Raw genomic sequence first — 57,671 nt, 5'->3', positions numbered from 1 at the left:
TACGATACACCCGCAGTTGAGAAACAGTAAGAGCGGCGCGGCGACCGGCCGCAGGCGTCACCGCCCCCGTAGCCGCTGCCGAGCCTGCGAGGCTGCGTACGGGCGCGCAGCGCCCGCCAAGGCATCCAACGTGGTGGCTCAGGTGCAACGCATTGCCTGGGTTGCGGACGCTTCGCATCCGTACGCAGCCTCGCTCGCTCGGCAGCGGCTACGTCGGAGATAAGCCGACGAGCAGATGCACCACGCCGCCGACCAGCGCCATCGCCCCGGGCACGCCGGCATTACGCAAGGCCGTGGCATCGAGCAAGGTCGGGTCATGCAATTCCACCCGCACCCGGGTCAGGGCCACGCGCTGCCGGGTCTTGAGGTTGTTGGCGCCGCCCAGCGCCGCAATCACGGCCTCGTCCAGGGCGGCGTCGTCCTTGTCCGGGGCCGTCGCTTTCGGCTGGTCGGGCACCAGGTCCGGGGTCAGGGCCTTCCAGAACGCCCGCTGCAATTTCTCGAACATGTTCAGTTCTCCAGAACCGGTGAAGGGGCCAGCGTCGATTGCCGATGCTGGTGCAAGGCGTCACGCACCTGCTCGGCGCTTTCCAGGCCGAGAATGCGCCCGGCGAGGGCCTGGCACTGGCTCAACTCGACCTCGCGCACGCCGGCCTTGATCGCCGGGATCAGCGGCACGCTGACCGACAGCTCGTCCACGCCTAGCCCCAGCAACAGCGGCACCGCCAGGGTTTCCGAAGCCAGCGCCCCGCACACGCCGACCCACTTGCCATGGGCATGGGCGGCCTTGACCGTGGAGGCGATCAGGCGCAGCACCGCCGGGTGGAAACTGTCGGCCTGGCTGGCCAGGCGCGGATGATCGCGGTCCATGGCCAGGGTGTACTGGGTCAGGTCGTTGGTGCCGATGGAGAAGAAATCCACCTCCGGCGCGAACAGGTCGGCCAGCAGCGCCGCCGACGGCACTTCGATCATGATCCCCAGCTTCGGCAATTCCTTGAGCCCCAGGGCCAGGGCTTCGTCCTCCAGCATCTGCCGCGCCTGGCGCAACTCCGCCAGCTGGCTGACCATCGGCAGCATGATATGCAGGCGAGCCAGCCCGGCGCTGGCGAGGATCGCCCGGAACTGTTCGCGCAACAGCTGCGGGCGCTCCAGGCACAGGCGAATCCCGCGCATGCCGAGGAAGGGGTTGGCTTCAGGCTCCATCGGCACATAGGCCAGCGGTTTGTCGCCGCCGACATCCAGGGTCCGCACCACCAGATTGCGCTCCGGCCCCAGGGCCCGGGCGATGGCGCTGTAGGTCGCGGCCTGTTCCTCGTGGCTCGGGGCGACGCCGCGGTCCTGGTAAAGAAACTCCGAACGCAACAGACCGACGCCCTCCCCGCCCAGGTCCATGGCCTGCTCGGCCTCGGCCAGCGAGGCGACGTTGGCCGTCACCTCGAAGTGATGGCCGTCGCGAGTCACCGCGGCCTGGGCCGACTGCTCCAGCTCCTGGCGCTGGCGCTGCTGTTGCTGCTGACGTCGTGCCTGCAACTGCGCGATCACCGCCGGCGCAGGCTCCAGGTGCAATTCACCCTGGTCGGCATCCAGCAGCACCGGTGTACCGCTGGCCAACGCCAGCACCTGTACCGGCAGGCCGCAGATCGCCGGCAACCCCAGGGCCCGGGCCAGAATCGCCACATGGCTGGTGGCCCCGCCGCCAACCGTGGCGAACCCCAGCACCTTGCGGGTATCGAGGCCGGCGGTCTGGGACGGGGTGAGCTGCTCAGCAATCAGGATCGCCTGCTCCGGCAGGGCCCAGGCGCTGTCCTGCACGCCCAGCAGCAACTTGAGCACCCGCTGGCCGACATCCATCAGGTCCAGGGCACGCTCGGCCAGCAACGGACTGCCTGACCCCTTGAACAGCTCGGCGGTGGCTTCGGTGGCGAGGTTCCAGGCGAATGCCGCGCTCTTGCCATCGCTGATCAGGGCCTGGGCCTGCTCCAGCAGGCTCGGGTCTTCCAGCAATTCCTGGTGAGCCTTGAAGATCTCGCCCTGGGCTGTGCTGGCGGCCTTGTCCCGCAGCGCTTGCAGGGCCTCGGTGGCCTGCGCCAGCGCCCGCTCCAGCTGCCCGCGCTGCGCGGCCTGATCGCTGGCGAACTCGACGATCTCAAGCTTCTGCTCGGCCACCTGCACCACTTGCCCGAAGGCCGAGCCCGTCGAGGCGCAGACGCCCCGCAGCAACTTGCCCGCTGGCGCCGCAACCGCCGCCACCGGCTCGGCGGCAATCGCCGTCACCGCCTCGCCACAACCACTCGCCAGCAACTTGGCCAGAGCCTTGATCGCCGCCTCGGCATCCTCGCCCGCCGCGCTGACCTGCAAGGCATCACCCTGCGCGGTCTGCAGCGCCATGATCGCCACCAGGGACTTGGCGTTGGCGCTGGCCTGCTGCTTGTGCAGGCAGATGTTCGCCTTGAAGCCCTTGGCCGCCTGGGCGAACACCGCCGCCGGGCGCGCATGCAGGCCATTGGGATTGGGCAGCAGCACAGGTTTGGAGAACAGTGTCTCGCCCTCCTCCTCGGGCTCCGCGCTTGGCGCAGTCTCGCCCAGGCTCAACTGCAACAACGGCTGGCCGCTGTCCACCAACGCGCTGTCCGCGGTCAGACAGGTGAACGGCTCGCCACTGACCACCAGCATCAGCGTCAACAGGCTGCGGGCATGCACGGCGATGTAGTCGGCATCGAACTCGATCAGCGGCTGCCCGGCCTCGACCCGCTGGCCCTCCTGCACCAGGCGGCTAAAACCCTTGCCCGCCAGGTTCACCGTGTCCAGGCCGATGTGCATCAGCACCTGCACGCCGTTGTCGTCGGTGATGCTCACCGCATGGCCACTGTCCTGCACGTTGCTGACCACACCGGCCAGCGGCGCGCGCAGGGTCTGCGAGGTCGGGTCGATGCACAGGCCGTCACCGATGACCCGGCTTGAGAACACCGGGTCCGGCACTTGCTCCAGGGGCATCAGCAGCCCGGACAGCGGCGCGAGCAGTTGCAATTGTTGGGTTGTAGCCATGACTTCACCTGCTGTTTGTTCTTGTAAGTGCCGATGGAGCGCGAGCCCCGACAGCATCGCTTATTTCCACCAGTACTCGACTTGCAATCCGACGTTCGCGCCATGCCTGGCGGTGCCGAAGGCGCCGGTATCGGACAGCGCCGAACCCGCCGCCAGCTCATTGGCCGCGCGCTTGGCGGCCTGGTTCCAACTGGCATAGGTGTAGTACAGACGCACCTCGGGGCGTGCCCAGAATTCCGGGCCCTTGGGCGACCAGGTCGGGGCAAAGGTGAACTTGCTGAGCTTGCGCGTGCCGCCGGGGGCCTCGACCTGATCGTGGCCCAGCTCGGTGACCAGTTTGAACTGCTCGCTGATCGCATAGGCCGGGCGGATGCCCAGGGAGATCCAGTTCTGGTCGTTGCCGTCGGGGCGGATGTCTTTCTGATAGATCGCCTCGACCTGCCCGCCAAACCGCGGGGTCAATTGCCAGTCGAAGAACTCCACCAGGCGGTAGCTCTTGCTGCTGTCGTCCAGTTGCACATTGCCGGTGTAACCCAGCCCGGTGCCCGGGCCTTCGCCGTACTGCAACGCCAGCTTGTTCTTGCCGCCGAGGAAGTCCTTTTGCACATGCTGGGCGGTGATCGCCCACCCCCGATGGGCGTCGCGACTGTCGGGCTTGTCGATGTAGCTCAGGCCCAGCTCCAGCTCGCCGCCGGGGTTGGTCTTGAAACCGGCGACGTTGAAGTCGTGCCGGTTGATGTAGTCCTTCTGGTACAGGTTGTCCTTGCGCGAGAAGGCATAACTGTATTTCAGATCGCCGATCAGCACGTCCTCGATGCCGCCGCCGGTGGCACTCTGGTTCCAGTAGTAGAAGTCGGAGATATGGATGTCGTTGCGCTTGTAGTAACGCCGGCCGGCCCACAGCGAGCCGCCATTGAGGCTGGGCATGTTCGACCACTGGGCATACATCTGCGGCATGCGCGCCGAGCCGTTGTCGCCCTGGAAGGTCAGGCTGCGGTCGTACTGGTTATACAACGACGCCATGGCATCGACACTGAGCACCGAGCCGTCGTCCAGGGTGTACAGGTCCTGGCGCAGCTCCAGCTCGGCATACTGTTCGCATTCGTTGCCCAGGCGGTATTTGGACTGCGCGCCGGGCAGCTGGAAACAGGATTGCGAGCTGCTGTTGACCGAGGTCCCGAGGCCGCTACGCAAGTAACCGGCGAACTCCAGGGCCTGGGCCGGGAACGGCAAGGCCAGGCAGACGCAAGAGGCTGCAAGACCGCGATTTATTGTTGTTTTCATAAGCCACCCCATTATTTTTATTCTGTGTGTGCCCCGCAGGCGCCGCCCTACCGGCGAGCGAAAGCTCGCGGTGTGCCGGGCACGCCGCGCTCATGCGGGGAAGGTTGTCAGCGGTCGATCAGGTGCAGGACAAAGGACTCGTAAGGCCGCAGGAACAGCTCGCGACTGCGGGTTTGATGGTCTGCGTAGTTACTGATGACCAGGCGCTGCTCCATGCGCTCGGCCATCACTCCCTCCGGCAACTGCACTTCACAGGCGTTGCCGTAGAAATTGTTCACCACCAGCAGGCGCTCGCCCTGGCCCTCGCGCAGATAGGCCCAGACCTGCGGGTGCTCGGCCAGCAGCTGGCGATACTCGCCGTCCTGGATCAGCGGCTCGCGACGGCGCAGGGCAATCAGTTGGCGGTAGTGGTGCAACACCGAATCCGGGTCTTCCAGCTGCTGCGCGACATTGATCCCCGCGGCATTGGCCGGCACGCCGATCCAGGGCTCGACGCTGCTGAAACCGGCATGGGCCTCGGTATTCCATTGCATCGGCGTGCGCCCGTTGTCCCGGGACTTCTGCATGATCGCCGCCATGTTGTCCGCTTCGTTGTCGCCGGTTTCGCGCTTGAGGCGGTAGATGTTCAGGGTCTCGACATCGCGGTATTGGTCGATGTGGGTAAAACCGGGGTTGGTCATGCCCAGCTCTTCGCCCTGGTACACGAACGGCGTGCCCTGGAGGAAGTGCAGCGCGGTGGCGAGCATCTTCGCCGAGACCACCCGGTATTCGCCGTCGTCGCCGAAACGCGACACCACCCGTGGCTGGTCGTGGTTGCACCAGAACAGCGCGTTCCAGCCACCGCCGGCCTGCATGCCGCTCTGCCAGTCGGAGAGGATGCGCTTGAGCTGGAGGAAGTCGAAATCGGCGCGAATCCACTTCTGCAGGTTCGGGTAATCGACCTTCAGGTGGTGGAAGTTGAAGGTCATCGACAGCTCTTTCGACTCGGGCTGCGAGTAACGAATGCAGTGCTCGAGGCTGGTGGAAGACATCTCGCCGACGTTGATCAGGTCAAAGCCCTCGAAGACCTCGCGATGCATCTGCTGCAGGTACGGGTGCACGTTCGGGCCGTCGGTATAGAAGCGTCGACCGTCGCTGGCGTCTTCCGGGAAATCGGCCGGCTTGGAGATCAGGTTGATCACATCCAGGCGGAAACCGCCTACGCCCTTGTCGCGCCAGAAACGCATCATCTTGAACACTTCGGCGCGCACCTGGGGGTTGTCCCAGTTGAGGTCGGCCTGGGTATGGTCGAACAGGTGCAGGTAGTACTGGCCGGTCTGCGCTTCGTATTCCCAGGCGGAACCGCCGAACTTGGACTCCCAGTTGTTCGGCTGGTCGCGCCAGATATAGAAGTCGCGATACGGGTTGTCGAGGCTGCTGCGCGCCTGCTGGAACCACTCATGTTCGATGGAGGTGTGGTTGACCACGATGTCCAGCATCAGCTTGATGCCGCGCTTGCCGGCCTCGGCGATCAGCAGCTCGCAATCGGCCATGGTCCCGTAGCTCGGGTCGATGGCGTAGTAGTCGCTGATGTCGTAGCCGTTGTCGCGCTGGGGCGAACGCAGGAACGGGGTGAGCCACAGGCAATCGACGCCCAGCCAGTGCAGGTAGTCGAGCTTGTCGACCACCCCCAGCAGGTCGCCGGTGGCCTGGCCGCTGTGGCTGTAGAAACTCTTCGGGTAGATCTGGTAGATCACCGAACGCTGCCAGTCTTGCATGGCGGGCTCCTTCAATGGGTTGGGTACTGGCCCTGGGGGCCTTGTCGCGATCTGTCAGGCGACGCGATACCCCGGCCGGATGATCTTCATGCTCAAGCCGCAGGTCAGCACGAACGGCACCACCAGGGCGACGACCATGCCGACCACGAACATCGGGATGTACTGGGGAATGATCGAGATGAATCCCGGCAGCCCGCCGACGCCGATGGCCGAGGCCTGGACCTTGTTCAACGAGAGGAAAATGCAGCCCAGCGCCGAGCCGATCAGCGCGGCGTAGAACGGGAACTTGTAGCGCAGGTTGACCCCGAACATGGCCGGCTCGGTGATGCCGAAATAGGCGGAGATCGCCGAGGTCGAGGCCATGCTGCGGTCCCGCGCGTTGCGGCTCATGCTGAACACCGCCAGCGCCGCGCTGCCCTGGGCCAGGTTGGACATGACGATCATCGGCCAGATGAAGGTGCCGCCCTGGGTCGAGATCAGTTGCAGGTCCACGGCGAGGAACATGTGGTGCATGCCGGTGATCACCAGCGGCGCGTAGAGCAGGCCGAAAATCGCTCCACCGACCATTGGCGCCAGTTCGAACAGGGTGACCACGCCTTCGGTGATCAGGATCCCCAGGTGCCGGGTCACCGGGCCGATCACCGCCAGCGCCAGCACGCCGGTGACCACGATGGTGGTGATGGGCACGACCAGCAGGGTGATCGCATTCGGCACCCGCGCCCGCAGCCATTTCTCGATGACGCTCATGACATAGGCCGCCAGCAGGATCGGCAGGATCTGCCCCTGGTAGCCGACCTTCTCGATCTGGAACAGACCGAAGATGTCGAAGTACGGCAGGCTCTGGCCCTCCAGCCCGGCCACGGCCTTGCCGTAGTTCCAGGCATTGAGCAGGTCGGGGTGCACCAGCATCAGGCCCAGCACGATGCCGAGGATTTCGCTGCCGCCAAAGCGCTTGGCCGCCGACCAGCCCACCAGTGCCGGCAGGAATACGAAGGAGGTGTTGGCCATCAGGTTGATCAGGCTCCACACGCCATCCAGGGTCGGATAGGCCTCGAGCAGGGTCCGGTCTTCGATGAACATGCCCTTGGCGCCGATCAGGTTGTTCACCCCCATCAGCAGGCCGGCAATGATCAGCGCCGGCAGGATCGGCATGAAGACATCGGAAAACACCCGCACCAGACGCTGCATGGCGTTGGTCTTGTCGGCGCCCTTCTGCTTGACGTCGGCGATGGTGGAAGCGGCCAGCCCGGTGAGTTGGCGCAACGCGGCATAGACCTTTTCGACTTCGCCGGGGCCAATGACCACCTGGAACAGGCCACCGGTGAAAAACGAGCCCTTGACCAGATCGATCTGGTTCAGCGTCGCGCTGTCCACCCGGCTCGGGTCCTTGAGCGCCAGGCGCAGGCGGGTGACGCAATGCGCGGCTTGTTCGAGGTTGTCGGCGCCACCGAGGCTGTGCAGCAACTCGCTGGCGATCGTGGAGTAATCGTGGCTCATGCTTGTTCTTCCGCTTTGGTTTTTTGTTATTGGCAGCACGCCGAAGCGAAAAATACTCGTCTGTACGAGTTAAAGCAACAACTCGTACAGACGAGTTTGCCGGCATCGCTCCGAAACCCAGGTCGCAGGCAGTTTCTGCTGCGCAAAAACGGCTCTAGATCCACCCTCTCCGGCAGAGCGCGCCATGCGCGACAGAAAATTCTTAAACTGCTGTAAGGTGTTTCATTGCCATTTCGACACCCGCAGTCAGGCGTTCGACCCAAGCCCTCAAATAGACAAATCCGCTCACGGCCCTTAAGGTTCCCGCCTTGAGCGCAGACGGCACAGAGCCATCCCATGAGTAAATACAACCAGATCTACAGCGATCTGCTTGCCAGCATCACCACCGAGCGCCTGGAACGCGGCGCTCGTCTGCCTTCCGAAACCGAGTTGATGGACAGCTACCAGGCCAGCCGCGGCACCGTGCGCAAGGCCATCGAGCAGCTGCAGGAGCGCGGCTTCGCCCAGAAGATCCACGGCAAGGGCACTTTTGTGCTGTCGCCGCACCCGATCGAGTTCCAGCTGGGCGGCATCGTCAGCTTCCAGGAAACCTATCCGCGCCTGGGCAACGACGTCAGCACCGAGGTGGTGGAGTTCACCCAGTTTCCCCTCGAAGGCGCGTTGCGCGAACACCTGCAGGCGGAAGAAGGCAGCCTGATCACCCGCATCAAACGGGTGCGGCGTATCGATGGCAAACGGGTGATTCTCGACATCAACCACTTCGTCGCCGAGTTGATCCCGGGGCTGGACCGGCAGATAGCCGAGCATTCGATCTACGCCTATATCGAGCAGACCCTGCAATTGCAGATCAGCTACGCCCAGCGGACCATCGAGGCCACCCCGCGCACCCGGGATGACCAGCAACACCTGGACCTGGAGGGCCAGAGCCACGTGATAGTGGTCAGCAACCAGACCTTCCTGCAGGACGGCCGGCAGTTCGAATACACCGAATCACGCCATACCCTGGACAAGTTCTACTTCTCGGACGTCGCCCGACGCTGACCACCGCGGCAGGCCCGCTCAGCCCAGCAGCGCCACCAGTTCGGCGCTCGGGGTGCCGACCCGCCGGGCCTCCTTGGCGACGTTCACGGATTGCGCGACCCGCGCCACTTCTATCACCGGATGCTGCAACTCGTAACTGCCCCGGGCCGCCAGCCAGCTCAGCACTTCCGCCAGATGCCAGAGCGAGGCACTGCCCTCGTGGATCGCCAGGGGGAAACTGCCGGCATGGTTGAGCATCAACTTGCGCATGTTCTGCCGGGAGACCCCGACGATATCGGCAATCTCGCTCAGGCCGACGAAATCCGGGCTGGCCTCTACCAGCCGCGCATCCGGAATGATCCGCTTGATATCGCTCAGGGCACTGAGCAGGGCCGCTTCGCCGCTTTCGGCCTCGCGGCTGAACTCCAGCGCCAGGCGCCCCGCCAGCCCGGTACCGACCAGCGCGTCGGTGCAGCCCCCCGCGCCAAGGCGCTCCACCAGCACGTCCGGGTCGCAGTCGTGGGCGGGCAGCAGGTAGTTGAGGGTAAACAGGTATTCCATGGTCATGACTCCCGACGAGGTTGCGGGACTTTCCCGCCGCGCAGCTGATTCAGCGTGCAGTTGTCGATTACCCGGCACAGTGCCCGGGCATGCTGGAGGGGGTTTTTCGGCGTGCTCCACACACTGGTGATGCAGAACTCGCCGCAACGACACACCTCGCTGTTGTAAGGGCAGTAGATCCTGCCCCAGGCATGACCACCGCCGACTTCGACGCGCCAGCCCTGCCATTCGGCGTAGCGCAGCGCCATTTCAATGTCTTTCCTGGGATGAGGTGTGCGAGCCATCCATGGCCTCCAGTCTCGTCAACAATGAAAAGATTGTCAACTGACAACCACGAATTCTTTCAACGCCTGCGCCGGCATCGCCAAAGGCCGCCGCTGGGCGTTCGATGAATGTCTGTCGAGGGTACACAGGCCAGGCGGGCGACGATGGGCCCAAGTCTTTCCTGGTATTGCGGGAGGGCTGGAAAGCGGGCTTTTTAAAGACCCTGAAACACAAATGGCGATCGACACCCGAAGGTCTCGATCGCCATTGCTGTTGCCTGAACGATCAGTTGCCGATCACTCGACCGAGATCATTCCCACTCGATGGTGGCTGGCGGCTTGCTCGACACGTCGTAGGTGACGCGGGAGATGCCTTCGATCTCGTTGATGATCCGGCCGCTGACGGTTTCCAGCAGCTCGTAAGGCAGGTGCGCCCAACGCGCGGTCATGAAGTCGATGGTTTCCACGGCACGCAGGGCCACGACCCAGGCATAACGACGGCCGTCACCGACCACGCCCACCGATTTCACCGGCTGGAACACCACGAACGCCTGGCTGACCTTGTGGTACCAGTCGGCCTTGCGTAGCTCTTCGATGAAGATGTGGTCGGCGCGACGCAGCAGGTCGGCGTATTCCTTCTTCACTTCGCCAAGGATACGCACGCCCAGGCCCGGGCCCGGGAACGGGTGACGGTAGACCATGTCGTACGGCAGGCCCAGCTCCAGGCCCAGACGACGGACTTCGTCCTTGAACAGCTCGCGCAGTGGCTCGACCAGCTTGAGGTTCATTTCTTCCGGCAGGCCGCCCACGTTGTGGTGCGACTTGATCACGTGGGCCTTGCCGCTCTTGGCGCCCGCCGACTCGATCACGTCCGGGTAGATGGTGCCCTGGGCCAGGAACTTGATGTTGTCCAGCTTGCAGGATTCGGCATCGAACACGTCGATGAAGGTACGGCCGATGATCTTGCGCTTCTTCTCCGGGTCGGCTTCGCCGGCCAGGTTGTTGAGGAACTGCTCCTCGGCGTTGGCGCGGATCACCTTGACGCCCATGTTCTCGGCGAACATGGCCATCACTTGCTCGCCTTCGTGCAGGCGCAGCAGGCCGTTGTCGACGAAAACGCAAGTCAGCTGGTCGCCGATGGCCTTGTGCAGCAGGGCCGCAACCACCGAGGAATCGACGCCGCCGGACAGGCCGAGCAGCACGTTGTCGGTGCCGACCTGGGCACGCACCTGGGCAATGGCGTCTTCAGCGATTTTCGATGGGGTCCACAGGGCTTCGCAGCCGCAGATGTCGAGGATGAAGCGCGACAGGATGCGACCGCCCTGCTTGGTGTGAGTCACTTCCGGGTGGAACTGCACGCCGTAGTAACGCAGGTCGTCGTTGAACATGCCGGCGATCGGGCAGCTCGGGGTGCTGGCCAGGATGTGGAAGTCTTGCGGCATCTTGGTGACCTTGTCACCGTGGCTCATCCACACGTCGAGGCCGAACAGGCCGTCGGCGTCGACGTGGTCTTCGATGCCGTCCAGCAGGCGGCTCTTGCCGACCACATCGACGCGGGCGTAACCGAATTCACGCAGTTCGGAACCCTCGACCTTGCCGCCCATTTGCTCGGCCATGGTCTGCATGCCGTAGCAGATACCGAAGACCGGCACGCCCAGGTCGAACACCGCTTGCGGGCAACGCGGGCTGTTGGCTTCGTGCACGGACTCGGGGCCGCCGGCGAGAATGACGCCTTTGGGAGCGAATTCGCGAATCGCTTCGTCATCCATGTCGAACGGATGCAGTTCGCAGTACACGCCGATTTCACGCACGCGACGGGCGATCAATTGGGTGTACTGAGAACCGAAATCGAGGATCAGGATGCGGTGGGCGTGAATGTCGAGGGCCATGATTCAGTCTCGTCTAGGTAATTCGAAAACAGTCGTGATTCAGAAACGACTCGGGGCTGAATAAAACAGCCCCGGTCATTTAACGTTTTGCTTGAAGCATCAACCTACGCGGTAGTTTGGCGCTTCCTTGGTGATCTGCACGTCATGGACGTGGGATTCAGCCATGCCGGCGCCAGTGATGCGTACGAACTCTGGCTTGGTGCGCATTTCTTCGATGTTGGCGCTACCGGTGTAGCCCATGGAAGAACGCAGGCCACCCATCAGCTGATGGATGATAGCGGTCAGGGTGCCCTTGTAGGGAACACGGCCTTCGATGCCTTCCGGAACCAGCTTCTCGGCACCCGCGGAGGAGTCCTGGAAGTAACGGTCGGAAGAGCCCTGGGCCTGGGACATGGCGCCCAGCGAACCCATGCCGCGGTAAGCCTTGTACGAACGACCCTGGAACAGTTCGATTTCGCCTGGCGCTTCTTCGGTACCGGCGAACATCGAGCCCATCATCACGCAGGAAGCACCGGCGACGATGGCCTTGGACAGGTCACCGGAGAAGCGGATGCCGCCGTCGGCGATCAATGGAACGCCGGTGCCTTCAAGGGCCGCGGCGACATTGGCGATGGCGCTGATTTGCGGTACGCCGACACCGGCGACGATACGGGTGGTGCAGATCGAGCCAGGGCCGATACCGACCTTGACCGCATCGGCGCCCGCCGCGGCCAGGGCCTTGGCTGCGGCACCGGTGGCGATGTTGCCGCCGATCACCTGCACTTGCGGGTAGTTCTCCTTGACCCAGCGAACGCGATCGATCACGCCCTTGGAGTGACCGTGGGCGGTGTCGACCACCACCACGTCCACGCCGGCATTGACCAGGGCGGCAACGCGGTCACCGGTGTCTTTACCGGTACCGACGGCAGCCCCTACGCGCAGACGACCTTGATCGTCCTTGCTGGCCAGCGGGTAAGCCTTGGCTTTTTCGATGTCGTTGACGGTCATCATGCCTTTGAGGGCGAACTTGTCGTCGACGATCAGCACGCGCTCGATGCGGTGCTTGTGCAGCAGTTCGCGCACGTCGTTCTTGTCGGCGCCTTCCTTGACCGTGACCAGGCGCTCTTTAGGCGTCATCACTTCACGGACGCTGGCGTCCAGGCGGTTTTCGAAACGCACGTCACGGGAAGTGACGATGCCGACCAGGTCGCCATCGTGCAGTACCGGAACGCCGGAAATGTTGTGCATGCGGGTCAGTTCGAACAGGTCGCGCACCGTGGCGTCAGCCTCGATGGTGATCGGGTCTTTGACGACGCCGGCTTCGAACTTCTTGACCTTGCGGACTTCGGCAGCTTGCTGCTCGATGGTCATGTTCTTGTGGATGATGCCGATGCCACCTTCCTGAGCCATGGCGATTGCCAGACGGGCTTCAGTGACGGTGTCCATTGCGGCGGAAACCAGTGGAATATTCAGCTCGATGCCACGGGTAAGACGGGTCTTGAGACTGACTTCGTTAGGAAGCACCTCGGAATAACCGGGCACTAGGAGAATGTCGTCGAAGGTCAGAGCTTCTTGGCTGATACGCAGCATCGCGGGGGCTCCCGAGCGGGAAAATGGAAGCGCGCCATTATACTCAGACACCTACCCGGGCTCAATGTAAAACTCTGTCTATTATCAACGGGGTGATGGATGGGGAATTTGCCGGAACGCAGCGTCTGTTTCGCGAACAGACATGACACCTGCCGATGATGAATTCCCCCCCCGGAACCGGCTGCCGAAATCGCCTTACAACTCCACCTTCACCCAGCTCACCGGCTGATCCAGCCATTCGGCGAACTCGTCGAGAAAGCTCTGCTTGAACCCGGCCTCTGCCCAATTGTTGAAGATGAAACCGAGGTTGGAAAACCCGCACTCCTGCAAGAACAGAAAGCCATTGATGTCATCTTCATGCCCGCACTCGGGGCAAGTGAAGTTATCGGTGCGCCCGGGCATCCAGTCTTCCAGGCTCTCGAACAGCGCCTCCCCCACTTCCTGGCGGCACTCGGCGCAACCCGCTTCCTCGAGAAACCCTTTGGCCGGGGTATAGATGCAGCGCTTGGTAATGATTTCCAGGCCGTTGACCGGTTCACCGAAGGGCAAGGCCTCCGGGCGCAGCACCACATCCCGCGCGCCTGGGGCGATCGCATGCGCCATGCGATTGCCGGTACGGCCACAGGTGCTCAAGGCTTCCTCGACGATATTCTTGCGCACCAGCCAACGCACGATCGCCCGGGCGCGGGGTTCGTGAACCGGCAAGGTGGAGATTTTCGGGACGATGATGCTTTGCGAGTTCATGGATGGGGCCTGAAGCGTTTGAAGGGAAGTCTGCGTCGCCTGCTCGAACAGTACCGTCAGCGAGCCGATACCTGCCAATAAGTGTAGAAGTCGGCGTGCCTGGCAAATCCGAGGGCCCGCAGCTTAATCCCTGAACCCCACAGGTCAAGTGCTCAGGTAACGACCGACCAGGGCAATGCCGCTGGCCAGCACCAGCCAGGTCACCAGCCGGACGAACGCCTCGCGGGACAATCTCATGGTCAGCCGCCGGCCAATCCACAGGCCCAGGGCCATGGCCGGCAACAAGCACAGCGCCAGCACCAATAAAGGCAGCTGCGCATAAACGCCGGCAATGGCGAACAGGCTCAGGCGTACCACCGTGCTGCAACTGATCAATGCACTCTGGGTAGCCCGCGCCGCATCCTTGGGCAAGCGGCTGTTCAAATAGATGGCATATAAAAAGCCGCCACTGCCGAACAGCGCGCCGAACGTTCCACCCACGGTCCCCATGGGAATCGCCCAGCCCGCCGCCAGCGCCTTGGGCCTTGCCTTGACCCAAAGGCTGTACACCGCATAAGCACTGATAAACAGCCCCATCAACAGCAGCAACACATCGGACTTGAGGTTGAGCAGGAAGATCACCCCCAGGGTGCAGCCCAGTGCCATGCACGGCAGCAGGCGCAACAGCTCGGAGCGATCGACATCCCGCCGCGACGGCAGGAGATTGCCAAAGGCCGCGACAAAATCCAGCAGCACCAACAGCGGGATTATCTTCGACAGCGGCATGAACAGGATCAGCACCGGCCCGGCCACCAGCGCCGTACCGAACCCGGCGATGCCAAAAACGATATACGCCAGTGCGATCCCCAGGCCGATCGCCAACCAGCCACTCGTCCCCCACGACCACTGCCCCAACAACTCGACCATGCTCATCGATTCGCCTTCCTCCTTTAATCGAGGAATGACTTTAGCCAGCCACAAGCCTTGCGACTAATATCATCAAAGCCATCTACCCATCTCAAAAAGGCATGACGCGTGATTTCAACCCGCCAACTGCGCTACTTCGTGGAAATCGCCGACAGCGGCAGTTTCAGCGCCGCCGCCGAACGCCTGTTCATTGCCCAGTCCGCCCTCAGCCGGCAGATCAAGGAACTGGAAACCCACCTCAAGACCCCGCTGTTCGAACGCACCGCGCGCCTGCCCAGGCTGACGGCGGCGGGCGAGGCGTTCTACCCGCGCGCCCGCAACCTGCTCGATGAGCTGAACAAGGCCAGCGAACTGGCGACCCAGGTCGGCCAGGGGCAGCTGGGGACATTGCGCCTGAGCCACTCCAGCACAGTGTCCATGAGCGGCCGCTTGCTGCGGGCCATCAGCGGTTACCTGGAGCAGTGCCCGGGGGCCTCGATGGATATCGCCACCCTGTCTTCCGAAGCGCAATTGGAGGAAGTCGCCGAAGGCCGGCTGGATATCGGCCTGCTACGACTGCCGGTACTGCGCCAGCGCGAGGGCGTGCAGATCACGCCGCTGTTCAGCGAACGCCTGCTGCTGGCCGTGCCGCCGGGCCACCCTCTGGCAGCAGATCCTCCCAAGCAGGGCGTGGATCTGGCGCAACTGCGCGACGAAGCCTTTATCTCCATTCCCCATCCGCAGCGTGGCGGCCTGAGTTACCTGTCGGCCGAGCTGTGCATGCGCCAGGGCTTTTTCCCCAAGGCGGCGCGGGTGCTGTCGCGCAAGACCACGCAGTTGCAGTTGATCCAGGCCGGATTCGGCATCGCCCTGCTGCCCGAGTCGATGCGTGACATCGCTCCCGCCAGCCTGCACTTCCTGCCCTTGGCGGACCCGGCCTGCCAGAGCACGGTCGCCCTCGCCTGTCGGCAAGATCCGACACCTTTGGTCATGCAGTTCATCGAACACTTCCACAACGCTCTCACGCCCTAACCGCCGAAGGCGTATTCGAGGCCGGCAAAGGCATCGTCTCCTTTTGTTTCGATCCATGGAGATTGTTTGCCGAATGCCTTTAAACTGCGCCCCATGATTAAAGATCCCTTTGCAAGACTCGGCCTGGACCGCGAAGTCCTGACCGTCAGCCAGCTCAACGGCCGTGCGCGGGTGTTGCTGGAAGACGTGTTCAGCAACATCTGGGTCGAAGGCGAAATTTCCAACCTCGCCCGCCCGGCGTCCGGCCATGTGTATTTCACCCTCAAGGACAGCAATGCCCAGGTGCGCTGCGCGCTGTTTCGGCAAAATGCCGCGCGGGTGCGCCAAGCGTTGAAGGATGGCCTGGCGGTCAAGGTACGCGGTAAGGTCTCGCTGTTCGAAGGCCGCGGCGACTATCAACTGATCCTCGATACGGTCGAACCGGCCGGCGACGGCGCCCTGCGCCTGGCCTTCGATGCGCTGAAGGAAAAGCTCAGCGCCGAAGGCCTGTTCAGCAGCGAACGCAAAGTGCCACTGCCCGCTCATCCGCAGCGCATCGGCATTATCAGTTCGCCGACCGGGGCGGTGATTCGCGACATCATCAGCGTGTTCCGGCGCCGAGCACCACAGGTGGCCCTGACCCTGATCCCTACCGCCGTGCAAGGCCGCGAGGCGACCGCGCAGATCGTCCGCGCCCTGAAAATGGCCGATGCCCGGGGCTTCGACGCGCTGATCCTGGCCCGTGGCGGCGGCTCCCTGGAAGACCTCTGGTGCTTCAACGAAGAAGCCGTGGCCCGGGCGGTGGATGCCTGTGTCACGCCGATCGTCAGCGCCGTGGGTCATGAAACCGACGTATCGATCAGCGACTTCGTCGCCGACGTGCGTGCCCCGACGCCTTCGGCGGCCGCCGAATTGCTCGCGCCGAACTCCAGCGACCTGCAACACCGGGTCGAAAGCCTGCATCGACGCCTGGTGATGCGCATGCGCGATCGGTTGCTGCGTGATCGCCTGCGCCTGGAAGGCATGGCCCGGCGCCTGCGTCACCCAGGTGAGCGCCTGCGCCAGCAAGCGCAGCGCCTGGACGACCTGGACATGCGCATGCGCCGGGCGTTCGAGCGCAGCATCAATACCCGCCGCGAGCGCCTGATCCGCCTGGAAACCCGGCTCGCCGGCCAACACCCCGGGCGTCAGCTGGCGCTGCTGCGGCAACGCCTCGACAGCCTGGCCGAACGCCTGCCACGGGCCATGCGCGAAGGTCTGAAATCCCGTCGCCTGCAACTGCAAAGCCAGATGCAAACCCTGCATGTGGTCAGCCCGCTGGCCACCCTGGGCCGTGGCTACAGCATCCTGCTGGACGAACGTGGCCAGGCCATTCGCAGCGCCGCACAGACCCAGCCGGGCCAGCGTCTCAAGGCCCGGCTCGGCGAAGGCGAACTGCAGGTCCGGGTCGAGGACAATCACCTGACGCCTGTCACCCTTTCTTTACTGGATTGATCCATGCCGCGTTTTCTGAGCTCCCTGCTGTTGCTGTGCCTGACCTTCAACGCCCACGCCGATAGCTACATCACGCGCCTGCTGAACAAACCGGTGCCCGGCGGCGTGGCGGTGATCGATCTGGGCAGCGCCGCCCAGGCTCCCAAAGCCAGCTACCAGGGAAAACCGCTGCTGGTGGTCAAGGAACAGAACAACTGGCTGGCGATTGTCGGCATCCCGCTGACCGTCAAGCCGGGCACCCAGCAGATCAGCGCTGGCGGTCGCAACCTGAACTTCAGTGTGGGCAGCAAGAAATACCCGGAACAGCACATCACGCTGAAGAACAAACGCCAGGTCAACCCCGATCCGGCCGACCTCAAGCGCATCGACGCCGAGTTGGCCGAGCAGGTCCGCGCCTACCGCAGTTTCAGCCCCAACACCCCGAGCAACCTGCTGCTGGACAAGCCGGTGAGCGGCCCGCTGTCGAGCAAGTTCGGCGTCCGCCGCTTCTTCAACGGTGAGGAGCGCAACCCGCACGCCGGGCTGGACTTCGCGGTACCCGCCGGCACGCCGATCAAGACGCCGGCGGCCGGCAAGGTGATCCTGATCGGCAATTACTTTTTCAACGGCAACACCGTATTCGTCGACCACGGCCAGGGCTTTATCAGCATGTTCTGCCATATGTCGAAGATCGACGTGAAGGTCGGCCAGCAACTGGCCCGCGGCGGCGTGGTCGGGAAAGTCGGCTCCACCGGGCGCGCCACCGGGCCGCACATGCACTGGAACGTCAGCCTGAACGATGCCCGGGTCGATCCGGCGATCTTTATCGGGGCCTTCCAGCCCTGAGCCGTGGCTCCCGCAGGGATTGCGCAGGTTCAAAACTCTGCGCAATAAGATCGAGCCAGCCATAAGCTCGACAGAATAAAATCTCGCAAAAAACCATTTTTAAGAGATTTATCTCAATTTTTTTCGACTGCTTGCCATCTTTTACCCCAGTGGTTAGGGTTGAGGGCATGAAAACCTCTCACACCCTCATTCAGCGCCGTCAACACCGAAGCCTCTGCCTCGTCAGCGCACGACTGCCAGGTTGAGTCGCGGTACCTCGTCCCCTGCTTCAAACAACACACCCATTGATTCACCGGCAGGCCGCCTCTTTTCGGCCCGGACAATAAGGATTTCCCCATGAGCATGCTCAAAGACCCTTCCTCGAAGTACCGCGCGTTCCCGACCATCAACTTGCCGGACCGCACCTGGCCGTCGAAGACCATCACCCGCGCGCCGATCTGGTGCAGTTCCGACCTGCGTGATGGCAACCAGTCATTGATCGAGCCGATGGATGCGGTGAAGAAGCTGCGCTTCTGGAAAACCCTGGTCGCCGTCGGCGTGAAAGAAATCGAGGCCTCCTTCCCGGCCGCTTCGCAGACCGACTTCGACTTCGTGCGTACCCTGATCGAAGGCGGCCACATCCCGGACGACACCACCATCCAGGTGCTGACCCAGGCCCGTGAAGACCTGATCGCCCGCACTTTCGAATCGTTGCGCGGGGCGAAGAAAGCCATCGTCCACCTGTACAACGCCACCAGCCCGTCGTTCCGCCGCATTGTCTTCAACCAGGACAAGGAAGGCGTGAAAGAGATCGCGGTGAACGCCGCCAAGCTGTTCGTCAAATACGCTGCCCAGCAGCCGGAAACCCAATGGCAGTTCGAATACTCGCCAGAGACCTTCAGCGCCACTGAGCTGGAGTTCGCCAAGGAAGTCTGCGACGCGGTGATCGAGGTCTGGAACCCGACGCCAGCCAACAAGGTGATCCTCAACCTGCCGGCCACCGTCGAAGTCGCCACGCCGAACATCTATGCCGACCAGATCGAATGGTTCGGCCGCCACATCAACCGTCGTGACAGCGTGATCATCAGCCTGCACACCCACAACGACCGTGGTACCGGCGTAGCCGCCACCGAGCTGGGCCTGATGGCCGGCGCCGACCGCGTCGAAGGCTGCCTGTTCGGCAACGGCGAACGTACCGGCAACGTCGACCTGGTCACCGTGGCCCTGAACCTCTACACCCAGGGCATCGATCCGGAACTGGATTTCTCCGATATCGACGGCGTGCGCAAAGTGGTCGAAGAGTGCAACCAGATCCCGGTTCACCCGCGTCATCCGTATGTCGGCGACCTGGTTCACACCGCCTTCTCCGGCTCGCACCAGGATGCTATCCGCAAGGGCTTCGCCCAGCAGAAATCCGATGCACTGTGGGAAGTACCCTACTTGCCGATCGACCCGGCCGACATCGGCCGCAGCTACGAGGCAGTGATTCGCGTCAACAGCCAGTCGGGCAAAGGCGGTATCGCCTACCTGCTGGAGCAGGAATACGGCATCAGCTTGCCACGCCGCATGCAGATCGAGTTCAGCCAGGTGGTACAGCGGGAAACCGATCGCCTGGGCCTGGAGATGACCGCCCAGCAGATCCACGCGCTGCTCCACAGCGAATACTTGCAGGCCAACACCCCGTACGCGCTGGTCAGCCATCGCCTGCAGGAAGAAAACGGCCACAGCGCCGTGGAAGTGGAGGTGTCCGGCAAGGGCCAGGGCGAGACCAACCTGCACTGGCGCGGCAAGGGCAATGGCGCCCTGGAAGCCCTGGTGGCCGGCTTGCCGGTTCCGGTGGAAATCATGGACTACAACGAGCACGCCATCGGCGCGGGCACCAACGCCAAGGCTGCCGCCTATATCGAACTGCGGGTGAACGGCGAACGCGCGGTGCACGGTGTGGGTATCGATGAAAACATCACCACCGCCAGCTTCAAGGCCCTGTTCAGCGCGCTGAACCGCTCCCTGAGCCAGCTGGACGCCAAAGCCGCCTGACGGTTTCACGGCGACAAAAAAGCCCCGGATGATCCGGGGCTTTTTTATTGTGTATTTATTGCCCCGCTCAGGCGGTGGTATTGATCCGCGCCGTCAGCGCCTGGAGCAAGGCCGCCTGCAACACCTGCAGGTTGTTGGCGGTGATCGCGATCTGCGCCTGCACCTCCAAGGCCTGTTGCGCCTTCTGCTCCTCGCTCGCCTGCCCCTTCTGCACCCCGGACAATTGCGACTGCTGCTCGGACAGGGTCTTTTCGGTCTGGTCGATCTGCTTCTGCAACTGCGCGACGATATCAGCGGTGGATGAGCTGAAGTCGGCCTTGGCACCGTACTCCTGCATGTCGACACTCACCGAGTCGCTGTCATCGACAGCGCCCTTGTCCTGCACCTCGAGCGGGCTGGCCTGCTGCTCGGCGATGTTGAGCTTTTGCGGCGCGGCCCCCAGCGGGAATGGATTGATGCTCGCGGCACCGATAGTGGTCATGACAAATCTCCCTGAAAATCCTCTTACCCCTTAACGGCCCACCCCGACAGATCTTTAAGCCTGGGTGAACTCGAAGGTGTCCGCATCGAGGTAGGCTGGAAAGCGCGCGCGATAGGCCGCCAGGTCCGCGGCATTCAGGCAGACCTGGAATACCCCGTCGGCCTCACCGGCGCTGAGCAGGGTCTCGCCCTGGAAATCCAGCACCTGGCTATCCCCGGTGTAGGCAAACCCCTTGCCGTCGGTACCGACCCGATTGACCGCAGCCACATAACACAGGTTTTCGATGGCCCTGGCCGGCAACAAACGGTTCCAGTGCTGGCGCCGCGCCCCCGGCCAGTTGGCCGTGTACAGCAGCAAGTCGGTATCCCGGGCATCGCGGCTCCATACCGGAAAGCGCAGGTCGTAGCAGATCAGCGGCCTGACCCGCCAACCCTTGAGTTCGAACTGCACCTGGCGCTCGCCCGGCGTGTAGTGATCGTGCTCGCCCGCCATGCGGAACAGATGGCGTTTATCGTAATGCCAGACCTCGCCGTCAGGGCGAGCCCAGAGCAGGCGGTTACGGTGGCTGCCGTCGGCGGCCTGGATAATCACGCTGCCAGTGATGACCGCATCGAGCCTGGCGGCCTGGCTGCGCAGCCACTTGCTGGTCGGGCCGTTTTCCGCCTCGGCGAGGGCTTCAGACTCCATGGAAAATCCGGTGGTGAACATTTCCGGCAGGATAATCAGATCAGCGCCCCGGGCCTGTTCGAGCAACAGCTCGAAGTGCTCGAGATTGGCCTGGCGGTCGTGCCAGACCAGAGAGGTCTGGATCAGCGCCACATTCAGATTGGGCAAAGCACTCAGATCACGCATAGCTTCTCCGCTGCCTGACGCAGCGTCTCCTCACGCTTGGCAAAGCATAGCCTCACCAGACGCTGTCCTTGCGGTGGCTCGTGGTAGAACACCGACACCGGAATGGTCGCGACACCGTGCTCGCGGGTCATCCAGATCGCCATCTCGACGTCATTCAGGTCCGGGCGGATCTGCGAGTAGTCCACCAGTTGGAAGTAAGTACCGGCCACCCGGGTAAAGCTGAATCGCGAAGGTGCCAGCAGGTCGCAGAACAGGTCGCGCTTGGCCTGATAGAAACCGGGTAGCTCTTCAACATGTTCCGGGTGCTCGGCCATGTAGTCCGCCAGAGCGTACTGCAAAGGGGTCACGCCGCAGAAGCTGACATATTGATGCACCTTGCGCAGCTCCGCGCTCAGGGCCGGCGGAGCGACCACGTAGCCGGTTTTCCAGCCGGTCACGTGATAGGTCTTGCCGAAGGAGCTGACCACGAATGCCCGCTGGTACAGCTCCTCATGGGCCAGCACGCTGGCGTGGGGGATGCCGTCGAACACCAGATGCTCGTACACCTCGTCGCTGACCAGGTAGATATCCCGATCGCGAATCAGCGCAGCCAGCCGGTCCAGTTCCGCATGGCTGATCAGCGCACCGCTGGGATTGTGCGGGGCATTGAGAATGATCATCCGCGTACGCGGGCTCAGGGCCTCGCCAAGCTTCTGCCAATCGATGGCGAAATCGTTCAGGCCAAGCTGTACATGCACGCAGCGCCCGCCGGCCAGCTCCACCGAAGGCTCATAGCTGTCGTAACAAGGATCGAAGACGATCACTTCGTCACCGGCCTGGATCACCGCCTGAATGGCACAGAAGATCGCCTGGGTGGCCCCCGGAGTGATGGTTACCTCGGTATCGGCATTCACCTGCACGCCATAACTGCGGGCGATCTTGGCCGCCACTTGCTGGCGCAAGGCCGGCAGGCCGGTCATCGGTGCGTATTGGTTGTGGCCGCTGGCGATATGCCGGGCAACCGCATCGCGCAGGGCCTGCGGGCCATCGAAATCGGGAAAACCCTGGGACAGGTTCAGCGCGCCGGTTTCCACGGCGAGCTGCGACATTTGCGTGAAGATGGTGGTGCCGACATTCGGCAGCTTACTGGTGATCATGGGTGATTCCCTGCTGAACACCCGGCTCTACGGCGGCTCGGGGAGGCCCCGAGAATAGCCCAAACCACAGGCATGAAAAAGGGCGCCAAAGGCGCCCTTTTTCCAAGGCAAATCCTGTAGGAAGTAGCTTACCGGCGAAGCGTTGAACCAGGTCCAGGGCTTCGCCGGCAAGCCGGTTCCCGCAGCGAGTCTCAGCGCTTGTCCTTGCGCTTCTTCTCGGCCTTTTTGTGGTGTGTCATCAAACGACGCTTCTTGTTGACCTGACGGTCGGTGAGCGTGTTCTTGTTGCCTTCGTACGGGTTTTCACCGCCCTTGAATTCGATGCGGATCGGCGTACCGACCAGCTTCAGGACACGCCGGTAGGTGTTTTCCAGGTAGCGCACATAGGACTTCGGTACCTTCTCCACCTGGTTGCCGTGGATCACGATCAGCGGCGGGTTGGCGCCACCCAGGTGGGCATAACGCAGCTTGATGCGACGGTTGTTGACCATCGGTGGCGCGTGCTCGCTTACGGCGTCTTCGAGAATCTGCGTCAGGCGGCTGGTCGGCCAGCGGGTTACCGCGGACTTGAAGGAGTTCTGCACCGACTGGTAGAGGTTGCCCACGCCAGTACCGTGCAACGCCGAGATGAAGTGGATGTCGGCGAAGTCGACGAAGAACAACCGGCGCTCCAGCTCGGTCTTCACATAGTCACGCTCGCGCGGGTCCATGCCATCCCATTTGTTCAGGGCGATGACCAGCGCCCGGCCTGCTTCCAGGGCAAAGCCCAGCAGGTTCAGGTCGTGATCCACCACGCCTTCGCGGGCGTCCATGACGAAGATCACCACGTTGGCGTCCTTGATCGCCTGCAGGGTCTTGACCACCGAGAACTTTTCAACTTCCTCGTGGATCTTGCCGCGCTTGCGCACACCGGCGGTGTCGATCAGCGTGTACTTCTCTTCGTTACGCTCGAAGGGAATGTAGATACTGTCGCGGGTGGTGCCCGGCTGGTCATAGACGATGACCCGGTCTTCGCCGAGCATGCGGTTGACCAGGGTCGACTTGCCCACGTTCGGCCGGCCGATGATGGCGATCTTGATCCCGTCTTTTTCGCTCGGGCCCGGAATGCGCTTGGCTTCCTCGCCTTCGGCTACGACTTCTTCCTCGCCCTCTTCCGGCTCGTCTGCGTCGTCTTTCGGGAACTCGCGCAGGGCGATTTCCAGCATCTGCGTGATACCACGACCGTGAGCACCGGCGATCGGGATCGCGTCGCCCATGCCCAGCGGGGCGAACTCGGCACGCGCCATGTCAGGGTCGATATTGTCGACCTTGTTGGCGATCACGTAAGAGGTCTTGTTACGTTTGCGCAGGTGCTCGCCGATCATCTGGTCGGCCGCGGTGAAACCGGCCTTGGCATCTACCAGGAACAGGACGACATCGGCTTCTTCGATGGCCAGCAGAGACTGCTCGGCCATCTTTTCGTCCATGCCATGCTCGTCACCGGAGATACCGCCGGTGTCGATCAGAATGTAGGTACGCCCTTGCCACTTGGCCTCACCGTATTGGCGATCACGGGTCAGACCGGACAGGTCGCCGACAATGGCGTCGCGAGTCCGAGTCAGGCGGTTGAACAAGGTGGACTTGCCGACGTTCGGTCGGCCCACCAGGGCGATTACGGGAACCATGCGGCTCTCCACTGCGTTAATTCAGAAAATACAAAAGCCGCTGCGGGGCAGCGGCTGGTGCTCGGGGCAGCACATGACGTGCTGCGAACCTTGCCAGGGCAAGGCCGCTTGGGGATCAACCCCAAGCATAGTCAAACCATTACTTGATGGTCAGGGCTTCCAGTTTGCCGCTGTTGCCATACACATAAATCATGTTGCCCACTACCAGAGGGCGCGCACGCAGACCATCGCTGTCGATACGCTCACGGCCGACGAAGCGACCGTCAACCTGGCTCAGCAGGTGCAGGTAACCTTCCAGGTCACCGACCGCCACGTAGCTGGAGAAGACTTCCGGGGCCGACAGTTGACGGCGAGCCAGCGAGTCGTTGCTCCACAGCGCAGTGGTGGAACGCTCGTCGATGCTTTCGACTGTGCCGGAGGACAGGCTCACATAGACGCTGCCGAAACCTTGAGCGACACCCGCATAGCTGGAAGCATCGCGCTGCCAGAGCGGACGACCGCTTTCCAGATCCAGCGCCGCTACGCGACCCTGGTAGCTGGCGACATACAGGGTGCCGCCGGACAACAGCAGGCCACCGTCGATGTCAACTACGCGATCCAGCTCGGAACGACCTTGCGGAATAGCCACGCGCTGTTCCCACACCGGCACGCCATTACGGATATCCAGGGCCACCACTTTACCGGTCGACAGACCGGCAACCGCCAGGCGGTTGGTGGTGATTGGCGCACTGGTGCCGCGCAGGGTCAGTACCGCCGGGGTGCTGTCGTAGACCCACATCTGGTTGCCGGTGGCGGCATCGAGGCCGATCACACGGTCATCCTGGGTCTGGACCACCACCACATCGCCATTGGTGGACGGCGGAGCCAGCACTTCACTGGTCACCCGCGCGCGCCACTTTTCTTCGCCGCTCGAAGCGTCCAGAGCGACCACTTCGCCCTTGAGGGTACCGATCATGACCAGGCCGTAACCCACGCCAACGGCACCGGACACAGGCAACTCCAGGTCCTGTTTCCATTTGACGTCGCCGTTCATGCGATCCAGTGCCTCTACCACGCCAGTGACGTCGGCGGCGTAGATGGTGCTGCCGTCGATCGCCGGAACCAGCATGTTGTAGGTTTCGCCCTGGCCGTCACCGACCGAACGGCTCCACTGTTTCTGCAGGACCACTTCTTCTTTGAAGTCGACCAGTTCGGCAGGTGGCAATTCTTTCTTGCTGTTGCTGCTGCAACCCGCGGCCAGAACGGCCAGAGCCAGCAATGCTGCATGTTTCCAACGGATCACGTCACGCATCCCCTTTGGCCAGGTCGTCCAGCTTGATTTGTAGGCCACCGACCGCCGCTTCATCGGACAGCGCGGCCTTGGCTTTTTCGTACGCAGCATGGGCTTCGTCGGTACGGCCCAATTGGACCAGCAGGTCGCCCTTGAGCTCTTCGCGAGTAGCCAGGAATGCCTTGTCGGCATCGCCTTCGAGCAGCTTCAGCGCTTCGTCGGCCTTGTTCTGCGCGGCCAGGACCTGGGCCAGGCGCTGACGGGCGATTTCGCCCAGCGTCGGGTTGGCCGGCTTGTCGGCGATGGCTTTGAGCTCGGTCGCTGCGTCGTCCAGCTTGCCGGTGTCGACCGCCACCTTGGCGACGAACAGGCTGCCGTATTGCGCGTAGGCAGTACCGCCGAACTCACTGTTGAGCTTGCCGGCCAGGTCTGCCACACGGGCTGCATCCGGCTTGCCGTCAGGCGTCAGCGTGGTCTCCAGCAATTGCTGATAGAGCATCGAGGCGCCTTGCGATTGATTGTTCTGATACTTGTGCCAGGCCTGCCAGCCGAACACGATGACCAGCGCCAACAGGCCGCCGGTGACCAGGGGCTTGCCGTTGCGCTGCCACCAGTCCTTCAAATCCGCCAGCTGTTCATCTTCGGTACTCGACACCCCAATACTCCTTATTCGCTAAATCGGCTGTTTGACAGCTTCAACCCTGCACGACGCAGGTGGCCAGGTGTGCAGCGAGCGCATCCCAGGCAATGCTTTGTTGTTCGCCCTGGCCACGCAGGGGTTTGAAACCTACCACTTGCTGGGCCAGTTCGTCGTCACCGAGGATCAATGCGTACAACGCACCGCTCTTGTCGGCTTTCTTGAACTGGCTCTTGAAGCTGCCGGCGCCGGCGTTGATCTGCAGGCGCAGGTTGGGCAACTGATCACGAACCCGTTCGCTCAACGCCAGAGCAGCCAGTTCGGCGGCTTCCCCGAAGGCGCAGAGGTAAACGTCGACCTGGCGCGAGATCTCTTCCGGGATCTGCTCCAGGGTTTCCAGCAGCAGCACCAGACGCTCGATACCCATGGCGAAACCGACGCCCGGGGTAGGCTTGCCGCCCATCTGCTCGACCAGGCCGTCGTAGCGGCCGCCGGCACAGACGGTGCCCTGGGCGCCGAGCTTGTCGGTGACCCATTCGAAAACGGTCTTGCTGTAGTAATCCAGCCCGCGCACCAGCTTCGGGTTGATCACATAAGGGATACCAGCGGCATCCAGACGGGCCTTGAGGCCCTCGAAGTGCACGCGGGATTCTTCGTCCAGGTAATCGGCCAGCTTCGGCGCGTCCACCAGTACGGCTTGAGTGTCCGGATTCTTGGTGTCGAGCACGCGCAGCGGGTTGGTTTTCAGGCGGCGCTGGCTGTCTTCGTCGAGCTTGTCCATGCGTGCCGAGAGGAACGTCACCAGCGCATCGCGATAACGCGCACGGGCTTCGGCGGTTCCCAGGCTGTTCAGCTCGAGCTTGACCGCGTCACGGATACCCAGTTCGCCCCACAGGCGCCAGGTCAGCACGATCAGTTCGGCGTCGATGTCCGGACCGTCGAGGTTGAAGACTTCGCAACCGATCTGGTGGAACTGACGATAACGGCCTTTCTGCGGACGCTCGTGACGGAACATCGGGCCGATGTACCAGAGTTTCTGCACCTGGCCACCGCCAGTGATGCCATGCTCGAGCACAGCGCGCACGCACGCCGCGGTGCCTTCCGGACGCAGGGTCAGGGAGTCGCCGTTACGGTCGTCGAAGGTGTACATCTCTTTTTCGACGATGTCGGTCACTTCACCGATGGAGCGCTTGAACAGCTCGGTGAACTCGACGATCGGCATACGGATCTGCTTGTAACCGTAGTTATCCAGCAACCGCGCAACGGTGCCCTCGAAATAGCGCCACAGGGGCGTCTGCTCGGGCAGGATGTCGTTCATGCCACGAATGGCTTGCAGAGACTTGCTCACAAAAAATCCTTAATTCGTTCGATTAGCCGCGCGCGATCAGCGCTGCGTCGGCTTCGACCTTTTCGGCCGCTTTCTCGCGGATCAGTTTTTCCAGTTGATCCACAAGATTGTCATTCGTCAGTTTCTGCGACGGCTTGCCGTCGATGTAAATCAGGTTCGGCGTCCCGCCGGTCAGGCCGATATGCGCCTCTTTGGCTTCGCCCGGACCGTTGACCACACAACCGATGACCGCCACGTCCAGCGGTACCAGCAGATCCTCGAGACGCCCTTCCAGTTCGTTCATGGTCTTGACCACATCGAAATTCTGCCGCGAGCAGCTCGGGCAGGCGATGAAGTTGATGCCACGGGAACGCAGATGCAGGGACTTGAGAATGTCGTAGCCGACTTTCACTTCTTCGACCGGGTCGGCCGCCAACGAGATGCGAATAGTATCGCCAATCCCTTCGGCCAGCAGCATACCGAGGCCCACGGCGGATTTCACCGTGCCTGAACGCAAACCGCCGGCTTCGGTGATACCCAGGTGCAGCGGCTGGATGATTTCCTTGGCCAGCAGCCGATAGGCTTCGACGGCCATGAACACGTCGGAGGCTTTCACACTGACCTTGAAGTCCTTGAAGTTCAGGCGCTCGAGGTGCTCGACGTGACGCAGGGCAGACTCCACCAGCGCCGCCGGGGTCGGCTCGCCATATTTCTTCTGCAGGTCTTTTTCCAAGGAACCGGCGTTGACGCCGATACGGATCGGGATCCCGCGATCACGGGCCGCATCCACCACCGCACGCACGCGGTCTTCACGACCGATGTTGCCGGGGTTGATCCGCAGGCAATCGACGCCCAGTTCGGCCACGCGCAAGGCGATCTTGTAGTCGAAGTGGATGTCGGCAACCAGCGGCACCTTGACCTGCTGCTTGATACGGCCGAAAGCTTCGGCCGCGTCCATATCCGGTACGGAAACCCGCACGATATCGACACCGGCGGCTTCCAGACGGTTGATCTGGGCCACAGTGGCCGCCACATCGTTGGTGTCGCTGTTGGTCATGCTCTGCACGGCAATGGGGGCATCGCCACCCACAGGTACCGAGCCGACCCAGATCTTGCGGGACTCGCGACGTTTGATTGGAGATTCGCCGTGCATGACTTATTGACCTAACTTCAGGCGAGCAGTCTCGCCACTGGTGAACGGAGCCACATCGACCGCTTGTCCGTTGTAGCTGACCTGCGCACCACGGGCATAACCCAGGCGCACGGCAAATGGCGGCTTGCCGGAAACATCGGCGGTCTCGCCCTTGCGCTTCAGGCCACTCAACAGCACTTTGCCGCTGCCGTCGGTGATCTGGGTCCAGCAATCGGCTGTGAACTGGATCTGTACCTGACCCGCGCCGGCTACAGGCGCGGCGGCGGGCGCAGTTGGAGCTGCCGGGGCAGCCGGAATAGTCGCTGCTGCGACTACGGGCGCTACAGGGGCAGGCGCGGCCGGAGCGCTCGGCGCTGGTGCCGCCGGTGCCACGACCACTGGAGCAGGAGCAACCGGGGCTGCAGGTGCGGCAGCCGGAGCACTTGGCGCAGGAGCCGCGGCATCCGCAGCGGTCTGGCCTGGAGCCGGGGTTTCAGGTAGGACCAGGGCGGTTTCGCCCTCGGTCTGACCTTCCACGACCGCCTGGTCTTCCGGCTCGTCGATCGGATGAATCTGCGTGGTACCGTCGGCCCCTTCGACTTCGACGTGTTCCTGATTGAGGCCAACCAGCTCCTTGGTGCGTACGGACGTTTGATCCTGCCACCAGATAAAGCCACCACCGATCACCGCGATCAGCAGCAACAGGCTGACAATGCGCAAAATGGTGTGGGAAACCCGTACTGGCTCTTCGATACGGCCGAGGCTGTGCACATTGCTGCCCTGGGAATCGGTGCCCGTGTATTGGTCGAAGGCCTGGACCAGAACGGCCTGGTCCATCCCCAGCAACTTGGCATAGGCACGGATATAACCGCGGGCGAAGGTATGCCCCGGCAGTTTGTCGAAAGCGCCGGCTTCCAGGTTGCTCAACGAGTTTGCGGTCAGATTGAGCTTGAGGGCCACTTCAGCCAGCGACCAACCATTGCTTTCGCGGGCCTGACGCAGGGTCTCACCGGGGTTGACGCGAGTCGCTGCTAGAACTTCGGGATGCGCCGCTTTCATCATTGCTCCGACAGGTATTGCTGATATTCCGGCGTACCGGGATAGAGTCGTTTTAATTGCAGGCCGTAACTGGCGGCCTTGTCGCGATCTTCAAACACCGTTGCCAGCCGAACGCCGAGCAATAGACTACGTGCATTTTGCTCGCTCAGCAGGCTAAAACGATCGTAATAGTCGCGTGCGGGCACATAATGCCTGTCTTCGAAGGACAACTCAGCCATTTCCAGCAATGCGCGAGGCTGCTGGCGGTTCAGGCGCAGGGCTTTTTCCAGGTGTTGCCGGGCCAGGTCACGCTCACCCAGCATCGCGGCGGTCATGCCAAGGTTCTCGAACACTCGGGATCGCTCGGGGTACAGGGTATCAGCAGCCGCCTGTTCAAAGCGCTGATAAGCATCTTTGTAACGTTTTTCTTCAAAGAGAAAACTGCCGTAGTTGTTCAGGATACGGGCATCGGAGGGACGCGCAGCCAGAGCCTTGCGGTAATGCTGGTCAGCCAGCTCGGGTTCCATTTCAGCCTGGAACACCAGCGCCAGGGCGGCATTGGCGTCAGCATCGGACTCGTCCAGCTCCAGGGCCTTTTTCAACGGTACTTTCGCCCGCTCGGTCATGCCTTGCTGCAGATACCCCAGGCCCAGCTGAACATAGGCCTCACGCGCCTCGTCCCGCCCCTTGCTTGTCTTCATCGGGTTGAAATCCCCCGAAAGAACACAGCCAGCCGACAGGCTGACAAAAAGCAGAAGCAGCGCGACGCGCAAGGTCATGGAGATCCTCTCTCAGGTACGATTCGCAGCGCTTTGCGGCATATCGGCGTCGGCGCTCAACTCGCGCACGGCGATATAACGTTCGCTACGACGGGTGCGATCCAGCACCTGCCCGACCAGTTGTCCACAGGCCGCATCGATGTCTTCGCCGCGCGTGGTGCGCACGGTGACGTTGAAGCCTGCGTGATGCAGTTGATCCTGGAACCGGCGAATGGCGTTGTTGCTCGGCCGCTCGTAACCGGAATGCGGGAACGGGTTGAACGGGATCAGGTTGATCTTGCAAGGAATGTCCTTGAGCAACGCGATCATCTCGACAGCGTGTTCAACCTTATCATTGACGTCCTTGAGCAGCGTGTACTCAATCGTCAGCACACGTTTCTCGCCCAGCGACGACATGTAGCGCTGGCAGGACTCGAGCAGCATCTTCAGCGGGTACTTCTTGTTGATCGGTACCAGCTGGTTGCGCAGCGCATCGTTCGGTGCGTGCAGGGACAACGCCAGGGAAACGTCGATGTGCTTGGCCAGCTCATCGATCATCGGTACCACGCCGGAGGTCGACAGGGTCACGCGGCGCTTGGAAATGCCGTAGCCCAGGTCGTCCATCATCAGGTGCATGGCCGAGATGACGTTGTCGAAGTTCAGCAGCGGCTCACCCATGCCCATCATCACCACGTTGGTGATGGCACGGTCGACGGTCGCCGGGACGCTGCCAAAGGATTTGTTGGCAATCCACACCTGGCCGATGACTTCGGCGGCGGTGAGGTTGCTATTGAAGCCTTGCTTGCCGGTGGAGCAGAAACTGCAGTCCAGGGCACAGCCTGCCTGGGACGAAACGCACAAGGTGCCGCGTTTGCCCTGGGGAATGTAAACGGTCTCGACGCAGCTGCCGGACGCCACGCGCACCACCCACTTGCGGGTGCCGTCGCTGGAGATGTCCTCGCTGACCACTTCCGGACCACGAATTTCGGCAACGGCCTTGAGCTTTTCGCGCAAGGCCTTGCCGACGTTCGTCATGGCGTCGAAATCATCGACGCCAAAGTGGTGAATCCATTTCATTACCTGACCGGCACGGAAACGCTTCTCCCCGATTGAGTCGAAGAATTTTTCCATTTCCGGTTGAGTCAGACCCAACAGGTTAGTTTTGCCAGTCGATGTAGTCATGGTTTCACCTTCACTCACGGGCCTTTGGCTTAGCGAGTGGTCACTTCGGTGGAAGCGAAGAAGTAAGCGATTTCGCGTGCAGCAGCGGCTTCGGAGTCCGAACCGTGAACAGCGTTGGCGTCGATGGATTCAGCGAAGTCAGCGCGGATGGTGCCGGCAGCAGCTTCTTTAGGGTTGGTAGCGCCCATCAGCTCACGGTTCAAAGCGATAGCGTTTTCGCCTTCCAGAACCTGAACGACAACCGGACCGGAAGTCATGAAAGCAACCAGCTCGCCGAAGAAGCCACGAGCGCTGTGCTCAGCGTAGAAACCTTCAGCTTCGGCTTTCGACAGTTGCTTCATTTTCGAAGCTACAACGCGCAGGCCAGCTTTTTCGAAACGGGTAACGATCTCGCCGATGACGTTTTTTGCAACAGCGTCAGGCTTGATGATGGAGAAAGTACGTTGAACAGCCATGGTGTAACTCCAGAAACGGTGATTAAAGCGAAAAATTAAACCCGCGAATTATACGCGGGTTTATAGGGATTGCCTAACTGCGTACGGGACAGACTCAGTCTGCTTCTTCGATCCAGGCGGCCTGAATGGCTTCAAGAACCTTCTCGCCACCGCGAGCCGGATCGTCGCTGAATTCCGGCAGCGCCAGAACCCATTGGTGCAGATCGACAAAGTTTACGTACCGCGGATCCACATCCGGCTTGGATTCAGCCAGCTGGATCGCGATTTCCAGCACATCAACCCATTTCAGACTCATGATGATTCCTTGAATCAGTGCGGCGCTTCGGCTGCATGGTTGAGCGAGTATTTCGGAATTTCGACGGTCAGGTCTTCCTCGCCGACGATCGCCTGGCAGGATAGACGCGATTGCGCCTCCAGGCCCCAGGCTTTGTCCAGCAAGTCTTCTTCCAGCTCGTCGGCTTCGTTCAGCGAGTCGAAACCCTCGCGAATGATGCAATGGCAGGTGGTGCAGGCGCAGACGCCGCCGCAGGCGCTCTCGATCTCGATGTGGTTGTCATGCGCCACTTCGAGAATCGAGGTACCCGGGGCAGCCTCTACAACCAGGCCATCCGGGCAAAACACGGCGTGTGGCAGAAAAATGATCTGCGGCATCAGTTATTCCTCGATTTCATTCAGATTGCGCCCCGCCAGAGCGGCTTTCACCGTCGAGTCCAGGCGGCGGGCAGCAAAAGCATCGGTCACTTGCGACAGACGCTTGGTCTGCTGCTCGATGGCGTAACCATCGGTGCCACGCATCAATTCACTCAATTCCTGCATTTGCAGCTCGATGACCATGCGCTCCTCGGCATCCAGCAGACGCTCGCCGTCCGCTTCCAGAGCGCCCTGCACCGCCTCGATCAGGCGCTGGGCATCGACCTGCTGCTCACGCAGCACGCGGGCGACCTTGTCGTCGCTGGCGTACTGGAAGGAATCCTTGAGCATCCTGGCGATTTCGCCATCGGTCAGACCGTAGGAGGGCTTGACCTGGATGCTGGCTTCGACGCCCGAGCCCAGCTCGCGAGCGGACACGCTCAGCAGACCGTCGGCATCGACCTGGAAGGTCACGCGGATCTTCGCTGCCCCGGCGACCATGGCCGGAATGCCGCGCAGTTCGAAACGCGCCAGGGAACGGCAGTCACTGATCAGCTCGCGCTCGCCCTGCAACACATGAATCATCATGGCCGACTGGCCATCTTTGTAAGTGGTGAAGTCCTGGGCCCGGGCAACGGGGATGGTGGTGTTACGCGGAATCACCTTCTCCATCAACCCACCCATGGTTTCCAGCCCCAGGGACAGCGGAATCACATCAAGCAGCAGCAGTTCGCCACCATCGCGCTTGTTGCCGGCCAGGGTATCGGCCTGGATCGCGGCACCAATGGCCACCACCTGGTCCGGGTCGATCTCGGTCAGCGGCTGGCGACCGAACATTTCGGCAACTGCCTCGCGAACCCGTGGAACACGGGTCGAACCACCGACCATGACCACTGCCTGGACATCTTCCAGCTCGACATTGGAATCACGTACGGCGCGACGGCAGGCCTTGAGGCTGCGCGCCACCATCGGTTCGATCAGAGCATCGAAGGCTTCGCGGGTCAGCGGTGCCGACCAGGCGCCATAGGTCACCTCGACCGACGGGGCATTGGTGAGCGCTTCCTTGGCGGCACAGGCGATTTGCAGCAGATTGCGCTGCTTGCCCGGATCGAGATCGGCGGACAGGCCGGCGCTCTCGATGATCCAGCCGGCGATCGCATGATCGAAATCGTCGCCGCCCAGGGCGCTGTCGCCACCGGTGGCCAGCACTTCGAAGACGCCGCCGGTCAGGCGCAGAATGGAAATATCGAAAGTCCCGCCACCCAGGTCATAAATGGCCACCACGCCTTCGGCGTGTTGATCCAGGCCATAGGCCACGGCCGCCGCGGTCGGCTCGTTGAGCAGACGCAACACGTTGAGACCGGCCAGCTTGGCCGCATCCTTAGTCGCTTGACGCTGCGCATCGTCGAAATAGGCCGGAACGGTGATCACTGCCCCCACCAATTCACCACCCAGGGTCGACTCGGCACGCTGGCGCAAGACCTTGAGGATATCGGCGGAGACTTCCACCGGGCTTTTCGGGCCCTGGATGGTGTCGATGAACGGCATGTGCGACTCGCCGTCGACGAAGCGGTATGGCAGCTGCTCGCCCAACTGTTTGACGTCGGACAGACCACGCCCCATCAAGCGCTTGACCGACAACACAGTGTTCAGGGGATCGGCAGACGCCGCCAGCCTGGCGGACTCGCCCACCTCGACACGGTCGGCGTGATAGCGCACGGCAGACGGCAGGATGACCTGCCCGTTGGCATCGGCCAACGGCTCGGAAAGACCACTGCGCAAGGCAGCGACCAGCGAATTGGTAGTACCCAAGTCGATCCCCACAGCCAGGCGACGCTGGTGCGGTTGAGGACTTTGGCCGGGTTCAGCGATCTGCAGTAGGGCCATGTTTATCTGGACTTATCTGTATATCAGGCGTGCGACCGGAGCGGCACTGGGTTAATCGTCGAGGCGCTCTTCTAACTGGCGCACTTCGTAGGTGAGCTTGTCGAGGAACTGCATGCGCCGCATCAGGCGCTCGGCCTGTTCGCGTTGCGCAGCATCATCCCAACAGGCTGCGAAGCTTTCGTTCAATTCATCCTGGGCCACTTTCAGGCGGCGCTTGAAAGCTGCGATACCGGCCAGGTCGGCCTCGTCCTGCAGATCCTCGAGCTCTTCGCGCCACTGCATCTGCTGCAGAAGGAACTCCGGATCGTGCACCGTGACCTCCAGCGGCAGCTCATGGCCGCCCATCGCAAGCAGGTATCGCGCGCGCTTGGGAGGACTCTTGAGAGTCTGGTAGGCCTCGTTGAGGCTGGCGGATTGTTCCAGCGCCAGGCGCTGCTCACGCTCGGAAGCGTCAGCGAAGCGGTCCGGATGAACCGCACGCGCCAACTCACGGTAGCGCGTGGCCAGCTGCTCGAGATCCAGGCGGAAGCTCGGTTGCAGCTCAAATAAAGCGAAATGACAAGGAGTACCCACGAGCTGCCTCAGATGTTGAAGCTTTCGCCGCAGCCACATTCACCGCGCACGTTGGGGTTGTTGAACTTGAAGCCCTCGTTCAACCCTTCCTTGACGAAGTCCAGTTCGGTGCCATCCAGGTAGGTCAGGCTTTTCGGATCGATGATCACTTTCTCGCCATGACTCTCGAACACCTGATCGTCTTCACCGATCTCGTCGACGAACTCCAGGACATAGGCAAGGCCGGAACAGCCCGTGGTGCGAACACCCAGACGAATCCCATCACCTTTGCCGCGCCCGTTGAGGGAGCGCCGCACGTGTTGAGCAGCCGCTTCTGTCATGCTGATAGCCATCGTGACTCCTTACTTGTCGCTCAATCTGTGAAAGCTGATCCGCGAAAATCAGATCAGGCCTTTCTTCTGCTTGTAGTCGCGAACGGCGGCCTTGATGGCGTCTTCGGCGAGTACCGAGCAGTGGATTTTCACTGGCGGCAGGGCCAGCTCTTCAGCCAGCTGAGTGTTCTTGATGGTCTCTGCCTCATCCAGAGTCTTGCCTTTCATCCACTCGGTAGCCAGGGAGCTGGAGGCGATCGCCGAACCGCAACCGTAGGTCTTGAACTTGGCGTCTTCGATGATGCCCTGCTCGTTGACCTTGATCTGCAGGCGCATCACGTCGCCGCACGCCGGAGCGCCGACCATGCCGGTGCCGACATCAGGATCTTCCGCGTTCATCTTGCCGACGTTGCGCGGGTTCTCGTAGTGGTCGATGACCTTTTCGCTGTAAGCCATGATTCTTAATCCTCACTCATCAGGGCCGCTCTTGAGCCCCTGTAGTTACGCCTGCGTCAGTCGCCGCGTCGCTACAGGAGCTGTACCTGGCGGCTTCTATATTTAGTGTGCCGCCCACTCGATCTTCGAGATATCGACGCCGTCTTTGTACATGTCCCACAGCGGCGACAGAGCGCGCAGCTTGGTCACGGCCTCGCAGACTTTCTGCGCGGCATAATCGATTTCTTCTTCGGTGGTGAAGCGGCCGAAGGTGAAGCGGATCGAGCTGTGTGCCAGTTCGTCGTTGCGGCCCAGGGCGCGCAGTACGTACGAAGGCTCCAGCGAAGCCGAGGTGCAGGCCGAACCGGAGGAAACCGCCAGGTCCTTGAGCGCCATGATCAGCGACTCGCCTTCGACGTAGTTGAAGCTCAGGTTCAGGTTGTGCGGCACGCGGGAGGTCATGCTGCCGTTGATGTACAGCTCCTCCAGGTGCTCGACCTGCTTGTAGAAGCGGTCGCTCAACGCCTTGATACGCAGGTTTTCGGCAGCCATGTCTTCCTTGGCTACACGGAAGGCTTCGCCCATGCCAACGATCTGGTGGGTGGCCAGGGTGCCGGAACGCATGCCGCGCTCGTGACCACCGCCGTGCATGGTCGCTTCGAGGCGAACCCGCGGTTTGCGGCTGACGTACAGCGCGCCGATACCTTTAGGACCGTAGGTCTTGTGGGCGGAGAAGGACATCAGGTCGACTTTCAGCGCCTGCAAGTCGATGTCGACCTTGCCAGTGGACTGAGCCGCATCGACGTGGAACAGAATGCCTTTGGAACGAGTCAGCTCACCGATGGCGGCGATGTCGTTGATGGTGCCGATTTCGTTGTTCACGTGCATGATCGAAACCAGGATGGTGTCGTCGCGCAGGGCAGCTTCAACCATGGCCGGAGTGATCAGGCCGTCTTCGCCTGGCTCGATGTAGGTGACTTCGAAGCCTTCACGCTCGAGTTGGCGCATGGTGTCCAGGACAGCCTTGTGCTCGATCTTCGAGGTGATCAGGTGTTTGCCCTTGGTGTGGTAGAAATGCGCGACACCCTTGATTGCCAGGTTGTCGGACTCGGTGGCACCGGAGGTCCAGACAATTTCACGCGGGTCGGCATTGACCAGGTCAGCCACTTGGCGACGGGCATTTTCCACCGACTCTTCGGCTTTCCAGCCGAACACGTGGGAGCGGGACGCCGGGTTACCGAAGTTTCCGTCGACCAGCAGGCATTCACTCATCTTTTGCGCGACACGCGGATCAACCGGGGTGGTCGCTGAGTAATCAAGGTAAATCGGCAATTTCATGGACTCTCTCCTAAATCAGGCTGGCTGGCGTGCCGCTAGCTCTTTGGCTGTCATTCGACGGCGGACGCTTCAATCTTGTCCAGGTGCTGCGCCTTACCATTACAGCGGCGCTGATCCTGACGCTGGGCTACTTCTTGCACCTCACGGCGAGTCACAAGGTCAGCCAAGCTGATACCGCTCAGAAATTCGTGAATCTGCAGGCTCAGATCGCACCACAAGTGGTGGGTCAGACAGGTGTCGCCGGAATGGCAATCGCCCTGGCCCTGGCATTTGGTTGCATCGACCGACTCGTTCACCGCATCGATCACCTGGGCCACCTGAATGCCTTGCATGTCACGCGACAGCTGGTAGCCACCGCCTGGACCACGCACGCTGGACACCAGATTGCTGCGGCGCAGCTTGGCGAAGAGCTGTTCGAGATAGGACAGGGAGATGCCTTGGCGCTCAGAGATATCGGCCAGGGACACCGGCCCATGTTGCGCGTGCAACGCCAAGTCAAGCATGGCTGTTACCGCGTATCGGCCTTTTGTAGTCAGTCGCATGGACAAGTACCACGGAGTGTTTCGGGATGGGAGCGAGTATGCAATTCCCGAGTAATTAAGTCAACTATAAGACCTACTACTTTAGTCAGGTTTACCCGCAAAAGAGCGCGCGAATCATAGCAAAGTCTGCAGGGTAATGGCACGCCCTGGATTTACTCGGTGACTAATGGGTCGCCAACGCCCTTTTGGACGTTGCGCAAGCAGGCTCACTTCGACAAAGCGAACCTGCTCGCGATCAACGCCAAAGTGCCCGAAAGGCTCAGCCGACCTGGCTGTCGCCCTTGTCCTTGACGCCCGCGAAGTCCTCATCGCGCAGCGCCGGCAGATCCTTGGCACAGTAGTTACTGCCCAGATCCTTCAAGGCCCCGCACATACCCTCCAGACGTCCATCGACGGCCTGCAGGTGATCGAGCAACTGGCCAATGGCCCGCGCCACCGGATCCGGCATGTCCTCGCTGACCCCATAGGCATCGAAGCCGAGCTTCTCGGCCATGGCCTTGCGCTTGGCTTCCTGCTCGTCATCGGACTTGACGATGATACGCCCGGGAATACCCACCACCGTGGCGCCCGCCGGCACCGCCTTGGTCACCACCGCATTGGAGCCGACCTTGGCGCCCGCCCCTACAGTGAACGGCCCCAGCACCTTGGCGCCCGCCCCCACCACCACGCCATCTTCCAGGGTCGGATGACGCTTGCCCTTGTTCCAGCTGGTGCCGCCCAGGGTCACACCCTGATAGAGGGTGACGTCGTCACCGATCTCGGCGGTCTCGCCAATGACGATGCCCATGCCGTGATCGATAAAGAAGCGGCGACCGACCTTGGCCCCCGGGTGAATCTCGATCCCGGTCAACCAGCGCCCGAAGTTCGACACCAGGCGCGCCAGCCACTTCCAACCCATGCCCCACAACGCGCCGGACAGGCGATGAATCCAGATGGCATGCATGCCCGGGTAGCAGGTCAGGACCTCGAATGCATTACGCGCCGCCGGGTCACGATGGAAAACACTCTGGATATCTTCACGCAAACGCTCAAACATCATCATTCTTCCGCTTAAGGAGCTCGCCACGGGCCGCTTTCTGGGTCTCCGTGAGGATGCCACGCAAAATATTCATTTCCGCCCGGCTCACCGAGCTGCGTCCGTACAACCGGCGCAGGCGCGCCATCAAGTGCCGTGGTTTTTCCGGATCGAGGAAGTCGATGGCCACCAGCGTCTGCTCCAGATGCTCGTAGAACCGCTCCAGTTCGTCCATGGTCGCCAGCTCATCACTGCGCGGCGACGCCACTTCATCCTTCTCGACCTTGCTCGGCTGGCCTTCGGCCGCCAGCCAGGACATACGCACTTCATAAGCCAGCACCTGCACCGCCGTCGCCAGGTTCAGCGAGCTGAACTCCGGGTCCGAAGGGATATGCACGTGAAAATGACATCGCTGCAGCTCGTCATTGGTCAGGCCGGAATCCTCACGACCGAAGACCAAGGCAATTTCGGCGCCCTGCCCTGCCTCTTGCACCACCTTGACCCCGGACTCCCGGGGATCAAGCAACGGCCAGGGAATACGCCGATCACGGGCGCTGGTGCCAAACACCAGGGTGCAGCCAGCCAGGGCATCCTCCAAAGTGGCGACCACCTGAGCGTTTTCCAGAATGTCGGTGGCACCGGAGGCGCGCGCATCGGCCTCATGGGACGGGAAAATCCGCGGCTCGACCAGCACCAGCCGCGACAGCCCCATGTTCTTCATGGCACGCGCAGCCCCGCCGATGTTTCCGGGATGACTGGTATTGACCAGGACGACACGAATGTTCTGCAGCAAGGGAGGCGCTCTCGGACACGGGAAAGGGGAGCAAATCTTACAGAACAGCCAGCGCTCCCGCCTCAAAAATAACTGCTTCTGGATCGCACCTTATAGAAGCCGACCAGCTCCAGACGAACCACCACTCGTCAAAATGTGCGCGTATTTATGGGCTTGAGTGGCAGATCAAGGCAAGCGGAGCGAATGTCGACCTTCATCTGCAAAAGTTTTCTGCTAGAATGCTCGGCTTTCTTTAACAACCTTAGGTGACCTATCCATGCAGCCAATGCTGAATATCGCGCTGCGCGCCGCCCGCAGCGCCAGTGAACTGATTTTCCGCTCCATCGAGCGCCTGGATACCATCAAGGTCGACGAAAAAGACGCCAAAGACTACGTATCCGAAGTTGATCGCGCTGCCGAGCAGAAGATCATCGACGCATTGCGCAAGGCCTACCCGACTCACGGCATTCTCGGTGAAGAAACCGGCCTGCACGCTGGCAGCGGCGAAGGCGAAGACTACCTGTGGATCATCGACCCACTGGATGGCACCACCAACTTCCTGCGCGGCATTCCTCATTTCGCTGTCAGCATCGCCTGCAAATACCGCGGCCGCCTGGAACACGCCGTGGTTCTGGACCCGGTGCGCCAGGAAGAATTCACCGCCAGCCGTGGTCGCGGCGCCCAACTGAACGGTCGTCGCCTGCGCGTCAGCGGCCGCACCAGCCTGGACGGCGCCCTGCTGGGTACCGGCTTCCCGTTCCGTGACGATCAGATGGACAACCTCGACAACTACCTGGGCATGTTCCGCGCCCTGGTCGGCCAGACCGCCGGCATCCGCCGCGCCGGCGCTGCCAGCCTGGACCTGGCCTACGTGGCTGCCGGTCGTTTCGACGCCTTCTGGGAATCGGGCCTGTCCGAGTGGGACATGGCTGCGGGCGCCCTGCTGATCCAAGAGGCCGGCGGCCTGGTGAGCGACTTCACCGGCGGTCACGACTTCCTGGAAAAAGGCCACGTGGTTGCCGGCAACACAAAATGCTTCAAGGCGGTCCTCACCGCCATCCAGCCGCACCTGCCGGCTTCGCTGAAGCGCTAAGCGCCAGCGACAAAAAAGCACCCCTCGGGGTGCTTTTTTTATGCCTGGGGTTTATCGGAAAACAACTCTCTCTGTAGAAGCCTCAAAAACCTGCAGGCAATAAAAAAGCACCCCGCAGGGTGCTTTTTCATGATAACACTGAATGCTTATTGCACCGGCTGGTTCTGGCCCAGGATCAACTGACCTTCCTTGTTGACCGGAATCTGGCTGCCTGGATCACGATCCATACGCACCTGACCCTGCTTGCCGTTCAGCTCGTACTTCACGTCATAACCCACGACCTTTTCGCTGATGTCGTTGACCGTGTTGCAGCGAGTCTGAGTGGTGGTGTAGGTATCACGCTCCTGCATGCCTTCCTGCACCTTGTTACCGGCGTAACCACCGCCGACCGCACCAGCGACCGTGGCGATCTTCTTGCCCGTACCGCCGCCGATCTGGTTGCCCAGCAGGCCACCGGCCAGCGCACCGACCACCGTACCGGCGATCTGATGTTGATCCTTCACCGGAGCCTGACGGGTCACGGTGACGTCCTTGCACACTTCACGCGGTGTTTTGATCTGTTGTTTGACCGGCTGAACTGCCAGCACCTGCGCATACTCAGGGCCACTATTGACCAGCTTGTAGGTGGCAACAGCCCCCCCAGCAGTCACAGCGACGGCACCTAATACCGCACCAACCAGCATCGACTTGTTCACGTGAACCTCCTGACCATCACAAGCGGGACAAGCCCGCGCTTCTCCCAGCCTTGGAGCATAAAAAAAGGCGCGAGTTCAATACTCGCGCCTTTTCGACTGCTTGCCGGGAAGCGGAAACCGTTATGGACGGTCGTCGACTTCCTTCTCGGTATTGGCCGGAGGAATCAGGTCCTCACTGCTCAGGTTCAGCCAGATCAGCACCACGTTGGCGATGTAGATCGACGAGTAGGTACCCGCCAGGACACCGACGAACAAGGCGATGGAGAAGCCCCACAGGTTGTCGCCACCGAAGAACAGCAGTGCCGCGATCGCCAGCAGGGTGGAGATCGAGGTCGCCATGGTGCGCAACAGGGTCTGAGTGGTCGAGATGTTGATGTTCTCGATCAGGCTGGCCTTGCGCAGCACACGGAAGTTCTCACGCACCCGGTCGAACACCACGATGGTGTCGTTGAGCGAGTAGCCAATGATCGCCAGTACCGCCGCCAGCACCGTCAGGTCGAAGGTGATCTGGAAGAACGACAGGATACCCACGGTCACCACCACGTCGTGGATCAGGGAGACGATGGCGCCGACCGCGAACTTCCACTGAAAGCGGAAGGCCAGGTAGATCAGGATGCCGCCCAGCGCCATCAGCATGCCGAGGCCGCCCTGGTCGCGCAGCTCTTCACCCACTTGCGGGCCGACGAACTCGACGCGCTTGACCTGCGCCGGGTTGTCGCCGCCGGTCTTCTGCAGCGCCTCCGCCACCTGGTGGCCCAGTTGCGGGTCTTCACCCGGCATCCGCACCAACAGGTCGGTGGTCGCACCGAAGCTTTGCACGATCGCTTCGTGATAGCCGGACTCGCTCAGTTGAGCACGAACCTTCATCACATCCGCCGGACGCTCGTAGGTCAGCTCGATGAGCGTACCGCCGGTAAAGTCCAGGCCATAGTTCAACCCCTTGTGGAACCAGCTGAACAGCGCCAGAACGGTCAGGAGCAAAGTGACGCCGAACGCAACGTTCCGCACGCCCATGAAGTTGATAGTACGTAACATGGCAGCCCCTTAAATCCACAACTTCTTGAAGTCACGACCGCCGAAGATCAGGTTGACCATCGCGCGGGTCAGCCAGATGGCCGTGAACATCGAGGTAAAGATCCCGAGGGACATGGTCACCGCAAAGCCTTTGACCGGGCCGGTGCCCATGGCAAAGAGAATCCCGCCGACCAGCAACGTGGTCAGGTTGGAGTCGAGAATCGCGGTGAATGCCCGGCCGAAGCCTTCGTTGATTGCCCGCTGCACGGTCATGCCGGCGGCGATCTCTTCACGTATCCGCGAGAAGATCAGTACGTTGGCGTCCACCGCCATACCCATGGTCAGCACGATACCGGCGATACCCGGCAGGGTCAGCGTAGCCCCCAGCAAGGACATCAGGGCCAGCAGCAACACCATGTTCAGCGCCAGCGCCACGGTGGCGATGATGCCGAAGAAACGGTAGATGGCGATGATGAACAGCGACACGAACAGCATGCCCCACAGCGACGCATCGATACCCTTGGTGATGTTGTCGGCACCCAGGCTCGGGCCGATGGTGCGCTCTTCGGCGAAGTACATCGGTGCAGCCAGACCACCGGCACGCAGCAGCAGCGCCAGCTCGGAGGACTCGCCCTGGCCGTTCAGGCCGGTGATGCGGAACTGGCTACCCAGCGGCGACTGAATGGTCGCCAGGCTGATGATCTTCTTCTCTTCCTTGAAGCTCTGCACCGCGACGTCTTTCTCGACACCGTCGACCACTTGCTTGGTGTAAGTGGTGGTCGGCTTCTGCTCGATGAAGATCACCGCCATGCTGCGACCGACATTGCTGCGAGTCGAACGGCTCATCAGCTCGCCGCCGTGGCCATCGAGCTTGATGTTCACCTGTGGACGACCATGCTCGTCGAAGCCCGCCTGGGCGTCGGTCACCTGGTCACCGGTGATGATCAGGCCACGCTCGATCAGCGCAGGAGGACGGTTGCCTTCACGGAACTCGAAAGACTCGGAAGTGGCTTTCGAAGCGCCCGGCTCGGCGGCCAGACGGAACTCAAGGTTGGCCGTCTTGCCCAGGATACGCTTGGCTTCAGCGGTGTCCTGTACGCCCGGCAGCTCAACCACGATACGGTTGGCACCCTGGCGCTGAACCAGAGGCTCGGCAACACCCAGCTCGTTGACGCGGTTACGCACCGTGGTCAAGTTCTGCTTGATGGAGTATTCACGGATTTCCGCCAGCTTGGCCGGGGTCATCGCCAGACGCAGCACCGCCTGACCATTGAGGTCGGCCGGAACAATGTCGAAATCGTTGAAGTTCTTGCGGATCAGCGCACGGGCCTGTTCACGGGTCGCTTCGTCGCTGAAGCCCAGTTGAATGGCACCGCCCAGCTGCGGCAGGCTGCGATAGCGCAGACGCTCTTTACGCAGCAGGCTCTTCACATCGCCTTCGTAGACTTTCAGGCGTGCGTCGAGGGCTTTTTCCATGTCCACTTCCAGCAGGAAGTGCACACCACCGGACAAGTCCAGGCCCAGCTTCATCGGATGCGCGCCGAGGTTGCGCAGCCATTGCGGGGTGGTTTGTGCCAGGTTCAATGCAACGACGTAGTCGTCACCCAGGGCCTTGCGCACGACGTCCTTGGCTGGAAGCTGGTCTTCCTGCTTGGTCAGACGCAACAGGCCGCCCTTGCCCTTGGCCGCGATGGTCGCTGCCTTGACGTTGATCCCGGCGTCGGTGAGCGCTTTGCTCGCACGATCCAGATCCGCCTGAGTGACCTGCAACGCGGTGCTCGCGCCGCTGACCTGAATGGCCGGATCATCAGGGTATAGATTGGGAGCGGAATAAATAAAACCGATCGCCAGCACCGCCAGGATCAGTACGTATTTCCACAGAGGGTATTTGTTCAGCATCACGCCGCCCGTTTATGAAGCGGGGCGCCTTGCGCGCCCCGTCGATTGGTAAAAGTTGAAACTTAGATCGCCTTCAGCGTGCCTTTTGGCAGCGTGGCAGCGATCGCGCCTTTCTGAAACTTCATCTCGATAGTGTCGGAAACTTCCAGCACTACGAAGTCGTCGGTCACTTTGGTGATCTTGCCGGCGATACCGCCAGTAGTCACAACTTCGTCACCTTTCTGCAGGCTGCCCAGCAGGTTCTTTTGCTCTTTGGCGCGCTTGGCCTGCGGACGCCAGATCATTAGGTAGAAGATGACCAGGAAACCGACCAGGAAAATCCACTCAAAGCCAGTGCCGGCAGGGCCAGCAGCAGGTGCAGCAGCATCAGCCATTGCAGTCGAGATAAAAAAGCTCATGTAACACTCCGGATAATTGCAAAAGTGGGTCTAAACGTCTTTAGAACTTATTCTAAAGGCGGCACGGGCAACCCGCGTTTGGCATAGAAGGAATCGACAAAGGCGGCCAATGTACCCTGTTGAATAGCCTCGCGCAAACCAGCCATAAGCCGTTGGTAATGACGCAAATTATGGATGGTATTGAGCATGCTCCCCAGCATTTCGCCGCACTTGTCCAGATGATGCAGATAAGCACGGGAGAAGTTCTGGCAGGTATAGCAATCGCAGGTCGGATCCAGCGGCGAATCATCATGGCGATGGAACGCGTTGCGGATCTTCAGCACGCCAGTGTCAATGAACAAGTGCCCATTGCGGGCATTACGGGTTGGCATCACGCAATCGAACATGTCCACACCGCGGCGCACACCCTCAACCAGATCTTCCGGCTTGCCAACACCCATAAGGTAACGAGGTTTGTCTGCTGGCATCTGGCCTGGCAGGTAGTCCAGCACCTTGATCATCTCGTGCTTGGGCTCGCCCACCGACAGGCCGCCAATGGCCAGGCCGTCGAAGCCGATCTTGTCCAGGCCTTCCAGGGAACGCATGCGCAGGTCCTGGTGCATGCCGCCCTGGACGATGCCGAACAGCGCCGCCGTATTGTCGCCATGGGCATTCTTCGAGCGCTGGGCCCAGCGCAGCGACAGCTCCATGGACACCCGTGCGACGTCTTCGTCGGCCGGGTACGGGGTGCATTCGTCGAAGATCATCACGATGTCCGAGCCCAGGTCGCGCTGGACCTGCATCGACTCTTCCGGGCCCATGAAGACTTTGGCGCCGTCGACCGGCGAGGCGAAGGTCACGCCCTCCTCCTTGATCTTGCGCATGGCGCCCAGGCTGAACACCTGGAAACCGCCGGAGTCGGTGAGGATCGGGCCTTTCCACTGCATGAAGTCATGCAGGTCGCCGTGCTTCTTGATCACTTCGGTGCCCGGGCGCAGCCACAGGTGGAAGGTGTTGCCCAGGATGATTTCGGCGCCGGTGGCGACGATGTCCCGCGGCAGCATGCCCTTGACCGTGCCGTAGGTGCCCACGGGCATGAAAGCCGGGGTTTCCACAGTGCCGCGGGGGAAGGTCAGACGACCGCGACGAGCCTTGCCATCGGTGGCGAGCAGCTCGAAAGACATACGACAGGTGCGACTCATGCTTGATCCTCAGGGCCGTGTGGCGCGGGATTGCGGGTGATGAACATCGCATCACCGTAGCTGAAAAAGCGGTATCCATGCTCGACGGCAGCCTTGTAGGCGGCCATGGCTTCGGGATAACCGGCGAACGCCGAAACCAGCATCAACAGCGTGGATTCGGGCAAATGGAAGTTGGTGACCAGGGCATCGACCACATGGAACGGCCGGCCCGGGTAGATAAAGATGTCGGTGTCGCCGCTGAACGGCTTGAGCACGCCATCGCGCGCCGCGCTTTCCAGGGAACGCACGCTGGTGGTCCCCACCGCCACCACCCGACCGCCGCGCGCGCGGCAGGCGGCTACCGCATCCACCACGTCCTGACTGACTTCCAGCCATTCGTTGTGCATATGGTGATCTTCGATGCGCTCCACCCGCACCGGCTGGAAGGTCCCGGCGCCGACATGCAGGGTCACGAACGCGGTCTCGACGCCCTTGGCGGCAATCGCCTCCAGCAGCGGCTGGTCGAAGTGCAGCCCCGCGGTCGGCGCGGCCACCGCGCCCAGGCGCTCGGAATATACGGTCTGATAACGCTCGCGGTCCGAATCTTCGTCCGGGCGGTCTATATAAGGAGGCAACGGCATATGGCCGACGCGCTCCAGCAGCGGCAACACTTCCTCTGCAAACCCCAGCTCGAACAGGGTGTCGTGGCGGGCCAGCATCTCGGCCTCGCCACCGCCGTCGATCAGGATCTTCGAGCCCGGTTTCGGCGACTTGCTGGAGCGCACGTGGGCCAGCACACGGTGACTGTCGAGCACCCGTTCCACGAGGATTTCCAGCTTGCCGCCGGAGGCCTTCTGGCCAAACAGGCGCGCCGGAATCACCCGGGTATTGTTGAACACCATCAAGTCGCCCGGGCGCAAATGCTCAAGCAAATCAGTGAATTGACGGTGGGCCAGGGCGCCGGTGAGCCCATCCAGGGTCAACAGGCGACTCGCACGACGCTCGGCCAGGGGGTGGCGGGCGATCAGCGAATCAGGGAGCTCGAAGGTAAAGTCAGCAACACGCATGATGGGGTTCGTCTAGCAGGGCCGGAAAGTTTAGCGGAAATAGCCAAAATTGACCATGAAACCTGATTGACCAACGGTAGGCACGTCTCTATACTTCGCCGCCATTGAGCCCTGATGGCGGAATTGGTAGACGCGGCGGATTCAAAATCCGTTTTCGAGAGAAGTGGGAGTTCGAGTCTCCCTCGGGGCACCATTTGATGTACATAGACGTCCAAGGACGTCTACGCAACACCCCTAGAGCCCGCTAACTGCGGGCTTTTTGGTCTCTGGGGTTCCATCCCCGTCCCTTGCCAGCCAGGCTCTTTTTGGTACATTTTCTGTACATATCCAGTTCGAGAACCGGAGGTGTACAGCGATGCCATTGACCGCCTTGCAAATCAAAGCGTCCAAGCCTGCCGACAGACCGTTCACGTTGAGTGATAGTTCGGGTCTTGCCCTGCTGGTGAAACCCAACGGCAGCAAGTATTGGCACTTCCGGTACACGTATCAGGGTCGGGCGGCGCGCATGTCACTGGGCGTGTATCCGCATATCTCCTTGCAGGAAGCCCGTGAACGAGCTGCTGAATGCCGCAACCTACTCAAGCAAGGCACCAACCCCGGCGCCAAACGCCGCGATGACAAGCTGCGACAGCAGGAGGCCGGGCTCAACACCTTCAGGCGAGCCGCGGAGTACTGGTACCAATTCAAATCGGACTCCGGCCGCAGCAGCGCGACGCTGAAGAAGATTCGCGACTATCTCGATAAGGATCTACTGCCCGCTCTCGGCGAGAAGCAACTAGAGCTCATCACGCGAAGCGACTGCGCAAAACTGCAGGCCTGCATCGAAAAACGAGGCGCCTTCAATGTTGCGGACAAGACCCGGACCTGGCTGAAACAGATTTTCAGTCAAGCCATTGCACGCGGCCTGTGCGAACACAATCCAGCCTCCGAACTCCATGCCATTGCGATAGCCCCACCGCCCACTCAACACTATCCACATCTGCACGAACACGAACTACCTGAGTTTCTCCGGGCCTTAAGCAAGACCACCAGCCGGCTACCAGCGAGGATTGCATCATGGATGACAATTCTGACGGCGAGCCGCCCCGGCATGGTTCGCTACGCAAAATGGGAGGAAATCGATTTTGAGGAAGGGATTTGGACCATCCCGGCCGCCCGCATGAAGATGCGCAGAGACTACGTCAGTCCTCTACCTCATCAATTGATCGCCATGCTTACCAAACTGAACCAAAGCACTGGCCGCAGTCGGTATCTATTCCCAGGCAATGGTGAAAAGCAGCCAGTCATCAGTGAAAACACGATCAACCTGGTGTTCGCCAAGATCGGCTATAAAGGACGACTCGTCAGCCATGGCACTCGTCATACCGCAAGCACGCTGCTGCGCGAACATGGCTGGTTGAAGGACCATGTCGAAAGCCAGCTGGCTCACGTCGAGGGCGGCATCTCTGGTGAGTACAATCAAGCCCTATACCTGCCGCAACGTCGGATCATGATGCAGTGGTATGCAGACTATCTCGACGCCCTCAAAGAAGGCATTACAACCAACCTTCGCGATCAATTTGATACTCGCGTTAATCAGTTCCTCGCACGCCCTTCTGCACCGCCTCTAACAGTATCCCATACACACAAAGATGATCACCTCCAAAAGTTGCCTATCGAGACAGACTCAACGGCGACTCAGTGATCACGTGACGCCTCACCAATTCGACCCGGTCGACGACAACATCATCGCCTTGCAAAACTACGGTGGCGCATTCCAACACTGGTAAGACGGAGAGATCTCCACAGCCCAGCCTTCCACGCGGGTCCATTCAAACAGGGCTGCAAAGCCGCCCTGCTTGGATGGACCTCACTTAAAAAATCTAAAGCCCATACAGCTGTCTGTGGAAAACCACTGATTTCCACCGCTGGATAATTTCATCCGCAGCCGCAGAATTCTCGAAAAATCGAACCTTGACCCGAATTATCCACAGGCGTAGAAAAGATCGGGCAAAGTGCTGTCGTTGACAGCAACCCAGGTAGCCAGAACCTTTAAGGCTACGCCACACCGTGGTGGTTCTCCCAAAGTGCGATTAGCGTCCGGCGGCTCGCACGGTCACAGCGATGTGATGGATGCCTACTTTTATCAGTGTGCCGACTGCGGCAAATCTTCCCCTTTCATAGCTGCTCTGCAGCAACCTATCCGCTTGGCCATTTCCTTGCGCCAACCTGCGCTCGTCTCTTTCTCCCGGAAAGAGACGGGCGCTCCTACCGCTGCTGCAGCCCACCTCGTACAAGGCTTTGCGGCATTCCCCCTCGTGACAATCGGCGTGACAAACACCGAAGTCACCGGCAACAGCGAAGCCGATGATGGTGCCGCAGCCCAGGGAATGGACTGCACCTGGCTGACAGTCAGGCATGCCCCGGTCATCGCTTCACTGCCTTCACCTGACTCAGGATCTCGCGGCGCTGGTCTCGTCAGCCAATGCAGCCTCCACCCGCCCACTTCCTCGGAAGTGTTCAGGAGGCCAGATCATGAGATGCCCAAGCTCCCGGTCGTAAGGAGCCGCCAGTCTCGCGTTAGTGGACAAACCTCACAGGTCGCAGGGGCCTTGATCCCTGATAACACTCAACATTCGTGGCGGGATGACGTGGGGAAAGTTTTAAAAGTTTTGGCTTCGAGAGGAGTTTGATCATGGCATTGGTAGGTAGGCGGGATGGGCGCTATGGCCGGCAACTGAGCTATGCAGGGCCGCAGGCATTGCGCGACCTATTTGGCGGCGGGCATTACGGCACGGTCAAAGCACACAGTGACCGCTGGCAGGCGTTTGGTGGATATGGGTCTGCGTCTGGCCGGTAGTCGCTCCGGACGCAATGCACGCAACGACCTGCAAAGTTACTTCGGCGACTTCAACAGCGCGCAAAGGGCACGACTGGTTACCTGCTTGGGTTGGCACGACAACGCTTTTCTGCTGCCCGAGCAGCAAGTCGGTGCGCACAGCGAACACCTGCACTTCTACGAGGCCGGCTCTCAGCTTCCGCCGATCAGCGAAGCGGGCACACTTGAGCAATGGCAGGAGCAGATCGGCGCATTGTGCGTCGGTAACCATCGCTTGGCGTTCGTCGTCGGCGTGGCCTTTGCTGGCCCGCTGCTGCACATGCTCGGCCATGAGTCGGGCGGCTTCCACTTGTACGGCGACAGCTCAGGCGGCAAGACCACGCACCTGCAAGTGGCTGCCTCGATCTACGGCGGGCCGCGTCTGGTGCGTTCGTGGCGCTCCACCGACAACGCGCTGGAATCCATCGCCGCCGCGCACTCCGACGGGCTCCTGGTGCTGGATGAAATCGGCATGTGCGATCCACGCATCATTGGCGAGACGGTGTACATGCTCGGCAACGGCACTGGCAAGGCACGCGCCAATGATCGAGGGCAAGCAGGCCGACAGGTACAAGAGTGGCGTCTGCTGTTTCTCTCCACCGGAGAGAAGACGCTGGCCCAGCACATGGCCGAAGCCAACAAGGAACTGAAAGCGGGCATGGAGGTACGCATGCTCGCCGTTCCGGCCGATGCGAGCAAAGGCCTCGGCATGTTCGATGCGTTGAACGGCTTTGAGGATGCGGCGTCACCCGCCGACGCACTCAAGGCGCGGGTAGCGAAGTATTACGGCACTCCACTCACCGCGTTCCTCACAGCGCTGTGCGAGCCGGGCAAACGTCATGGCTGGTCCGCGATCCTGCGCCGCACATTGGAAGGGTTTATCGCCCAATCGCTACCGGCCTCGGCCAGCGGACAAGCGCACCGTGCGGCTGCTCGGTTCGGCCTCGCGGCCGCAGCCGGTGAGCTGGTCACCGCGATGGGTATCACCGGCTGGCCTGATGGAACTGCCACCACCGCTGCTCGCGTGTGCCTCAACGCATGGATAAACGAGCGTGGCGGCGCCGGGAACTTCGAAGGTGATGCGATCTTGGCGCGGCTGCGCCAGGTCATCGAGCGCTTCGGCGAAAGCCGTTTCACTCGCTGGGAATCGGCGGCGGCAAAGATCGACGAACACGGCCCGCGCACCATCGACCGCCTCGGCTTTCGCAAGACGCTGGAGCACGGCTTGGGCGACTCCTTGCACACCACCAACACCTATTACGTGCTGCCCGAAGCATGGCGCTCGGAGGTCTTCCGAGGCATGAACATCAACGCAGTGAACAAGGAGTTGCTACAACGCGGCGTTCTGGAGCCGAGTGGTGATGGCAAAGCATCGAGTTCTATCCGGTTGCCCGGGCTAGGCACGCAACGCTGCTACGTCGTGAAGACGATTCCGGGAATGGATGAGAGCGAGGCTCGGGCTGCCTGAGAGCATCTCTGCTGATCGAGGTAGCGCCGGCTCGTTTCCGGCCTCGCCAGCCACTCAACCAACCCACAATCGAATTGAACAGAGACTAAACAGATGACTGAGATTCAAGACTTGAAAGACCGTCGCGACCAACTGCTCAGCGAGGCAGAACGACTACACGCCGAAATGCTGCCACTTGAGACAGTGCTGGAAAGTGAAGACCCCATAGAGCCGGATCGAAAACGCGAGCTACGGGACAAGCACAACGAGCTGAAAAGGAATTTCGATTCGCGCAATCTCAATGCCGACCTATTAGATCGGAAGATCAGTCGCCGTGAAAACCTCGCCAATTGCGATTCCCTGATGGCGGGTTACGTCGAGGCGATGAATAACTGGAAGGCTGATGAGCAGGAGCTGAAGGAAAAGCGGCAGAGTCTAAGCACCCGCCTGGAACAGATCCAACAACAGGCGGTAGAGGACATGACCAAAGCCCGTCAGGACGAAACGGACGCTGCCACTGCGTACGCGCAGGCCGTCGCATGGGGCGACACCGAAGGAGAGAAGACCGCGAACGCCGACGCACAAAAGGCCGCGAAGAACCTGACAGCGGCCGCCGAACATAACCGTCGGCAAACCCTGATCATGGTCGCACTGGAGCAGGAGCTGGTCACCGTAGATAAATACATCGCCGAAGCACAGGAAAAGTATGAGGGGATAGAACGCAACGCTCTGTGGCTCTCGAAGACGGTACTCGAGGAGCAGTGGAACGAGACCGCTAAAGCGTTGTTCGAGGTAGGCGGAAAGCTGTGGGCAAACTACAACCTGCTGGGACTTGATCAGGTAGGGCTTATGAAACTGGCCGTACCCGAGCAAGGCGAAAATCATGGGCGATGGACATGGCACGAGCTAATAGATCGCTCTCGTCAATACAGCGCGCGAGACTTAGCGCAGCTCGACAGTCTGCCGATACTGCAACAGCCCGAAGATGTGAGCAATCCGGAACAACGCAAGGATGAACGTAATGAACAAGCCACTACAGAACAGCGCGAGCTGGTCTGACTGTAGTGGTCAACTAATCCCGGACACGACGTTAAGTTTTTCCTCGGCTCGCGCTGGCCGGCTCATGCTCTGGCGCATGCGGTATCGCCACAACCGCTGGCGAAATAATCGGCTTGCATATTGTGATCCTTGATCCGAGTGGAACAGCAGACCCGAAGGCCGGCCACGTTGCTCGTAGGCCATATCCAGCGCCTTGATCACCAGTTCAGCGTCTGGCTTTTCCGACAGCGCCCAACCCACGATCCGACGCGCACAAAGATCCAGTACGACAGCCAGGTAATGCCACTTTCCTTGCGCCCAAATGTAGGTGATATCGCCGCACCAGACTTGATTGGGGGCTGGTACATCGAATTCACGGTTCAACGTATTCGGGATATCGAGCCTTTCTACTGTTGCTCGTTTGTAAGCGTGAGAGCCGGGTTGTTTGCTAACTAAATCAAGCTCGCGCATCAAGCTGCGCACTTTGAATCGACCAAGTTGCTCACCGTCTTCACGCATCAACGACAAGATGCTGCGACTGCCCGCAGCGCTTCGGCTTTGCGAGAACAGTTCACTGACGCGGCTACGCAATCGAAGCCGTTCTACATTGGGCGTGCGGCGTCGCAGGCGCTGGGCGTAGTAACACGAGCGGGTGACGGCAAACACCTTACACAGCCAATCAACCGGCTCATGGGCGCTCAACTGGTCAATCAGCGCGAACGCTCGTGATCTTCCGACATCAAGAACGCGGTAGCCTTTTTTAGTATGGATTTTTCTCGTTCAAGCCGAGCAATGCGGGCTTCCAGCTCCTGGATCTTTTGCTGTTCCGGCGTCAGCGCCTTACTCTGCGGGGTGACGCCTTTATGTTCTTTCTAAATCTGATCAACCCAACGGCGTAATGCCGATTCACCAATGCCTAGTGAGCGGCTGGCTTCGATGTAGCTGTAGTTTTGTTTAAGCACGAGGTCGGCTGCCTCGCGCTTGAATTCAGGAGTAAAGGAGCGGCGTTGTTTGGTCATCTGACACCTCGATCTGGCGAGCATTCTCGCCTAAATGGGTGTCCGGTTTCATTAGACCACTACAGACACGCTCAAAATTCGGAAAGCCCATCTGAATGCTTTGCTTAAAACCATCGACGCGCGTTCCGGCAAAATCAGCCCGATACAAACGCTGACCATCAACGCAATTAAAGCGGAAATGGCACACATAGAAAGTCAACTGAATCGCCGGAAATAGAGCTGAACTTGTATTCAACACTACTATCCTAATAATCAAGTACAGACGCTCAGAAAAGGGAATCAAAATGTCCAAACTCGCAGAATACCGTCAGCTGGAAAAACATCTCGCCGAGCAACTCCAGGCACTGGAAGCACTAAAAGGTGATGATGGACTGAAGAAAGAAATCGAGTTCGAAACCAAGTTGCGCAAGCTGCTCGAGCATTACGGTTTTAGCCTGAAGCACATCATCAACCTACTCGATCCGCAAACGACTGCCAGACGCCAATCTGCGGCCCCGGCCGGCAGCACACGCAAACCACGCGAACTCAAAGTCTACAAAAACCCGAATACTGGGGAAGTGATCGAAACCAAAGGTGGGAATCACAAAGCATTGAAAGAATGGAAAGCAGAACACGGCGCCGACGTCGTCGAGGGATGGTTGAAGAAGTAAAATAGCTTCACCTGAAAAAGGGCTCAAACGGGCCCTTTTTAGTTTTTTACCCTCCAACAGCGCTCCCCCTATTTTACTCCTTGAAGCCCCGCAAGCCCTGTGCTGCGCGCCAGACTTTGACGGTTTGCAAAATGCCGTTAGGTGAATCGTCCTCGCCGTCTTCTGAGTAATAAATCCAGTCAGAGGCGGCAGGATTGCCAGTTACCTCGATGAAGTTTTCCAGCAACTTGTCTTGATAGTCTTCGGTGCCTGAGGCGCTACAATTTTCTTTAATCAATGCAAGAAATTCGCTCTCCGAGTATTGGGATAGGCTGTTTTTGAGTGCGATCATTTCGAGCTCCGATGTGTATCAATATGGTGTTTTGGTGTCATGGCACTTAGATTATCGACGTCGTACACCTCTCCACCTTCAGAAACTGGAACTCCGTGGTGAAGCTCGAAGGAACGATGCTTACCCACGGTATCAATTGCCCGAGCGCGAGACGCCATGCCCTCAAGCATTCGGGCCTTGTTGCTGTCGTTGAATTGACTGGCCAACTCCGCATCACTTCCTACCGCAATCCAGAATGCCTTTCTGAAGGCGTCGAAGCTGCTGAAACTCTTTCCCCTGAGCTGATCCGCAATTCGCGTTGGCACGGGCGATCCCAACCCGACGCTGGTACCAGCGAGCCAGATGCCTGTCACGTCTTATCCCTGCCCGGTTACGGTGCCTGGGTTGAGGCGAACATTCATCACGATGTACAGGGGTTACACACCCGGACCAGCCGGGAAAACAAGGATGAAGTCTTTGTACTGGTCTGGGTAGATCGGGCTGACGATTATGCTGTCGACCTGTTCCGTTGGTGGGTAGATCCAAATTTGGGGCGCTTGAGGCGCGCCCTCTAAAGGCGGGATACCAGAGGTGCTCGATGGATCAACCGACGGCGTCCAGATGAGGGTTACGCCTTCGCCGAAGTCGGCGACTTGCTGAGATCCCTGCTGTGTGAACTCCACGACAGGAATCATTTCCCAGTCGCTGCGCTTCTGGGTGTTGTACCCGTACCCCTTCAGGGTTCCGTCGGCCTGCTCCTCGATATGGAGGCGGATGCAAGTGCGGGCCTTCGCCAGTGACTTAAGCTGGTCTTCTGTGTACAGGGAACTGTCACCAAAGCTAGAAGGCCACAGCAGTGCGACTATCCCTGCCAAGGTGCCAGCAGCCACCCCGGCAGTGACGACGCCGGTACCACCGGCGGCTCCTGTTGCGGCAGAGCCAGTTGCGACACTCGCGCCGCCAGCAGTCCCAGCCGTACACAGTCCACCACAAGAGGCTGCCGCAGCGCCAGCACCACCCAATAAAAGAGTTCCCAAGGCGGCGGGCAGGGCATTCCCGCTGATTTTTTTCAGTTGGATATTTCCCGCAGCATCTGTCTCGCGGCCGGCGAGGAGGGAGAACTCTCCGTATTTGGCCAGGCTCTCTACCGGAATAAATCCAGCAGGCTTCTTGTGATCGATCACACCGTCTGCGAGATCACAACTCTTGGCGAACACACACCCTTTGGTGGCGGGGTTCGTTTCAGTCTTTGTTGGGAGGTCTTTGTATTCCGCCCAACGCTGAGCGTGAATATCGACGGAGTCGGTACCGCTGTTGCGGTAACTCTTCGATGGGTTGGGGACGTATCCGCTCATTCCTTGATTCCTGAATCGTTTTCATCCTGAAAGCCACTACGTCACCGGGAAAACTACATCTACACGGTGACAATCTCGATCAGAAAGGATAATCGCTTCAGTTAGATAGTCGAGTGGTGGCGTATCGCCAGAACAGAGGCACTCGGCCCTATGAGAGACTAAGTCAATACTGGTAAGTGCCCTAAGAAAACTCTTCAAGTATTTTCAGCGTGTGTGTGTGTTTTGGCAGAGGCCATGCCGGATAAGGGCTTCAGCCCTAATCCGCTGATCAGCTAAACACGTAAAATATCTATTCTGGCACTTAATTGATCCTGAACATAACCAACCCTGTCCATAAAATTGTTCTTGGCTTGGACGGCATCGTCCGAATTCCAGTATTTCAAATTTTTATCTAAAAAGTCGCCCCAGTCCTCTCTTATGAACTTCTGTTTCGCTTCATCGCTGGGGAGCAACAAATCTATATGATCTTTATTAACCCCCCCTCTTTTAATCCACTCAGCCCCAGGCTCAAGGATCGTTTCATGGTCAATCGCGTACACCTTCCCATCATCACCATGAATAATGTTTCCACCTGTATCAAGACGATCTCGAACGTTTAGAAGGAAGTCAAATGCATACAAGCTTGTTTCTTTTCTATTGAACTTCTCTTCAGCGCCACCGTTCTCAATATAAGTGGAAACCACTTTATTATTTGTCCCCTCTACCAGTTCGGTTTTCGGCACAATGCCCAAGCCAAGCACCTCGGAAAACTGGTAAGCCAAAACTTCATTATGCGCTCGAGCTTTTTGGTCTCTCACACCATCGTCATCGAAAGCCAACATAGACCCAAAATCTTTTTGTACTACCCGTCGACCATCCGGAAGCTCCATTAGAAGCGCTTCGTTAGAGGACGAAAGCACATCAATTACTCTCGAACGTTTAAGTAACGCAGAATCAATAGCAAGCAGGTCAGTTTGAGAGTTCTCAGGTGGCGCAATAGCCACTTCATCATTTGATGCCGATTTAAGTGATTTGACGGCCGCTTTGACTTCGTGCTTGGTTGGCTCGATACCCTCAACATACGGCATCACCAATCTGCTCTTCGCCAAATAAGCAGAACTGAGTTTATTTCCCACTACTTCCATATAATCATTGCACATACTCAATTCATGGAGCGCTGCAGCTGCGTTGTCCTCCTCGAATGACTTGTTCACCCTTTGGGATGGAAAAGGGAAGTTTGTATCTAGTGCTGTACGCATGGAGCAAACATCAGCCTGCGCGCCCTGAGGCGAACTGATGCCTATTTCGGATAATGGTTTACGCTCTAACAAGAGGGAGCTGTCTGTGTTCGTGATGCCGTCAAGAGCAGTAGCAACTTTTCCCCCATCATGGGTGGACTCTTGAGTCATGGTGTTTGGAACCGTATTGCAAATCGGTACTTTCACAAAAATGATGACTCCTTGAGAAATACGATGAATGGCGGTTGCAGGATCTGAATGCAGCTCCGATCCTGCAACCGCCCTGAAAAACATCGTTAGTTAGACGCTTATCATCTAACCAGATCCGAACAGGCATGCCTTTCAAAAAACGCGCAAATTTGTCAGCTGCCCAGGCGTGATGAATCACACGCCGCGTCTCAATTGCTGGTGACTTAGAAGGGGCGGATACAGGAGCTGAGTACAACACGTCTATTGAATTGAAGCCGGGGCATTATGCCGCATCGCCATGGCCTCTTGCATCACTTCGCCCATGACTTCTATTGGGCATTTACAATGCTCTTCCTCAGAGGGCAGTTCATGCCACAGCTCTGCCACTCCGTCCGAAAAAACATTGCCCGCAATAGAGATAAATCATTACCCGACCAAACAGCTAAGTGCCCGAATAGAGATTTTACGTGTTTAGCTGATCAGCGGATTAGGGCTGAAGCCCTTGTGCGGCATGGCCTCTGCCAAAAAACACATGCGCTGAAAATATTTGAAGACTTTTCTTCGGGCACTTAAGTGGTAAGTACTAGAACAGAAATAATCCGACATTTCACCCCGGTGAATCCCTTGAATTAAGGAGGGTGGCCCTGCTGAAACAGTGGAAGATTTTCGTTCGGGTACTTAGAAGGTGTAGACAAAATAAACTAAAGTTACCATTTCTTCTGCCTGGACAGCCTCGAAGTCATGCCTAGAATCGGACGCCCGCCCGCGATTACCGCAGAGCAGTACCCAATGCTAGTCAAGCTTGCACAAGCCCATCCCTTCTCCAGCCAAGCTGAATTAGCGGATGCATTCCACGCTGAAACGGGTATCACCGCTCATCCCGACACCTTTGCCAAAGCCTTGAAGCTGGCGGGGATTACACGCATAAAGCCGCGCACCAAGGGCAGCTTTGTGTCATCCGAACCTCG

At 60.4% G+C, this 57,671-nt stretch carries 52 protein-coding genes, 1 tRNA gene and 4 pseudogenes; 13 read left to right on the top strand and 44 right to left on the bottom strand.

Annotated elements, in window-relative coordinates; translation table 11 throughout:
• Positions 1-208 precede the first annotated feature (208 nt).
• From CRO75_RS07915 to treP, 5 genes are all read right to left on the bottom strand, one after another.
• Complete coding sequence (locus CRO75_RS07915; RefSeq protein WP_097134918.1) at positions 209-508, bottom strand: PTS transporter subunit EIIB; 300 nt, start codon at positions 506-508, stop codon at positions 209-211.
• A gap of 2 nt (positions 509-510) precedes the next feature.
• Positions 511-3,045: a phosphoenolpyruvate--protein phosphotransferase gene (gene ptsP / locus CRO75_RS07910; RefSeq protein ID WP_097134917.1), complete on the bottom strand. Its 2,535-nt coding sequence runs from the start codon at positions 3,043-3,045 to the stop codon at positions 511-513.
• Between the two features lie 60 nt (positions 3,046-3,105).
• Positions 3,106-4,329 carry a carbohydrate porin gene (locus CRO75_RS07905; RefSeq protein ID WP_085532235.1) on the bottom strand — a complete coding sequence of 408 codons (1,224 nt, stop codon included), beginning with the start codon at positions 4,327-4,329 and terminating at the stop codon, positions 3,106-3,108.
• 107 nt (positions 4,330-4,436) lie between these two features.
• Positions 4,437-6,086, bottom strand: a complete 1,650-nt coding sequence (gene treC / locus CRO75_RS07900; protein WP_097134916.1) for an alpha,alpha-phosphotrehalase — start codon at positions 6,084-6,086, stop codon at positions 4,437-4,439.
• A 54-nt stretch (positions 6,087-6,140) separates the two neighbouring features.
• Entirely contained in the window at positions 6,141-7,583 is a 1,443-nt protein-coding gene (treP, locus tag CRO75_RS07895) for a PTS system trehalose-specific EIIBC component (protein WP_097134915.1), read from the bottom strand.
• A 336-nt stretch (positions 7,584-7,919) separates the two neighbouring features.
• On the opposite strand from treP, the gene treR reads away from it, so the two are divergent.
• Positions 7,920-8,624, top strand: coding sequence for a trehalose operon repressor (treR, locus tag CRO75_RS07890; RefSeq protein WP_007929570.1), 705 nt, complete (start codon positions 7,920-7,922; stop codon positions 8,622-8,624).
• 18 nt (positions 8,625-8,642) lie between these two features.
• Here the strand turns inward: treR and CRO75_RS07885 are convergent, their stop codons facing one another.
• From CRO75_RS07885 to CRO75_RS07860, 6 genes are all read right to left on the bottom strand, one after another.
• Positions 8,643-9,164, bottom strand: coding sequence for a DNA-binding protein (locus CRO75_RS07885; protein WP_097134914.1), 522 nt, complete (start codon positions 9,162-9,164; stop codon positions 8,643-8,645).
• A 2-nt stretch (positions 9,165-9,166) separates the two neighbouring features.
• Positions 9,167-9,448 carry a hypothetical protein gene (locus CRO75_RS07880; protein WP_092417617.1) on the bottom strand — a complete coding sequence of 94 codons (282 nt, stop codon included), beginning with the start codon at positions 9,446-9,448 and terminating at the stop codon, positions 9,167-9,169.
• A gap of 290 nt (positions 9,449-9,738) precedes the next feature.
• A complete protein-coding gene (gene guaA / locus CRO75_RS07875) occupies positions 9,739-11,316 on the bottom strand; it encodes a glutamine-hydrolyzing GMP synthase (protein ID WP_007929562.1) in 1,578 nt (525 codons plus the stop codon).
• A gap of 99 nt (positions 11,317-11,415) precedes the next feature.
• Positions 11,416-12,885, bottom strand: a complete 1,470-nt coding sequence (gene guaB / locus CRO75_RS07870; RefSeq protein ID WP_007929561.1) for an IMP dehydrogenase — start codon at positions 12,883-12,885, stop codon at positions 11,416-11,418.
• A gap of 195 nt (positions 12,886-13,080) precedes the next feature.
• Positions 13,081-13,629: a sugar ABC transporter ATPase gene (locus CRO75_RS07865; RefSeq protein ID WP_097134913.1), complete on the bottom strand. Its 549-nt coding sequence runs from the start codon at positions 13,627-13,629 to the stop codon at positions 13,081-13,083.
• A 144-nt stretch (positions 13,630-13,773) separates the two neighbouring features.
• The gene (locus tag CRO75_RS07860) at positions 13,774-14,541 is read right to left on the bottom strand and encodes a sulfite exporter TauE/SafE family protein (RefSeq protein ID WP_085532243.1); all 768 of its coding nucleotides are present in this window, start codon (positions 14,539-14,541) and stop codon (positions 13,774-13,776) included.
• Positions 14,542-14,643: 102 nt separating this feature from the next.
• On the opposite strand from CRO75_RS07860, the gene CRO75_RS07855 reads away from it, so the two are divergent.
• The 4 genes from CRO75_RS07855 (at position 14,644) to leuA (ending at position 19,860) form a co-directional block, all read left to right on the top strand.
• Positions 14,644-15,546: a LysR family transcriptional regulator gene (locus CRO75_RS07855; RefSeq protein WP_097134912.1), complete on the top strand. Its 903-nt coding sequence runs from the start codon at positions 14,644-14,646 to the stop codon at positions 15,544-15,546.
• A gap of 93 nt (positions 15,547-15,639) precedes the next feature.
• Entirely contained in the window at positions 15,640-17,019 is a 1,380-nt protein-coding gene (gene xseA / locus CRO75_RS07850; protein ID WP_097134911.1) for an exodeoxyribonuclease VII large subunit, read from the top strand.
• Between the two features lie 3 nt (positions 17,020-17,022).
• On the top strand, positions 17,023-17,844 hold the full coding sequence (locus tag CRO75_RS07845; RefSeq protein ID WP_009045430.1) for a peptidoglycan DD-metalloendopeptidase family protein: 822 nt from the start codon (positions 17,023-17,025) through the stop codon (positions 17,842-17,844).
• Between the two features lie 336 nt (positions 17,845-18,180).
• The gene (gene leuA, locus CRO75_RS07835; protein ID WP_007929549.1) at positions 18,181-19,860 is read left to right on the top strand and encodes a 2-isopropylmalate synthase; all 1,680 of its coding nucleotides are present in this window, start codon (positions 18,181-18,183) and stop codon (positions 19,858-19,860) included.
• A 67-nt stretch (positions 19,861-19,927) separates the two neighbouring features.
• On the opposite strand, the gene CRO75_RS07830 is transcribed toward leuA, so the two are convergent.
• The 22 genes from CRO75_RS07830 to trmJ all read right to left on the bottom strand — a co-directional run bounded on the left by CRO75_RS07830 (position 19,928) and on the right by trmJ (position 39,316).
• The gene (locus CRO75_RS07830) at positions 19,928-20,341 is read right to left on the bottom strand and encodes a hypothetical protein (protein ID WP_087090054.1); all 414 of its coding nucleotides are present in this window, start codon (positions 20,339-20,341) and stop codon (positions 19,928-19,930) included.
• Between the two features lie 54 nt (positions 20,342-20,395).
• Positions 20,396-21,193 carry an amidohydrolase gene (locus CRO75_RS07825; RefSeq protein ID WP_007929544.1) on the bottom strand — a complete coding sequence of 266 codons (798 nt, stop codon included), beginning with the start codon at positions 21,191-21,193 and terminating at the stop codon, positions 20,396-20,398.
• Positions 21,181-22,329 (bottom strand): pyridoxal phosphate-dependent aminotransferase, encoded by a 1,149-nt coding sequence (locus CRO75_RS07820; RefSeq protein WP_097134909.1) that lies wholly within the window; start codon positions 22,327-22,329, stop codon positions 21,181-21,183. The genes CRO75_RS07825 and CRO75_RS07820 overlap by 13 nt, the downstream gene beginning before the upstream one ends.
• Before the next feature lie 191 nt (positions 22,330-22,520).
• On the bottom strand, positions 22,521-23,993 hold the full coding sequence (gene der / locus CRO75_RS07815) for a ribosome biogenesis GTPase Der (RefSeq protein ID WP_007929542.1): 1,473 nt from the start codon (positions 23,991-23,993) through the stop codon (positions 22,521-22,523).
• 139 nt (positions 23,994-24,132) lie between these two features.
• Positions 24,133-25,284, bottom strand: coding sequence for an outer membrane protein assembly factor BamB (bamB, locus tag CRO75_RS07810; protein WP_009045434.1), 1,152 nt, complete (start codon positions 25,282-25,284; stop codon positions 24,133-24,135).
• Positions 25,277-25,918 carry a tetratricopeptide repeat protein gene (locus tag CRO75_RS07805; protein ID WP_007929540.1) on the bottom strand — a complete coding sequence of 214 codons (642 nt, stop codon included), beginning with the start codon at positions 25,916-25,918 and terminating at the stop codon, positions 25,277-25,279. Before CRO75_RS07805 ends, bamB begins: the two co-directional genes overlap by 8 nt.
• A gap of 40 nt (positions 25,919-25,958) precedes the next feature.
• The gene (gene hisS / locus CRO75_RS07800; protein ID WP_009045435.1) at positions 25,959-27,248 is read right to left on the bottom strand and encodes a histidine--tRNA ligase; all 1,290 of its coding nucleotides are present in this window, start codon (positions 27,246-27,248) and stop codon (positions 25,959-25,961) included.
• A gap of 22 nt (positions 27,249-27,270) precedes the next feature.
• Complete coding sequence (gene ispG / locus CRO75_RS07795; RefSeq protein WP_007929536.1) at positions 27,271-28,380, bottom strand: flavodoxin-dependent (E)-4-hydroxy-3-methylbut-2-enyl-diphosphate synthase; 1,110 nt, start codon at positions 28,378-28,380, stop codon at positions 27,271-27,273.
• A 3-nt stretch (positions 28,381-28,383) separates the two neighbouring features.
• Positions 28,384-29,418, bottom strand: a complete 1,035-nt coding sequence (locus tag CRO75_RS07790) for a RodZ family helix-turn-helix domain-containing protein (RefSeq protein WP_097134908.1) — start codon at positions 29,416-29,418, stop codon at positions 28,384-28,386.
• On the bottom strand, positions 29,418-30,176 hold the full coding sequence (pilW, locus tag CRO75_RS07785; protein WP_053262508.1) for a type IV pilus biogenesis/stability protein PilW: 759 nt from the start codon (positions 30,174-30,176) through the stop codon (positions 29,418-29,420). Before pilW ends, CRO75_RS07790 begins: the two co-directional genes overlap by 1 nt.
• Positions 30,177-30,188: 12 nt before the next feature.
• On the bottom strand, positions 30,189-31,337 hold the full coding sequence (rlmN, locus tag CRO75_RS07780; RefSeq protein WP_007929531.1) for a 23S rRNA (adenine(2503)-C(2))-methyltransferase RlmN: 1,149 nt from the start codon (positions 31,335-31,337) through the stop codon (positions 30,189-30,191).
• A 29-nt stretch (positions 31,338-31,366) separates the two neighbouring features.
• The gene (ndk, locus tag CRO75_RS07775) at positions 31,367-31,792 is read right to left on the bottom strand and encodes a nucleoside-diphosphate kinase (RefSeq protein ID WP_007929529.1); all 426 of its coding nucleotides are present in this window, start codon (positions 31,790-31,792) and stop codon (positions 31,367-31,369) included.
• Between the two features lie 94 nt (positions 31,793-31,886).
• Complete coding sequence (gene iscX, locus CRO75_RS07770; protein WP_007929528.1) at positions 31,887-32,087, bottom strand: Fe-S cluster assembly protein IscX; 201 nt, start codon at positions 32,085-32,087, stop codon at positions 31,887-31,889.
• 14 nt (positions 32,088-32,101) lie between these two features.
• The gene (fdx, locus tag CRO75_RS07765; RefSeq protein WP_007929527.1) at positions 32,102-32,443 is read right to left on the bottom strand and encodes an ISC system 2Fe-2S type ferredoxin; all 342 of its coding nucleotides are present in this window, start codon (positions 32,441-32,443) and stop codon (positions 32,102-32,104) included.
• Positions 32,444-32,446: 3 nt separating this feature from the next.
• A complete protein-coding gene (hscA, locus tag CRO75_RS07760) occupies positions 32,447-34,309 on the bottom strand; it encodes a Fe-S protein assembly chaperone HscA (RefSeq protein ID WP_009045440.1) in 1,863 nt (620 codons plus the stop codon).
• Positions 34,310-34,360: 51 nt separating this feature from the next.
• Entirely contained in the window at positions 34,361-34,882 is a 522-nt protein-coding gene (gene hscB / locus CRO75_RS07755; protein WP_007929525.1) for a co-chaperone HscB, read from the bottom strand.
• An 8-nt stretch (positions 34,883-34,890) separates the two neighbouring features.
• Positions 34,891-35,214, bottom strand: coding sequence for an iron-sulfur cluster assembly protein IscA (gene iscA, locus CRO75_RS07750; protein WP_007929524.1), 324 nt, complete (start codon positions 35,212-35,214; stop codon positions 34,891-34,893).
• Between the two features lie 48 nt (positions 35,215-35,262).
• Entirely contained in the window at positions 35,263-35,649 is a 387-nt protein-coding gene (gene iscU / locus CRO75_RS07745; protein WP_007929523.1) for a Fe-S cluster assembly scaffold IscU, read from the bottom strand.
• A gap of 102 nt (positions 35,650-35,751) precedes the next feature.
• Complete coding sequence (locus tag CRO75_RS07740; protein WP_009045441.1) at positions 35,752-36,966, bottom strand: IscS subfamily cysteine desulfurase; 1,215 nt, start codon at positions 36,964-36,966, stop codon at positions 35,752-35,754.
• A gap of 50 nt (positions 36,967-37,016) precedes the next feature.
• Positions 37,017-37,508 (bottom strand): Fe-S cluster assembly transcriptional regulator IscR, encoded by a 492-nt coding sequence (iscR, locus tag CRO75_RS07735; protein ID WP_009045442.1) that lies wholly within the window; start codon positions 37,506-37,508, stop codon positions 37,017-37,019.
• 259 nt (positions 37,509-37,767) lie between these two features.
• Positions 37,768-38,544 (bottom strand): serine O-acetyltransferase, encoded by a 777-nt coding sequence (gene cysE / locus CRO75_RS07730; protein ID WP_007929518.1) that lies wholly within the window; start codon positions 38,542-38,544, stop codon positions 37,768-37,770.
• Entirely contained in the window at positions 38,537-39,316 is a 780-nt protein-coding gene (trmJ, locus tag CRO75_RS07725; protein WP_007929516.1) for a tRNA (cytosine(32)/uridine(32)-2'-O)-methyltransferase TrmJ, read from the bottom strand. Before trmJ ends, cysE begins: the two co-directional genes overlap by 8 nt.
• Positions 39,317-39,572: 256 nt before the next feature.
• On the opposite strand from trmJ, the gene suhB reads away from it, so the two are divergent.
• Positions 39,573-40,388 (top strand): inositol-phosphate phosphatase, encoded by an 816-nt coding sequence (suhB, locus tag CRO75_RS07720; RefSeq protein WP_007929514.1) that lies wholly within the window; start codon positions 39,573-39,575, stop codon positions 40,386-40,388.
• Between the two features lie 146 nt (positions 40,389-40,534).
• Here the strand turns inward: suhB and CRO75_RS07715 are convergent, their stop codons facing one another.
• The 6 genes from CRO75_RS07715 to queA form a co-directional block, all read right to left on the bottom strand.
• Complete coding sequence (locus CRO75_RS07715; RefSeq protein ID WP_007929513.1) at positions 40,535-41,083, bottom strand: glycine zipper 2TM domain-containing protein; 549 nt, start codon at positions 41,081-41,083, stop codon at positions 40,535-40,537.
• 120 nt (positions 41,084-41,203) lie between these two features.
• Complete coding sequence (secF, locus tag CRO75_RS07710) at positions 41,204-42,118, bottom strand: protein translocase subunit SecF (RefSeq protein WP_007929512.1); 915 nt, start codon at positions 42,116-42,118, stop codon at positions 41,204-41,206.
• A 9-nt stretch (positions 42,119-42,127) separates the two neighbouring features.
• Positions 42,128-43,996, bottom strand: coding sequence for a protein translocase subunit SecD (gene secD / locus CRO75_RS07705; RefSeq protein WP_007929511.1), 1,869 nt, complete (start codon positions 43,994-43,996; stop codon positions 42,128-42,130).
• Between the two features lie 62 nt (positions 43,997-44,058).
• A complete protein-coding gene (yajC, locus tag CRO75_RS07700) occupies positions 44,059-44,394 on the bottom strand; it encodes a preprotein translocase subunit YajC (RefSeq protein WP_007929510.1) in 336 nt (111 codons plus the stop codon).
• A 47-nt stretch (positions 44,395-44,441) separates the two neighbouring features.
• A complete protein-coding gene (gene tgt, locus CRO75_RS07695) occupies positions 44,442-45,557 on the bottom strand; it encodes a tRNA guanosine(34) transglycosylase Tgt (protein WP_162096445.1) in 1,116 nt (371 codons plus the stop codon).
• 14 nt (positions 45,558-45,571) lie between these two features.
• Positions 45,572-46,621 carry a tRNA preQ1(34) S-adenosylmethionine ribosyltransferase-isomerase QueA gene (gene queA, locus CRO75_RS07690; protein ID WP_097134907.1) on the bottom strand — a complete coding sequence of 350 codons (1,050 nt, stop codon included), beginning with the start codon at positions 46,619-46,621 and terminating at the stop codon, positions 45,572-45,574.
• Between the two features lie 108 nt (positions 46,622-46,729).
• Between queA and CRO75_RS07685 the strand changes: the two genes are divergently transcribed.
• The 5 genes and pseudogenes from CRO75_RS07685 to CRO75_RS07660 all read left to right on the top strand — a co-directional run bounded on the left by CRO75_RS07685 (position 46,730) and on the right by CRO75_RS07660 (position 51,984).
• Positions 46,730-46,814: transfer RNA gene (locus tag CRO75_RS07685), tRNA-Leu, on the top strand.
• Positions 46,815-46,976: 162 nt separating this feature from the next.
• Positions 46,977-48,305, top strand: a complete 1,329-nt coding sequence (locus CRO75_RS07680) for an integrase arm-type DNA-binding domain-containing protein (protein WP_097134906.1) — start codon at positions 46,977-46,979, stop codon at positions 48,303-48,305.
• Positions 48,306-49,295: 990 nt separating this feature from the next.
• A pseudogene (locus CRO75_RS33595) lies at positions 49,296-49,430 on the top strand (integrase); the annotation flags it as partial.
• A pseudogene (locus CRO75_RS07665) lies at positions 49,429-50,946 on the top strand (DUF927 domain-containing protein); the annotation flags it as partial. The pseudogenes CRO75_RS33595 and CRO75_RS07665, both read left to right, overlap by 2 nt.
• A 93-nt stretch (positions 50,947-51,039) precedes the next feature.
• Positions 51,040-51,984 carry a chromosome segregation protein SMC gene (locus CRO75_RS07660; protein ID WP_097134904.1) on the top strand — a complete coding sequence of 315 codons (945 nt, stop codon included), beginning with the start codon at positions 51,040-51,042 and terminating at the stop codon, positions 51,982-51,984.
• A gap of 9 nt (positions 51,985-51,993) precedes the next feature.
• On the opposite strand, the pseudogene CRO75_RS07655 reads toward CRO75_RS07660, so the two are convergent.
• Together CRO75_RS07655 and CRO75_RS32520 are read right to left on the bottom strand one after the other, a co-directional pair.
• Positions 51,994-52,982: pseudogene (locus tag CRO75_RS07655) on the bottom strand (IS3 family transposase).
• Positions 52,951-53,217 carry a hypothetical protein gene (locus tag CRO75_RS32520; RefSeq protein ID WP_143503901.1) on the bottom strand — a complete coding sequence of 89 codons (267 nt, stop codon included), beginning with the start codon at positions 53,215-53,217 and terminating at the stop codon, positions 52,951-52,953. Before CRO75_RS32520 ends, CRO75_RS07655 begins: the two are co-directional and overlap by 32 nt.
• A 49-nt stretch (positions 53,218-53,266) precedes the next feature.
• Between CRO75_RS32520 and CRO75_RS07650 the strand changes: the two genes are divergently transcribed.
• The gene (locus CRO75_RS07650) at positions 53,267-53,632 is read left to right on the top strand and encodes a histone-like nucleoid-structuring protein, MvaT/MvaU family (RefSeq protein ID WP_097134903.1); all 366 of its coding nucleotides are present in this window, start codon (positions 53,267-53,269) and stop codon (positions 53,630-53,632) included.
• A gap of 73 nt (positions 53,633-53,705) precedes the next feature.
• Here the strand turns inward: CRO75_RS07650 and CRO75_RS07645 are convergent, their stop codons facing one another.
• The 3 genes and pseudogenes from CRO75_RS07645 to CRO75_RS32515 form a co-directional block, all read right to left on the bottom strand.
• On the bottom strand, positions 53,706-53,963 hold the full coding sequence (locus CRO75_RS07645) for a bacteriocin immunity protein (RefSeq protein ID WP_097134902.1): 258 nt from the start codon (positions 53,961-53,963) through the stop codon (positions 53,706-53,708).
• Positions 53,960-55,297, bottom strand: a pseudogene (locus CRO75_RS07640) (S-type pyocin domain-containing protein). Before CRO75_RS07640 ends, CRO75_RS07645 begins: the two are co-directional and overlap by 4 nt.
• 272 nt (positions 55,298-55,569) lie before the next feature.
• A complete protein-coding gene (locus CRO75_RS32515; RefSeq protein ID WP_143503899.1) occupies positions 55,570-56,721 on the bottom strand; it encodes a hypothetical protein in 1,152 nt (383 codons plus the stop codon).
• Positions 56,722-57,444: 723 nt separating this feature from the next.
• Here CRO75_RS32515 and CRO75_RS07630 point away from each other — a divergent pair.
• The coding region (locus tag CRO75_RS07630) for a helix-turn-helix domain-containing protein (RefSeq protein ID WP_143503897.1) at positions 57,445-57,671 on the top strand (227 nt) is incomplete at its 3' end.

The organism is Pseudomonas sp. LAMO17WK12:I10 (assembly GCF_900215185.1).
GTDB classification, from domain to species: domain Bacteria; phylum Pseudomonadota; class Gammaproteobacteria; order Pseudomonadales; family Pseudomonadaceae; genus Aquipseudomonas; species Aquipseudomonas chlororaphis.
This window is presented reverse-complemented; position numbering and strand designations above follow the sequence as displayed.

Bases quoted from the DNA above. Each gene is read 5' to 3' on its own strand.
- CRO75_RS07915 (WP_097134918.1), bottom strand. From the start codon at position 508: ATGTTCGAGAAATTGCAGCGGGCGTTCTGGAAGGCCCTGACCCCGGAC.
- ptsP (WP_097134917.1), bottom strand. From the start codon at position 3,045: ATGGCTACAACCCAACAATTGCAACTGCTCGCGCCGCTGTCCGGGCTG.
- CRO75_RS07905 (WP_085532235.1), bottom strand. From the start codon at position 4,329: ATGAAAACAACAATAAATCGCGGTCTTGCAGCCTCTTGCGTCTGCCTG.
- treC (WP_097134916.1), bottom strand. From the start codon at position 6,086: ATGCAAGACTGGCAGCGTTCGGTGATCTACCAGATCTACCCGAAGAGT.
- treP (WP_097134915.1), bottom strand. From the start codon at position 7,583: ATGAGCCACGATTACTCCACGATCGCCAGCGAGTTGCTGCACAGCCTC.
- treR (WP_007929570.1), top strand. From the start codon at position 7,920: ATGAGTAAATACAACCAGATCTACAGCGATCTGCTTGCCAGCATCACC.
- CRO75_RS07885 (WP_097134914.1), bottom strand. From the start codon at position 9,164: ATGGAATACCTGTTTACCCTCAACTACCTGCTGCCCGCCCACGACTGC.
- CRO75_RS07880 (WP_092417617.1), bottom strand. From the start codon at position 9,448: ATGGCTCGCACACCTCATCCCAGGAAAGACATTGAAATGGCGCTGCGC.
- guaA (WP_007929562.1), bottom strand. From the start codon at position 11,316: ATGGCCCTCGACATTCACGCCCACCGCATCCTGATCCTCGATTTCGGT.
- guaB (WP_007929561.1), bottom strand. From the start codon at position 12,885: ATGCTGCGTATCAGCCAAGAAGCTCTGACCTTCGACGACATTCTCCTA.
- CRO75_RS07865 (WP_097134913.1), bottom strand. From the start codon at position 13,629: ATGAACTCGCAAAGCATCATCGTCCCGAAAATCTCCACCTTGCCGGTT.
- CRO75_RS07860 (WP_085532243.1), bottom strand. From the start codon at position 14,541: ATGAGCATGGTCGAGTTGTTGGGGCAGTGGTCGTGGGGGACGAGTGGC.
- xseA (WP_097134911.1), top strand. From the start codon at position 15,640: ATGATTAAAGATCCCTTTGCAAGACTCGGCCTGGACCGCGAAGTCCTG.
- CRO75_RS07845 (WP_009045430.1), top strand. From the start codon at position 17,023: ATGCCGCGTTTTCTGAGCTCCCTGCTGTTGCTGTGCCTGACCTTCAAC.
- leuA (WP_007929549.1), top strand. From the start codon at position 18,181: ATGAGCATGCTCAAAGACCCTTCCTCGAAGTACCGCGCGTTCCCGACC.
- CRO75_RS07830 (WP_087090054.1), bottom strand. From the start codon at position 20,341: ATGACCACTATCGGTGCCGCGAGCATCAATCCATTCCCGCTGGGGGCC.
- CRO75_RS07825 (WP_007929544.1), bottom strand. From the start codon at position 21,193: ATGCGTGATCTGAGTGCTTTGCCCAATCTGAATGTGGCGCTGATCCAG.
- CRO75_RS07820 (WP_097134909.1), bottom strand. From the start codon at position 22,329: ATGATCACCAGTAAGCTGCCGAATGTCGGCACCACCATCTTCACGCAA.
- der (WP_007929542.1), bottom strand. From the start codon at position 23,993: ATGGTTCCCGTAATCGCCCTGGTGGGCCGACCGAACGTCGGCAAGTCC.
- bamB (WP_009045434.1), bottom strand. From the start codon at position 25,284: ATGCGTGACGTGATCCGTTGGAAACATGCAGCATTGCTGGCTCTGGCC.
- ispG (WP_007929536.1), bottom strand. From the start codon at position 28,380: ATGCACGGCGAATCTCCAATCAAACGTCGCGAGTCCCGCAAGATCTGG.
- CRO75_RS07790 (WP_097134908.1), bottom strand. From the start codon at position 29,418: ATGAAAGCGGCGCATCCCGAAGTTCTAGCAGCGACTCGCGTCAACCCC.
- pilW (WP_053262508.1), bottom strand. From the start codon at position 30,176: ATGACCTTGCGCGTCGCGCTGCTTCTGCTTTTTGTCAGCCTGTCGGCT.
- rlmN (WP_007929531.1), bottom strand. From the start codon at position 31,337: ATGACTACATCGACTGGCAAAACTAACCTGTTGGGTCTGACTCAACCG.
- ndk (WP_007929529.1), bottom strand. From the start codon at position 31,792: ATGGCTGTTCAACGTACTTTCTCCATCATCAAGCCTGACGCTGTTGCA.
- iscX (WP_007929528.1), bottom strand. From the start codon at position 32,087: ATGAGTCTGAAATGGGTTGATGTGCTGGAAATCGCGATCCAGCTGGCT.
- fdx (WP_007929527.1), bottom strand. From the start codon at position 32,443: ATGCCGCAGATCATTTTTCTGCCACACGCCGTGTTTTGCCCGGATGGC.
- hscA (WP_009045440.1), bottom strand. From the start codon at position 34,309: ATGGCCCTACTGCAGATCGCTGAACCCGGCCAAAGTCCTCAACCGCAC.
- iscA (WP_007929524.1), bottom strand. From the start codon at position 35,214: ATGGCTATCAGCATGACAGAAGCGGCTGCTCAACACGTGCGGCGCTCC.
- iscU (WP_007929523.1), bottom strand. From the start codon at position 35,649: ATGGCTTACAGCGAAAAGGTCATCGACCACTACGAGAACCCGCGCAAC.
- CRO75_RS07740 (WP_009045441.1), bottom strand. From the start codon at position 36,966: ATGAAATTGCCGATTTACCTTGATTACTCAGCGACCACCCCGGTTGAT.
- iscR (WP_009045442.1), bottom strand. From the start codon at position 37,508: ATGCGACTGACTACAAAAGGCCGATACGCGGTAACAGCCATGCTTGAC.
- cysE (WP_007929518.1), bottom strand. From the start codon at position 38,544: ATGTTTGAGCGTTTGCGTGAAGATATCCAGAGTGTTTTCCATCGTGAC.
- suhB (WP_007929514.1), top strand. From the start codon at position 39,573: ATGCAGCCAATGCTGAATATCGCGCTGCGCGCCGCCCGCAGCGCCAGT.
- secF (WP_007929512.1), bottom strand. From the start codon at position 42,118: ATGTTACGTACTATCAACTTCATGGGCGTGCGGAACGTTGCGTTCGGC.
- secD (WP_007929511.1), bottom strand. From the start codon at position 43,996: ATGCTGAACAAATACCCTCTGTGGAAATACGTACTGATCCTGGCGGTG.
- yajC (WP_007929510.1), bottom strand. From the start codon at position 44,394: ATGAGCTTTTTTATCTCGACTGCAATGGCTGATGCTGCTGCACCTGCT.
- tgt (WP_162096445.1), bottom strand. From the start codon at position 45,557: ATGTCTTTCGAGCTGCTCGCCACCGATGGCAAGGCTCGTCGCGGTCGT.
- queA (WP_097134907.1), bottom strand. From the start codon at position 46,621: ATGCGTGTTGCTGACTTTACCTTCGAGCTCCCTGATTCGCTGATCGCC.
- CRO75_RS07680 (WP_097134906.1), top strand. From the start codon at position 46,977: ATGCCATTGACCGCCTTGCAAATCAAAGCGTCCAAGCCTGCCGACAGA.
- CRO75_RS07660 (WP_097134904.1), top strand. From the start codon at position 51,040: ATGACTGAGATTCAAGACTTGAAAGACCGTCGCGACCAACTGCTCAGC.
- CRO75_RS07650 (WP_097134903.1), top strand. From the start codon at position 53,267: ATGTCCAAACTCGCAGAATACCGTCAGCTGGAAAAACATCTCGCCGAG.
- CRO75_RS07645 (WP_097134902.1), bottom strand. From the start codon at position 53,963: ATGATCGCACTCAAAAACAGCCTATCCCAATACTCGGAGAGCGAATTT.